At 64.6% G+C, this 56,707-nt stretch carries 50 protein-coding genes and 3 pseudogenes (2 of these 53 cut by a window edge); 23 read left to right on the top strand and 30 right to left on the bottom strand.

Annotation, left to right across the window (positions count from 1 at the left end; translation table 11 throughout):
* A protein-coding gene (locus G6N68_RS16745) for a RecQ family ATP-dependent DNA helicase (RefSeq protein ID WP_205351354.1) crosses the window boundary here: on the bottom strand, nt 1-3,620 show its 5' portion. 1,630 nt of this gene lie to the left of the window's left edge; only the first 3,620 of its 5,250 coding nucleotides appear in the window; its start codon is at nt 3,618-3,620; its stop codon lies off the left edge, out of view.
* Between the two features lie 508 nt (nt 3,621-4,128).
* Here G6N68_RS16745 and G6N68_RS32115 point away from each other — a divergent pair.
* Nucleotides 4,129-4,527 carry a DUF4236 domain-containing protein gene (locus G6N68_RS32115; RefSeq protein ID WP_205351353.1) on the top strand — a complete coding sequence of 133 codons (399 nt, stop codon included), beginning with the start codon at nt 4,129-4,131 and terminating at the stop codon, nt 4,525-4,527.
* On the opposite strand, the gene G6N68_RS16735 is transcribed toward G6N68_RS32115, so the two are convergent.
* Nucleotides 4,469-5,607, bottom strand: a protein-coding gene (locus G6N68_RS16735) for an IS3 family transposase (RefSeq protein ID WP_163707463.1) whose coding sequence is annotated in 2 segments (ribosomal slippage) — nt 4,469-5,337 and nt 5,337-5,607 — 1,140 coding nt in all. Because the reading frame shifts where the segments join, the coding sequence is not laid out codon by codon here. The genes G6N68_RS32115 and G6N68_RS16735 overlap by 59 nt on opposite strands.
* Before the next feature lie 163 nt (nt 5,608-5,770).
* Between G6N68_RS16735 and G6N68_RS16730 the strand changes: the two genes are divergently transcribed.
* The gene (locus G6N68_RS16730) at nt 5,771-6,631 is read left to right on the top strand and encodes a hypothetical protein (protein ID WP_163714436.1); all 861 of its coding nucleotides are present in this window, start codon (nt 5,771-5,773) and stop codon (nt 6,629-6,631) included.
* 378 nt (nt 6,632-7,009) lie between these two features.
* On the opposite strand, the gene G6N68_RS16725 is transcribed toward G6N68_RS16730, so the two are convergent.
* The 4 genes from G6N68_RS16725 to G6N68_RS16710 form a co-directional block, all read right to left on the bottom strand.
* The gene (locus tag G6N68_RS16725) at nt 7,010-7,351 is read right to left on the bottom strand and encodes a DUF732 domain-containing protein (protein ID WP_163714433.1); all 342 of its coding nucleotides are present in this window, start codon (nt 7,349-7,351) and stop codon (nt 7,010-7,012) included.
* Between the two features lie 92 nt (nt 7,352-7,443).
* Nucleotides 7,444-8,421: an alpha/beta fold hydrolase gene (locus tag G6N68_RS16720; RefSeq protein WP_163714430.1), complete on the bottom strand. Its 978-nt coding sequence runs from the start codon at nt 8,419-8,421 to the stop codon at nt 7,444-7,446.
* A gap of 51 nt (nt 8,422-8,472) precedes the next feature.
* The gene (gene ppsA, locus G6N68_RS16715; protein ID WP_163714427.1) at nt 8,473-10,869 is read right to left on the bottom strand and encodes a phosphoenolpyruvate synthase; all 2,397 of its coding nucleotides are present in this window, start codon (nt 10,867-10,869) and stop codon (nt 8,473-8,475) included.
* A 29-nt stretch (nt 10,870-10,898) separates the two neighbouring features.
* On the bottom strand, nt 10,899-11,909 hold the full coding sequence (locus G6N68_RS16710) for a dihydroorotate dehydrogenase-like protein (protein WP_163714425.1): 1,011 nt from the start codon (nt 11,907-11,909) through the stop codon (nt 10,899-10,901).
* A gap of 287 nt (nt 11,910-12,196) precedes the next feature.
* Between G6N68_RS16710 and G6N68_RS16705 the strand changes: the two genes are divergently transcribed.
* Nucleotides 12,197-14,641 (top strand): AAA family ATPase, encoded by a 2,445-nt coding sequence (locus G6N68_RS16705; RefSeq protein ID WP_163714423.1) that lies wholly within the window; start codon nt 12,197-12,199, stop codon nt 14,639-14,641.
* Entirely contained in the window at nt 14,638-15,003 is a 366-nt protein-coding gene (locus G6N68_RS16700) for a hypothetical protein (protein WP_163714420.1), read from the top strand. Before G6N68_RS16705 ends, G6N68_RS16700 begins: the two co-directional genes overlap by 4 nt.
* Nucleotides 15,004-15,017: 14 nt before the next feature.
* Here G6N68_RS16700 and G6N68_RS16695 read toward each other — a convergent pair whose 3' ends face one another.
* The 4 genes from G6N68_RS16695 to G6N68_RS16680 form a co-directional block, all read right to left on the bottom strand.
* Nucleotides 15,018-16,619: a serine/threonine-protein kinase gene (locus G6N68_RS16695; RefSeq protein WP_163714417.1), complete on the bottom strand. Its 1,602-nt coding sequence runs from the start codon at nt 16,617-16,619 to the stop codon at nt 15,018-15,020.
* A 128-nt stretch (nt 16,620-16,747) separates the two neighbouring features.
* Nucleotides 16,748-16,996: an excalibur calcium-binding domain-containing protein gene (locus G6N68_RS16690; protein ID WP_163718711.1), complete on the bottom strand. Its 249-nt coding sequence runs from the start codon at nt 16,994-16,996 to the stop codon at nt 16,748-16,750.
* A gap of 106 nt (nt 16,997-17,102) precedes the next feature.
* Nucleotides 17,103-17,429: a hypothetical protein gene (locus G6N68_RS16685; protein ID WP_163714414.1), complete on the bottom strand. Its 327-nt coding sequence runs from the start codon at nt 17,427-17,429 to the stop codon at nt 17,103-17,105.
* A 241-nt stretch (nt 17,430-17,670) separates the two neighbouring features.
* Nucleotides 17,671-18,741: an HNH endonuclease gene (locus G6N68_RS16680; protein ID WP_240355781.1), complete on the bottom strand. Its 1,071-nt coding sequence runs from the start codon at nt 18,739-18,741 to the stop codon at nt 17,671-17,673.
* A 105-nt stretch (nt 18,742-18,846) separates the two neighbouring features.
* Between G6N68_RS16680 and G6N68_RS16675 the strand changes: the two genes are divergently transcribed.
* Nucleotides 18,847-21,435 (top strand): SEC-C domain-containing protein, encoded by a 2,589-nt coding sequence (locus G6N68_RS16675; protein ID WP_163714409.1) that lies wholly within the window; start codon nt 18,847-18,849, stop codon nt 21,433-21,435.
* Nucleotides 21,436-21,447: 12 nt separating this feature from the next.
* Here G6N68_RS16675 and G6N68_RS16670 read toward each other — a convergent pair whose 3' ends face one another.
* The gene (locus G6N68_RS16670) at nt 21,448-22,185 is read right to left on the bottom strand and encodes an ankyrin repeat domain-containing protein (RefSeq protein ID WP_163714406.1); all 738 of its coding nucleotides are present in this window, start codon (nt 22,183-22,185) and stop codon (nt 21,448-21,450) included.
* A 170-nt stretch (nt 22,186-22,355) separates the two neighbouring features.
* Between G6N68_RS16670 and G6N68_RS16665 the strand changes: the two genes are divergently transcribed.
* Entirely contained in the window at nt 22,356-22,622 is a 267-nt protein-coding gene (locus G6N68_RS16665) for a hypothetical protein (protein ID WP_163714403.1), read from the top strand.
* Between the two features lie 38 nt (nt 22,623-22,660).
* On the opposite strand, the pseudogene G6N68_RS16660 reads toward G6N68_RS16665, so the two are convergent.
* Nucleotides 22,661-25,982, bottom strand: a pseudogene (locus G6N68_RS16660) (helix-turn-helix transcriptional regulator).
* 118 nt (nt 25,983-26,100) lie between these two features.
* Here G6N68_RS16660 and G6N68_RS16655 point away from each other — a divergent pair.
* Complete coding sequence (locus G6N68_RS16655) at nt 26,101-26,289, top strand: hypothetical protein (RefSeq protein WP_163714400.1); 189 nt, start codon at nt 26,101-26,103, stop codon at nt 26,287-26,289.
* Here the strand turns inward: G6N68_RS16655 and G6N68_RS16650 are convergent.
* Together G6N68_RS16650 and G6N68_RS16645 are read right to left on the bottom strand one after the other, a co-directional pair.
* Nucleotides 26,280-26,849, bottom strand: a complete 570-nt coding sequence (locus G6N68_RS16650) for a sugar O-acetyltransferase (protein ID WP_163714397.1) — start codon at nt 26,847-26,849, stop codon at nt 26,280-26,282. The genes G6N68_RS16655 and G6N68_RS16650 overlap by 10 nt on opposite strands.
* On the bottom strand, nt 26,849-27,796 hold the full coding sequence (locus tag G6N68_RS16645; protein WP_163714394.1) for a GlxA family transcriptional regulator: 948 nt from the start codon (nt 27,794-27,796) through the stop codon (nt 26,849-26,851). The genes G6N68_RS16650 and G6N68_RS16645 overlap by 1 nt, the downstream gene beginning before the upstream one ends.
* Nucleotides 27,797-27,869: 73 nt before the next feature.
* Between G6N68_RS16645 and G6N68_RS16640 the strand changes: the two genes are divergently transcribed.
* Together G6N68_RS16640 and G6N68_RS16635 are read left to right on the top strand one after the other, a co-directional pair.
* Complete coding sequence (locus G6N68_RS16640; protein ID WP_163718709.1) at nt 27,870-28,526, top strand: DJ-1/PfpI family protein; 657 nt, start codon at nt 27,870-27,872, stop codon at nt 28,524-28,526.
* A complete protein-coding gene (locus G6N68_RS16635; protein WP_163714391.1) occupies nt 28,527-28,826 on the top strand; it encodes a hypothetical protein in 300 nt (99 codons plus the stop codon).
* On the opposite strand, the gene G6N68_RS16630 is transcribed toward G6N68_RS16635, so the two are convergent.
* Both G6N68_RS16630 and G6N68_RS16625 read right to left on the bottom strand, forming a co-directional pair.
* Entirely contained in the window at nt 28,823-29,314 is a 492-nt protein-coding gene (locus tag G6N68_RS16630; RefSeq protein WP_163714389.1) for a nitroreductase family deazaflavin-dependent oxidoreductase, read from the bottom strand. The two genes, G6N68_RS16635 and G6N68_RS16630, sit on opposite strands and share 4 nt — an antisense overlap.
* Nucleotides 29,315-29,403: 89 nt before the next feature.
* Nucleotides 29,404-30,948: a serine/threonine-protein kinase gene (locus G6N68_RS16625; RefSeq protein WP_163714384.1), complete on the bottom strand. Its 1,545-nt coding sequence runs from the start codon at nt 30,946-30,948 to the stop codon at nt 29,404-29,406.
* A gap of 236 nt (nt 30,949-31,184) precedes the next feature.
* On the opposite strand from G6N68_RS16625, the gene G6N68_RS16620 reads away from it, so the two are divergent.
* From G6N68_RS16620 to G6N68_RS16605, 4 genes are all read left to right on the top strand, one after another.
* Nucleotides 31,185-31,484: a hypothetical protein gene (locus G6N68_RS16620; protein ID WP_163706422.1), complete on the top strand. Its 300-nt coding sequence runs from the start codon at nt 31,185-31,187 to the stop codon at nt 31,482-31,484.
* Nucleotides 31,485-31,521: 37 nt separating this feature from the next.
* Nucleotides 31,522-32,283 (top strand): Rv3717 family N-acetylmuramoyl-L-alanine amidase, encoded by a 762-nt coding sequence (locus G6N68_RS16615; protein ID WP_163714381.1) that lies wholly within the window; start codon nt 31,522-31,524, stop codon nt 32,281-32,283.
* Between the two features lie 58 nt (nt 32,284-32,341).
* Entirely contained in the window at nt 32,342-34,003 is a 1,662-nt protein-coding gene (locus tag G6N68_RS16610) for a serine/threonine-protein kinase (protein WP_275899975.1), read from the top strand.
* Between the two features lie 64 nt (nt 34,004-34,067).
* Nucleotides 34,068-34,640 (top strand): rhodanese-like domain-containing protein, encoded by a 573-nt coding sequence (locus G6N68_RS16605; RefSeq protein ID WP_163714375.1) that lies wholly within the window; start codon nt 34,068-34,070, stop codon nt 34,638-34,640.
* A gap of 22 nt (nt 34,641-34,662) precedes the next feature.
* On the opposite strand, the gene G6N68_RS16600 is transcribed toward G6N68_RS16605, so the two are convergent.
* The 3 genes from G6N68_RS16600 to G6N68_RS16590 all read right to left on the bottom strand — a co-directional run bounded on the left by G6N68_RS16600 (nt 34,663) and on the right by G6N68_RS16590 (nt 37,696).
* A complete protein-coding gene (locus G6N68_RS16600) occupies nt 34,663-36,021 on the bottom strand; it encodes an MBL fold metallo-hydrolase (protein ID WP_163714372.1) in 1,359 nt (452 codons plus the stop codon).
* Nucleotides 36,012-37,079, bottom strand: a complete 1,068-nt coding sequence (locus G6N68_RS16595; RefSeq protein ID WP_163714369.1) for a sulfite oxidase — start codon at nt 37,077-37,079, stop codon at nt 36,012-36,014. The genes G6N68_RS16600 and G6N68_RS16595 overlap by 10 nt, the downstream gene beginning before the upstream one ends.
* Before the next feature lie 62 nt (nt 37,080-37,141).
* The gene (locus G6N68_RS16590) at nt 37,142-37,696 is read right to left on the bottom strand and encodes an ester cyclase (protein WP_163714366.1); all 555 of its coding nucleotides are present in this window, start codon (nt 37,694-37,696) and stop codon (nt 37,142-37,144) included.
* A gap of 57 nt (nt 37,697-37,753) precedes the next feature.
* Here G6N68_RS16590 and G6N68_RS16585 point away from each other — a divergent pair, with 57 nt between their 5' ends.
* A complete protein-coding gene (locus tag G6N68_RS16585; protein ID WP_163714363.1) occupies nt 37,754-38,323 on the top strand; it encodes a class I SAM-dependent methyltransferase in 570 nt (189 codons plus the stop codon).
* Here G6N68_RS16585 and G6N68_RS16580 read toward each other — a convergent pair.
* On the bottom strand, nt 38,320-39,369 hold the full coding sequence (locus tag G6N68_RS16580; RefSeq protein ID WP_163714360.1) for a phosphotransferase family protein: 1,050 nt from the start codon (nt 39,367-39,369) through the stop codon (nt 38,320-38,322). The two genes, G6N68_RS16585 and G6N68_RS16580, sit on opposite strands and share 4 nt — an antisense overlap.
* An 81-nt stretch (nt 39,370-39,450) precedes the next feature.
* On the opposite strand from G6N68_RS16580, the gene G6N68_RS16575 reads away from it, so the two are divergent.
* On the top strand, nt 39,451-40,308 hold the full coding sequence (locus G6N68_RS16575; RefSeq protein ID WP_163714357.1) for an alpha/beta fold hydrolase: 858 nt from the start codon (nt 39,451-39,453) through the stop codon (nt 40,306-40,308).
* Here G6N68_RS16575 and G6N68_RS16570 read toward each other — a convergent pair.
* The gene (locus G6N68_RS16570; RefSeq protein WP_163714354.1) at nt 40,294-40,845 is read right to left on the bottom strand and encodes a TetR/AcrR family transcriptional regulator; all 552 of its coding nucleotides are present in this window, start codon (nt 40,843-40,845) and stop codon (nt 40,294-40,296) included. The two genes, G6N68_RS16575 and G6N68_RS16570, sit on opposite strands and share 15 nt — an antisense overlap.
* Before the next feature lie 86 nt (nt 40,846-40,931).
* Here G6N68_RS16570 and G6N68_RS16565 point away from each other — a divergent pair, with 86 nt between their 5' ends.
* Nucleotides 40,932-42,095 carry an Rv3169 family protein gene (locus G6N68_RS16565; protein ID WP_163714351.1) on the top strand — a complete coding sequence of 388 codons (1,164 nt, stop codon included), beginning with the start codon at nt 40,932-40,934 and terminating at the stop codon, nt 42,093-42,095.
* A 95-nt stretch (nt 42,096-42,190) separates the two neighbouring features.
* Here the strand turns inward: G6N68_RS16565 and G6N68_RS16560 are convergent, their stop codons facing one another.
* Nucleotides 42,191-43,486, bottom strand: coding sequence for a cytochrome P450 (locus G6N68_RS16560; protein ID WP_163714348.1), 1,296 nt, complete (start codon nt 43,484-43,486; stop codon nt 42,191-42,193).
* Complete coding sequence (locus G6N68_RS16555) at nt 43,483-43,830, bottom strand: MmpS family transport accessory protein (RefSeq protein WP_163714345.1); 348 nt, start codon at nt 43,828-43,830, stop codon at nt 43,483-43,485. Before G6N68_RS16555 ends, G6N68_RS16560 begins: the two co-directional genes overlap by 4 nt.
* Before the next feature lie 138 nt (nt 43,831-43,968).
* Here G6N68_RS16555 and G6N68_RS16550 point away from each other — a divergent pair, with 138 nt between their 5' ends.
* Together G6N68_RS16550 and G6N68_RS16545 are read left to right on the top strand one after the other, a co-directional pair.
* Nucleotides 43,969-45,066 carry an NAD(P)H-dependent amine dehydrogenase family protein gene (locus tag G6N68_RS16550; RefSeq protein ID WP_163714342.1) on the top strand — a complete coding sequence of 366 codons (1,098 nt, stop codon included), beginning with the start codon at nt 43,969-43,971 and terminating at the stop codon, nt 45,064-45,066.
* 23 nt (nt 45,067-45,089) lie between these two features.
* A pseudogene (locus G6N68_RS16545) lies at nt 45,090-46,289 on the top strand (Hsp70 family protein); the annotation flags it as partial.
* A gap of 224 nt (nt 46,290-46,513) precedes the next feature.
* On the opposite strand, the pseudogene G6N68_RS32110 reads toward G6N68_RS16545, so the two are convergent.
* From G6N68_RS32110 to G6N68_RS16530, 3 genes and pseudogenes are all read right to left on the bottom strand, one after another.
* Nucleotides 46,514-46,804, bottom strand: a pseudogene (locus G6N68_RS32110) (hypothetical protein); the annotation flags it as partial.
* Nucleotides 46,805-47,043: 239 nt separating this feature from the next.
* Nucleotides 47,044-48,147, bottom strand: a complete 1,104-nt coding sequence (locus tag G6N68_RS16535) for a class I SAM-dependent methyltransferase (RefSeq protein ID WP_163714336.1) — start codon at nt 48,145-48,147, stop codon at nt 47,044-47,046.
* A 1-nt stretch (nt 48,148) separates the two neighbouring features.
* Complete coding sequence (locus G6N68_RS16530; protein WP_163714333.1) at nt 48,149-49,102, bottom strand: SDR family oxidoreductase; 954 nt, start codon at nt 49,100-49,102, stop codon at nt 48,149-48,151.
* Between the two features lie 53 nt (nt 49,103-49,155).
* On the opposite strand from G6N68_RS16530, the gene lnt reads away from it, so the two are divergent.
* On the top strand, nt 49,156-50,673 hold the full coding sequence (lnt, locus tag G6N68_RS16525; protein ID WP_163714330.1) for an apolipoprotein N-acyltransferase: 1,518 nt from the start codon (nt 49,156-49,158) through the stop codon (nt 50,671-50,673).
* A gap of 12 nt (nt 50,674-50,685) precedes the next feature.
* Entirely contained in the window at nt 50,686-51,426 is a 741-nt protein-coding gene (locus G6N68_RS16520; RefSeq protein ID WP_163714328.1) for an SHOCT domain-containing protein, read from the top strand.
* Nucleotides 51,427-51,507: 81 nt separating this feature from the next.
* Here the strand turns inward: G6N68_RS16520 and G6N68_RS16515 are convergent, their stop codons facing one another.
* Nucleotides 51,508-52,131 carry an MBL fold metallo-hydrolase gene (locus G6N68_RS16515; RefSeq protein WP_163714325.1) on the bottom strand — a complete coding sequence of 208 codons (624 nt, stop codon included), beginning with the start codon at nt 52,129-52,131 and terminating at the stop codon, nt 51,508-51,510.
* The gene (locus G6N68_RS16510) at nt 52,131-53,216 is read right to left on the bottom strand and encodes an S-(hydroxymethyl)mycothiol dehydrogenase (RefSeq protein WP_163714322.1); all 1,086 of its coding nucleotides are present in this window, start codon (nt 53,214-53,216) and stop codon (nt 52,131-52,133) included. Before G6N68_RS16510 ends, G6N68_RS16515 begins: the two co-directional genes overlap by 1 nt.
* Nucleotides 53,217-53,258: 42 nt before the next feature.
* Here G6N68_RS16510 and G6N68_RS16505 point away from each other — a divergent pair, with 42 nt between their 5' ends.
* The 3 genes from G6N68_RS16505 (at nt 53,259) to G6N68_RS16495 (ending at nt 55,835) form a co-directional block, all read left to right on the top strand.
* The gene (locus G6N68_RS16505) at nt 53,259-54,329 is read left to right on the top strand and encodes a class I SAM-dependent methyltransferase (RefSeq protein ID WP_163714319.1); all 1,071 of its coding nucleotides are present in this window, start codon (nt 53,259-53,261) and stop codon (nt 54,327-54,329) included.
* Nucleotides 54,329-55,159 carry a serine hydrolase domain-containing protein gene (locus G6N68_RS16500; RefSeq protein ID WP_163714316.1) on the top strand — a complete coding sequence of 277 codons (831 nt, stop codon included), beginning with the start codon at nt 54,329-54,331 and terminating at the stop codon, nt 55,157-55,159. Before G6N68_RS16505 ends, G6N68_RS16500 begins: the two co-directional genes overlap by 1 nt.
* Before the next feature lie 163 nt (nt 55,160-55,322).
* Nucleotides 55,323-55,835, top strand: coding sequence for a DUF3145 domain-containing protein (locus tag G6N68_RS16495; RefSeq protein ID WP_163714313.1), 513 nt, complete (start codon nt 55,323-55,325; stop codon nt 55,833-55,835).
* A 6-nt stretch (nt 55,836-55,841) separates the two neighbouring features.
* Here G6N68_RS16495 and G6N68_RS16490 read toward each other — a convergent pair whose 3' ends face one another.
* Together G6N68_RS16490 and G6N68_RS16485 are read right to left on the bottom strand one after the other, a co-directional pair.
* Nucleotides 55,842-56,372: an Rv2253 family sensor-like surface protein gene (locus G6N68_RS16490; protein WP_163714310.1), complete on the bottom strand. Its 531-nt coding sequence runs from the start codon at nt 56,370-56,372 to the stop codon at nt 55,842-55,844.
* Nucleotides 56,373-56,457: 85 nt separating this feature from the next.
* Nucleotides 56,458-56,707, bottom strand: the final stretch of a protein-coding gene (locus tag G6N68_RS16485) for a diacylglycerol kinase (protein ID WP_163714307.1). It continues 698 nt past the right edge of the window; the window shows 250 of its 948 coding nt (coding positions 699-948); the start codon falls outside the window, past its right edge; its stop codon occupies nt 56,458-56,460.

Raw genomic sequence — 56,707 nt, 5'->3', positions numbered from 1 at the left:
CGGAACTCAGGCCGAAAATCGTGTCCCCACACCGAGATACAGTGCGCTTCGTCGACCACAACGCGATTGAGCTGCTGACGGCGCAAGGCTCCCCGCAAGACTGGGTCACGGGCCAATCGCTCCGGGGAAACATAAAGAAGGCGTACCCGTCCCTCGGCTGTATCACGGAGTATTTCGGTCTGCACCACCTTCGAAGTGGTACCGGTTATTCCTTGCACGGGTCGGATACCCCGGCGCCCTCGCAGGTCGTTCATCTGATCCTTGATGAGCGCCACCAATGGAGAGACGACCACCGTCGCACGCGCTTCGGGTGCGAGCAGCGCGGGCAGCTGGAAGCACAGTGACTTGCCAAAGCCGGTCGGGAGTACGGCGAGAAAGTCCCTGCCTTCTACGAAGGCCCGCATGACTTCAAGCTGTTTGGGATGCAGTTCGGTTATGCCAAAGAGCTTTTCAGCAGCTTCAACAAACTTGGGTGTCGGGTCTTCACCCGGTACCAGACGCAGACGTTCCAACAATTGCGTGATGTCGTCCCGACCGAATGTTATGGCCGTGGCGAGATCCGGCTTCACACCGGTCACGAATTCGATTGCGCGTGTCCACGCGTCGTCGCGGTCCATTGCTTCGTGGATCGTCGGCTCCGGCAGCGAACCTAGAATCACACGCTGGGCCTGGGTGGGCGAGTGCAGGCGCCGGTCACACACCAGGACGGCGCCAATATCGTTCTCGGAGCGGATCAACCGACCAAAGCCCTGAGTAAACTGCATGGCGGTCATAGGTAGGACGTAGTCGAGAAACGGGTCTCCGCCGCGTTCTGCGATCGCGCGTTGCCGAGCTGCAACCAGCGGGTCATCGGGATGAGGGTAGGGCGGCTTTTCGATGAACAGATATGACAGCGTTTCGCCTGGTGCGTCGAACCCTTCCCAGTACGACTTCAGACCGTACAGAACTGTTCCCAGCTCGTTCCGAAACCGGTGCAGGATCTGGGAACGTCCCGATTCGCCCTGTACCAGAAGTTCGACGCCTCGTTCTGCGAGTTCGGCGGCTCTGGTCTGCACCAAGGCCGCAACCGTTTCCATCCGGCTTCTTGCCGCGAACAATGTGAGGGCCTTGCCTCCTGACAGGGAAAGGAAACCCGTCTGGTCTGCCGCCATCTCCTCGCAGAATTCGCGCTCGTTCATGGGGATCGGCACCGGCAAGTGATTCGTCAGTATCACCAACGACTGCTTCGAATAGTCGAATGGTGATCGCAGGCTGAGGGCGCGGAAGCCCCCTTCAGCGGGTTCTGCGTCGACTTGTATGCCCAATCGGGATGCAAGGTAGTCGAATCGGTGCTGCACGGTAAGCGTGGCCGAGCACAATACGGTCGAATGGGTCTGGTCGACAATGGATTGCTGAAACTCTGGGAACACATGGATCGGTACGCGCTCGTAGGTCCACGCCGCCGGATCGGCGTCTTCGGCAGCCAGGCGGTACACCCAGAGGTGGTCATCTGGAAGCCCGTTCATCGTGCCAAGGAGTCCGATCGCAGCGTCGAGCCTCTCGAAATAACCCCAGAGACGGCGCCGGACGGATCCAGTTCCAGCGCTTTCACTAAGTGAATTACGAAGCGTAGTAACTGCTTTGGCCAACTGGATCAGCCAATACCGCACGGTGGATGCGGCCTGGCGTAGTCCTCGGAACTCTGGTCGACTGTTGACGACGCCGCCACGCAGAACCGCAGAGTCGGACTTGCCTGCGTACTCGTGCAGGTAGCGGTTGATGGCCTGAGCTAGTTCTTCGCCCCGGAGACGCACCTCCGCAGTGCTAGCCCCGACAGCTTGAATGGCCTCGTTGGCCGATGCACCGGCGCGCTTGCGCACCTCCTTGATCAGCTTCGACCGCGGGGAAAGGCTATTGACGAGAATCTGCAGTTCAAGCGCATCAATTCGTTCGGTCCACGCGGCAGTTAGGCTGTCTTCTAGCGCGTGCGCTTCATCGAAGACCAGGTCCGCGCGGGACTCGGCGAGCACATCGCCAGGGGCTTTACCGCCACTTTGTTGGTTCCTCACCCAGCTGGCGAGCAGCGCGTGATTGACCGAGACCACGCCCGGAGACTTCTCAAGCCCCTTTAATTCCTGCATCAATGGGCAGACTTTCGCCCACTTGCATGCCACACGGTCGCACCCGCCGGCGTTCGTGCGCAACCGTGCCCGGGTGCGTGCGTAGCGCGTGTCGTGGGCCCGGATGGCGTAGTCGGTGACGTCGTCCCACGTCCCAGTGGGAGATGCGGCGAGCGCGCGCAGGGCGATAGCGATTGCAAGACCCGAAGATTCCGGGTCGGAGAGCGCATCCTCGAGTTCCCTCGCGCAGACGTAGTTGCCCACGCCTTGGATTTGGCGGAAAGGTGCTCTGAGTAAGCCCTCTACTTGTAGGCGGGTCGCTTCTTCGCGCAACTGTCCCTGCAACGCCTTGGTAGCCGTCGCTACGATCACCGGCTGGCCTCTGCGGGATGCACGCCCGAGCGCCGGCAGCAGGTATGCAAGTGACTTGCCGGTCCCCGTGGGAGCTTCGACCGCCAGGCGGCCGCCGTGATCGAATACCTGAGCCACGGCGTGTGCCATTTCATGCTGCGCGGGCCGGGTGCGGAATTTTCGTTGTTCCTCAATAACTTTCAAGGCTTCCCGGGTGGCCGACCATGAATCCGTGGCTGGCGAACCTGACGTGATGAGCAACGGATCGGGTTCCCTGGTCAAGGCATCGAGGTCTGGCCTGGCTGGGAGCGTTGGCATCAGTGGTGTGAGTGGGTGGTCGAACGCTTCGAGTACTCCGATCGCAAGTTGCCAACTCGGATCGCTCACATCGATGGCTTCGAGCAGACGGCGAATCACCGCGGCCGTGGCGGTGGCGTCGGGCAGAGCGCGGTGAGCGTCGGGATTGTCGGTGGCGAACCGGTCGGTGAGATCGGCCAACGAGCGGTTGGGCATCGAGACGTCCACCAGTGTCGCGAGGTGCAGACTGTCCGCGCACGGCGGCAGGCGTGGGGCGTCCACCCCTGCTCGCTCGGCCGCCTTCCTCAAGAATGGCACGTCGAAGGCGAGCAAATTGTGCCCGATTACAAAATCGACATTTTCCAATTCCTTGTCGAGCACTATTAAGGCTTCGTCGATGGATATTTCCGGCCGAGTTTCTTGGTTGGGCTGCTGGATCCCCTCGGGCATTCTTATGGCGACGTCCGCCAGGATTTCACCCGTCAGCCGAACGAGTGCGAGTTCTGAAATATAGTCCGTCGCGGGACGGAGCCCAGTCGTTTCGATATCCAGTACGGCAACGCGGTCGAGCGGAAGTCGGCGCAGGTTGGTCGGCGTGTACCAATCGGGGTTGTCTGGCTCAGCGTCTCCGCCATCGTTCTGCTCTTCCGGCGCTTGCGCAGGCGCAACGGACAAAAAGCCTTGGGGCGTCAACTGAAACCGATGCGGGAAGCGGTCCGGGAGTTGAGCGAGCCGCTCGATCGATTGGCTGTAACCCTCCGCCCGCAGACTCTGTCGAATATCGGCCGAAGACAGTGGGCCTCGTTCCATCAATATGCGGTAGGCGGCCTCTGCGGCCGGCGGCAACGGCGCGTTGGACTCAGTCACTGGCATCACCGACGCGTGTATCGATTGTGCGGGCTACGTCGGATCGCCGAGGAATACCGTGTGAAGAGGTGTCGATCCGTGAGGTGATCGTGGCGATGACCAATCGCATGGCCGAACGATACGCAAGCCTTGCGACAAGTTGCACCTTTTCTCTCACACACATGGGCGGCCAAGTCCGTAGACGTCGCGCTGGGGGGTCCGGCGGCTTTTGCAACACGGGCGAGTGGTTGGTCCTCTCCTCGTTCCCCGGACATGTTTTAACACCATCGTTAATTTCCTATCAAGGGGGCGGCTCGTTCACTTATTGCGTCATAGCGTCTGAAAATTCGGGTTTCGGAGTACGCGGCGGTGAGTTAACCTCGCCGTGGATCGACTACCGCAGATGGTCAAGCTATTCAAGGGATGTACATGCGTGACTTCGTCCAGTGCGCAGGCCGCGCGATTCGTTTGACACGTTCGCCCCAAATCGGAGCCGCTCTGCCGGGCTTCAACGACTGGTCCTCGAGGTAGAACCATGGGTTTTTATGTCCGTAAGAGTGTCAAAGCGGGACCATTCCGATTCAACCTGAGCAAGTCGGGCGTCGGCGTCAGTGTGGGTGTCCCAGGGTTTCGTGTCGGCACCGGACCGCGCGGCAACTACGTACACATCGGCCGCAACGGCGTCTACTACCGTGCGTCGCTAAACGGTCATGACCAGCGGTCATTCGTTGGGCCTAGGCAACCTATCCAAGACCACCACCTTGCGTACCGCCCTAGTGACATCGTCATGGAAGACGTGACCGGTGCGACGGCCATGACTTTGGAGCCGACCGGTCGAGGTGACGTTGAGGGGGACCCGTTTGATGGTCCAGTCGCTATGCGGCTTGCGGTTGGTGGGTCGTGGTCCACTGTAGGGCGAACTCGGCTGGGGTGAGCCCATTGTGGGCGGAGTGAGGCCGGTTGGCGTTGTAGTCGATTCTCCAATCTTCGATGATGATTTGGGCTTCTTGCAGGGAGTCGAAGCGCCAGGAGTTGAGTAGCTCGTCGCGCAGTCGGCCGTTGAATGACTCGATCCAGGCGTTCTGCCAGGGGGATCCGGGATCGATGAATAGCGAGCCGGTGCCGTTGAAGCGGCACCAGTCGTTGACAGCATGGGCGATGAACTCGGGTCCGTTGTCGAACCGCACGTAGGCCGGTGCCCCATGCATCAGGGCCAGACGGTCAAGGACGTCGACCACGCCGTCGGCGTTGATGGCCCGGTCGACTTCGATCGCCAGGGCTTCGCGGGTGAACTCATCGATTACGTTGAGCATCTTCAACGTTCGTCCGTCGGCGGTGGTGTCGAACTGAAAGTCCATCGCCCAGATCGCATTCGGGCGGATCGGGCACATCGCCCCGACCTGCGCACCGATGCCGGTCAAGCGTTTCTTCCTGCGGCGCTGCGGAACCCGCAGGCCTTCCTCGCGCCACAGGCGGCGGATGCGCTTGTTGTTGACCTTCCAGCCAGCTCGCCGTGCCGCGATCGCAGCACGGCGCCATCCCCAGCGGGGCCGCTGGGTGGAGAACGCGCGTAGCCAGGCCCGCAATTGGGCCTCCTCATCGCTGATCGGTGGTGGTTGTAGACGCATGGTGGAACGGTGGATGCCGACCACCGCGCACGCCCGCCGTTCGGAGACCCCGAACCGCTCGCGCAGCATCGCCGCGGCGCTGCGCTTGCGGTTCGGGGTCAGAAGTTTCCCGACGAGATCTCCTTGAGCATGTCGATGTCAAGGGCCTGGTTGGCGACCAGCTTCTTGAGCCGGGCGTTTTCGGCCTCAAGTTCCTTGAGGCGTTTGGCGTCGCTGGCCTTCATCCCGCCGTACTGGGCGACCCAGCGATGCCAGGTCGACTCGGTGATCTCGAGGTGGCGACACACTTCGCTGAGTTGCTGCCCGGTTCCAAGGAGCTTGTTGCCCTCGGCGAGCTTGCGGATGATCTGATCCGGCGTGTGCCGCCGGCGCTTGTTCGTTGCCATGTCGTCGTCGATTCTTCCTGCCCGAACACTCGGGCATCAGAGTCCCACAACGACTGGACCACTACGACGGGCTCACCTCAACGTCGTCGACCAACTGAATGCTGCAGCCGCACGGTTCGTGTGGTGGTGGCCGGTAGCGATTGCAGTTCTTCTGCTGGGCCTCATGACAATGCCGTGGGGATTAATAATTTGGGTTCTCGGCGGCGCCGCCTGCGTTTGGTTGTACTTCAATGACCAGGCCAGACGAACTGTCGTCCTGTTCTATGACGTTCATGACGGCGCTCATCAGTGGTTTGACTCGTTAGTTGCCGAGTGGCACTGGTTAACCCAATCGCAAGGACTCTGGCGAGTTATCCAGTCCGGTGACGTCGTGGGTACGTACAACTACAAAGTTAATGCAGGCGCAAGCGCGCTCGTTCGAACCATTGGTGCGACGGCGTCCACGTCGAGCAAGATCAAACAGCTAGCTACGAATATCTCCATTCCTTCGATCACCGCCGGTAATTCGTCTTTATATTTTCTGCCGGATCGCCTATTGGTTCGAGAAGGAAACCGTTACAGCGATGTCGACTACCAAGAATTACGTGTGTTTCACCAAGACCAGCGCTTCATAGAGAGCGGGACGCCGCCCCGAGACGCTGTGCAGGTGGATCACACGTGGCAGTACGTGAACGTCAAAGGTGGTCCCGATCGTCGATACAAGAACAACCGAACTCTGCCGATCATGCTGTACGGCAGGCTCGTCGTCGCATCAGCGAGCGGCCTCTACTGGATAATCCAGATTTCTCGCGCTGCCGCCGCCGAAGCCGTGGCGCGCGTGGTGTCTGCTGCGCCGACTCCATCTGCTGCGGTCAGCAACGAGACAGCGCCGCCCAGTGGTGGTCCGGGCGATGCGCACGTCGGTCAGGCGACCAAGGTAAGGTGCGCAAATTGCGGCCATATCCAAACCGCTTCCGTAAATGCAGCCACATTTCCCTGTGAGAAATGCGCTGCAACTCTACGACGAATGAAGAAGTCTGCATAACTGGATGCGCTGTCCGCTGTGATTCAGCTGCCTCTACGTCAGCCCTGGACGAGCGACAGGGCCCCGGCCAGTTATCGGGCAGGCGCCGCGCTGGAAGTTCACCGGGCGGGTCCACCTCGCTTAGTTCGTTGCAATCGACACGATCAGAACCCGTCGCATCGTATGGCTACCACGACCACTTCCTAGCGATAGCCGACGGCGTCACGGGAAGTCACCAATCGAGTGAATGCCACTGAAATCAGGACAGATTCGCGGACAAACCCTCTGGGATCCCGTCAGCCATGGCGGTCAGGCGATGTCTTGCCTCGCGCAGCACGAACTCCGCGTCAAGCAGGAGCCCACGCGCTTCGGCGAGCACGCCCAAACAACATCGAATCCCTACCCCGGACCCGTGTAACCATTACTGCGCGCCCAGGCGACGACATCATCCTTCGTGTCCGGGCACATGTTGTCTATGGCCGACAACAGGATGATCGCCGACTCGGCCGGCGCGAACCCCGTGCTTTTCAATCTGGCGAGCAGCGGAGGCGGTGTCACACCATCTCGCAGATCGTGACAGAGCGCTCTACCGATGTCGATCACGTCGGATATCGACTCGTAGCGCACGCCCATGCTGTCGAGCTGCGAAATGAAGTCGTTTTGATCGGCGCGGGCCGGCGCCGACAACGCTACCGCTGCGCACATCGCCAGCGAAGCCCCCAAAGCTACTGGTACACCCATGATGCCCGCCTTCCCGTGGAAACCATGTATGACGGCCACCGACAAGAACTGCCGTCCCGGGACCCGCCTTGCGGGGGACGTACTCAGATGAATCAGAGACCGTCGACGTCGCGAACCAGCGACTCACGCGACTCATCCAACTGTGCCCGAATGAACTCGAGCACCTTGTCGGCCTGGGCGAAACCACCCAGGTGACTCGTACCCGGCAGCAGGACGAGCTCGCCGTTGGGCAGCCGCGACACGGCCTGTTCGGCGGCAGGGAGCGACACGATGGGGTCGGAATCGCCGTGCCACCACCGCACCGGCACCTGCACGTCGGCGAACCGAAAACCCCAGTCCCGCCCGAAGAGTCGGGCATCGCCGTAAATGGCCTGGAAACCGCCCTTCATGCAAACGAGGATGTCGTCGATGAACATGCCCTCGATCTCGGGATCGGCGAAGACGATCTGGTCGCCCTCGGGCATTAAGCCGGCAACTCCCTGAATGGCGTAGTGCGCCAACGGGATCAGCGGCGTCACCAGTCCGGTAGTCGTCGCGGCCATCGCCCCGCGCAGCGCCGAGATCAAGGGGGCGAAGCGCCGGGCCAGGTCGGAGACGGTGCCGGCGACGGCATCGGGACCGACTGACGGAACCGTGCCGCCGAGCACGGCGACGGCGGCCACCCGGTCGGCCAGCGGTGAAATTGCACCGCAAGCCAAGGCATAGGGCCCACCGCCGGAGAGGCCGACGACGCCCAGTCGCTCCGCACCGAGTGCGTCGGCCACGTGCGCCATGTCGGTTGCCCAATCCGCGATCGCGTCGTAGGCGTGCGGATCGGACATACCGGACCCCGGCCGCTCAATGAGGATGACGCGTAGGCCGAGCTCGCGGGCGGCGCGCCGCCCGACCAGTGGGAATTGGCGTCGCGCGCCGGGTGACCCGTGGAACCACAACACCACCTCGCCTGACGGGTCACCGAACTCGGCGTAGCCGAGGCGGCGGCCGTCCGGCAGGAAGAAGCGACCTTCCGCGCGCGGCTTCTCGACCCGCGGCACGCGGAACGGGTGGCGAAGTGGATTGGTCAGCTTCATTGGTCCTCCGGCGAGATCATGGGCGCGCTCAGCATACGCAGGATCGCCGACTCAGTTCTGCGCCACCACCTGCTTCTCCAGTTCGAGAATCTGCCGCGTCGTCTTGACCACCACGTCCGGATTCAACGAGATCGAGTCGATGCCGCAACGCACCAAGAACTCCGCCATGTCCGGATAGTCCGACGGCGCCTGCCCACACAGCCCGGAGTGAATCCCGTTGCGCTGGCAACCTTCCACGGCCAGGCGGATCATCTCCTTGACGCCGTCGTCGCGCTCGTCGTAGTCGAACGCCACGATCTCGCTGTCCCGGTCGACGCCGAGCGTCAGCTGCGTCAGGTCGTTGGAGCCGATGGAGAAGCCGTCGAACCGCTTGGCGAACTGGTCGAGAAGGATGACGTTGTTAGGGATTTCGCACATCGCGTACACCTTCAAACCGTTCTCCCCGCGGCGCAAACCAAGGTCGGCCATCGTCTGCAACACCAGGTCAGCCTCGGCGACCCTGCGCACGAACGGCAGCATGATGATGACGTTCGTCAGACCCATGTCCTCGCGCACCCGCTTCATCGCGCGGCACTCCAGCGCGAAGCCCTCCGCATAGGCCGGGTGCGCGTAGCGCGAGGCACCGCGGAACCCGATCATCGGGTTGGCCTCGACGGGCTCAAAGGCGCTCCCACCAATCAGGCTGGCGTATTCGTTGGTCTTGAAGTCCGACATCCGCACCACCACCGGCTTGGGCCAAAAGGCGGCTGCAATCGTGCCGATACCCTCCGAAAGGCGCTGGACGAAGTACTCGGCTCCATCGGAGTAACCGCGCAGCAGCTGTTCGATCGTCCGCAAAGCCTCTGGGTCGGTGACCTTCTCGGGATGCAGCAGGGCCAACGGGTGCACCTTGATGTACTCGCCGACGATGAACTCCATCCGCGCCAACCCCACCCCGTCGTTGGGCAGGAACGACGTCTTGAACGCCAGATCGGGGTTGCCGAGGTTGATCATGATCTCGGTGCGCGGCCGCTCCAGGTTGTCGACCGCCGTGCGGTCGACGTGGAACCCGACCTCGCCCCGGTACACCCGCCCGGTGTCGCCCTCCACGCAGGACACCGTGACAACCTCGCCGTCCTTCACCCGCGTGGTGGCATTGCCGGTGCCGACGACCGCCGGGATGCCCAGTTCGCGCGCGATGATCGCCGCATGGCAGGTCCGCCCACCGCGGTTCGTCACAATCGCGGCAGCGATCTTCATGACCGGCTCCCAGTCCGGCGTGGTCGTGTCGGCAACCAAGACCTGTCCAGGCTGGAAGTCCGACAGGTTCTTGAGGTGGTCTATCCGTTTGACCGTACCCGCGGCGACCTTCTCGCCGACCGAACGTCCTTCGGTCAGCACCTCGCCCCGTCCCTCGAGCACATAGTGCTCAACGGTCGTCAAACTGCGTTGTGACGCAGCGGTTTCGGGTCGGGCCTGCACGATATACAGCTTCCCGTCCAGACCGTCCTTGGCCCACTCGATATCCATGGGCCGCCCGTAGTGCTGCTCGATGGTGCAGGCATAACCGGCCAGTTCGAGAACGTCCTCATCGCTGATGCAAAACTTGGCGCGGTCGGCCTTGGGGGAGGGGATATTGCGGGTCGTGGCTCTCGTTCCGCCTTCGACGAACACCATCTTCACCGCTTTGTCGCCGACCAGCCGGCGCAGCACGGCGCGGTGGCCGGCAAGGTAGGTCGGCTTGTGGACGTAGAACTCATCGGGATCGACGGCACCCTGAACCACGTTCTCGCCAAGGCCGTAAGCCCCGGTGATGAAAACGACGTCGTTGAAGCCGGATTCGGTGTCGATGGTGAACATGACACCCGACGCCTCAAGGTCGGAGCGCACCATCTTCATGATGCCGATCGACAGCGAAACCTTGAAATGGTCGAAGCCTTGGACGACCCGGTAGTGGATGGCCCGGTCGGTGAACAGGCTGGCGAAACAACGCCGGCACGCGTCCAGCAGGCTTTCCGAGCCGGTGATGTTGAGGAAGGTTTCCTGCTGGCCGGCGAAGCTGGCCGTCGGCAGGTCCTCGGCGGTGGCCGAGCTGCGCACCGCGAGGCTAACGTCTTCGCCGTACTCTTCCTGCAGCATGCGGTAGGCACCCACGATCTCGGCGGCCAGGTCCGCGGGAATGCCAGCGCCGTAGACGATTTCGCGGGCGCGCTTGCCGGCGCGCGCCAACGCGGTGACATCCTCGGTGTCCAGGTCGTCAAGTGCCTCGTGCAGTGCATCCATGGCGCCGGCGCTTTCCAACACGTGCTTATAGGCATCGGCGGTGGTCGCGAAGCCATGCGGCACCCGGATGCCTTGTCCGGACAGCTTCTGATACATCTCGCCGAGCGAGGCGTTCTTGCCACCCACCAGCGGCACGTCTTCGATGCCGACTTCTTCGAAGAAGCGAACGTATTTGAACTGGCTCATGACTTCATCCTCCGATAGATACTGCGTTTTCAATAGGCTTCGTACATACCGCTGTTGGCTTTGCGTACCGCCCAGACGTAGTCCGCGCGTTCTTGGGAATCCGAAGTCTCGGCGTTGGACCCCGCCAACAATCCACGGACTTCGGATAAAGAACGAAAGCCCTTGCGGGTCATCCAAATATGCAAATCCTGCAGGAACACAGCCGCGTAGTCGGGCCCGTGACGCAGCAGCGCCGACGCCGTCTGTACCACATCCGCCCCGGCAAGCAGATACTTGGCAACGTCACCGGCACGCTCCACGCCGGAGCTGGCCGCCAGCGAGGCGCGGATCCGTCCATGCAACAACGCAATCCACATCAGCGGCAAGCGGGTGTCGCCGGGCGTTGACAGCGTGACACCCCGCACGGTACTGAGCGTCTCGGGGTCGATGTTGGGCTGCAGAAAGCGGTTGAACAGCACCAGGCCGTCGGCCCCCGCGGCATCCAGTCGGTGCACCATGTCAGCCGTCGCGCTGAAGTAGGGGCTGAGCTTGACTGCAACCGGAACCGTTACGGCGCTTTTGACCTCGCCCAGCACGTCGAGGTGGCGTTGCTCGACCGCGGTACCGCTGACGCCGGTGTCGCCGGGAAGGTAGTAGATGTTGAGTTCGATCGCCGCAGCGCCGGCGTCCCGCATACAACGGGCGTAGCGGGCCCAGCTGCCGGGGGTGGATGCGTTGAGGCTGCCGATGATGGGGATGTCGACGGCCTCCGCCGCGCGTTCGAGGAGGCGCAGGTAGCGCTGGGCGCCACTGGTGGGATCGGCAGTGGTGGGGGAGCAGCTGAGCGGCTCGGCGCAACTCTCGCTGCCCTGGGCAGCCATCAGCTCGTTGTGGTCGGCTTCGCGACGCACTTGTTCTTCGAATAGCGAATACAGCACGACCGCACCGACGCCTGCGTCGGCAAGCTGCCGGACTCCGTTCAGCGTCTGGCTCAACGGTGACGCCGAGGCCAGCAGCGGGTTACGCAGCTCCAGTCCCAGGTAACGGGTGGATAGGTCCATCACTCCTCCTTCCGTGCGTCGGAGGGGAACTGGAGAGCGGCGCGCGAGGCCGTGCCGTCTTCGGTCCCGCGCGTCTGTCCGTGGAGACAGCCGGGCACGGCAGTCAGGTCGCCGTGCTCGGTGGTCACCTCGGTGACGTTATGACTAGTTCTTGCGTCTGCACAGCGTGCGTTTGTCCTCGATTTAAGGGACTTCTGGCCCTGATTGCGGGCCGGAGGGGGAAGGGGCACCGTTGGGTCTGTCAGCTGTCGGTCCCAGCCCCTAGTCTCTTGCCCAGGAGGCGCGACATGGGGACGGCGAACACACTGAAGAATTACGTGCTGGCGCTCGCGGATGCCGACGACGCGCTGAGTGAACCGGCGCGGCTCGCCGTGCTGGCTGCGCTCGAGGACCCCGAGGCGTTGGGCGAAGCGCTGGGCGACAGCGGAGCGTCCCCGCAGCTTGCGGAGACGCTCAACGCCGACGACCAGTCAACGGAGGAACCCGTCGGGGCCTACCTCGCGTCGATCACCGTGTCAGGATTCCGCGGTATCGGCCCCAAAGTCACTGTCCCCCTTCAGCCGGGGCCGGGCCTGACGGTAATCGCTGGCCGCAACGGCTCGGGTAAATCGACGCTCGCCGAGGCTTTGGAGCTGGCCCTCACCGGCGTCAACTCCCGATGGAACGACAAGCCTGTGGTGTGGTCGCGCAACTGGCGCAACCTGCACTCCGGCGATCCCGCGCAGATCCGGATCGACATCGCCGAGGAAGGTTCGGGTACGACGACCATCGGTGTGGACTGGCCCAGGGGTGATGGCGTGGCCGTCGACGACATGGAGCGCTGGATTCAGCGCAAGGGCAAGAAACGCGAACCGGTCAGCGTGTTGGGCTGGGAAGCGGCGCTGACGATGTATCGACCACTGCTGAGCTACGACGAGCTCAGCAGCATTCTGGAAGGCAGGCCCAGCGAGTTCTATGACCAGCTCTACCGGTTGCTGGGTCTGGAGCAACTGACCAAAGCGATCAACCTTCTCGACGTGGAGGTCAAGAAGCTGAGGGAGCCGGCTGCCGAAGCGAAGAAGGTCGCCGACGTTCTTAAGCCGGTGCTGGCCGCTCACGAGGATCCGCGGGCCGCGACGGCGCTGGCACAGGTGAAGAAGACCAAGCCCAACCTCGATCTGGTCCGGCCGTTGATCACCGGCGCCGCGCCGAATGTGCCGGCGGCCTGGGAACACGCAAGTCGATTGGCGGTGCCGACGGCCGAGGAAGCCGAGCCACGGTGTGCCGCGTTGCGATCGGCCGCGCAGGCGGAACGGCAGGAGACGCGGCGCGCGGACACCCTGGCGGCGGACCGCGCGCGACTGCTGGAGTCGGGCCTCGCGTTTCACGATCAACATGGTGATCAGAGCTGCCCCGTATGCGGCCAGGGCACCCTCGACGAAAACTGGGCGATCGCCGCCCGCGCCGCCTTGGAGCGCGCCGAGAGCGCCGCGCGGGATCTGACCGCCGCCCGCGCCGAGAGCCACCAGGCTCGATCGTCCGTCGTTGCGATGGTGCGCGGCGTGGCACGTCCGCCGTTGGCCGATGCCGAGTTAACCGCGCTGCCGGCGGCGCGCAGCGCCTACGACGACTTCGCCGAGCTGCCCCTCGACGACGATCTCGCACTGGTCGAACACGTCGAGAAAACGCTGCCGCCGCTGCGTGCCGCCTACGCGCAGCTGGCCCAGGAAGCGTTGTCGTTGATTAAAGGGCGTGACGACGCGTGGAGCCCGGTGGCCCAGAAGCTGTTGGAGTGGCTGGGCAAGGCCGAGGAGGCCGCGGCGGTGGCCCCGCAGTTGGCGATCGCCACCGAAGCGTCGAAGTGGTTGCAGGCCAACGCCGGTCAACTGCGTAACGAGCGGCTGGCCCCGCTGACCGAGAAGTCACGTCAAATCTGGGCGGCGCTGCGCCAGGAGAGCAACGTCGACCTCGGTGCGATCCGCCTGGAGGGCCAGAGGACTAACCGGCGGGTGGTGCTGCAGGCCGCGGTCGACGGTGCGGAGACCGAGGCATTCGGCGTGATGAGCCAGGGCGAGCTGCAGGCGCTGGCCTTGGCCATCTTCATTCCGCGGGCCACCTCACCCGAAAGTCCCTTCCGCTTCCTGGTATTCGACGACCCGATCCAAGCGATGGACCCGTCGAAGATCGACGGATTCCTCGATGTGCTGACGACACTGGCCAAGGATCGGCAGGTGATCGTGTTGACCCACGACAACCGCCTGCCGGCGGCGATCCGCACCTCCCGTGCGCCGGCGCGGATTGTCGAGGTGACGCGGGCAATGAATTCGGCCATCAGCGTGGTGGATTCGACCCGACCGGCGACGCGGCTGCTCGACGACGCATTCGCCATCGCCGCCGACGAGGCGGTGCCGGAAGATGTCAAGCGGTCCGCCATTCCGGCGCTGTGCCGGGAGGCGTTGGAAGCCACCGCGTGGGATGTGTACTCGTCAAAGGCATTCGCGAAGGGTCGATCTCGCGAAGAGGTCGAAACCGCTTGGGAGGAAGCCAATAAGACTGCCAAGCGGTTGGCGCTCGCCCTCGCCGGTGACGCGGAAGACTCCGTCGCTGTCGACAAATGGAAAGCGGGAGGATCCGCCCGACGAAACACGCTCACCGTGGTGAACAAGGGAGTTCACCAGGGCGTGTCCGACTACAAGGGGGCGGTCAACGATGCTCGGCTCGCCATCGGTGACCTTGCGGCTGGTGCCGCATGACCGAGCGGACCAAGCTTCTCGAATACGCCGACCAGGTTCTGGACGGACAGATCGCTCTCGGCCCCCGCGCGGCACGCACCGCAGCACTGCTGGCGCGCTTGGCGCTGGAAGACTGGCTCAACGAACAGAGCGCCGCATGGTGTGCGACGGGGCAGAAGCCGCCGACGATGACTTCGAAACTCGTTGTGCTGGGCAGGGTTAAGGGAGCGGAGGTGGGTGAGCGGGCCCGACGGGTGTGGCATTCGCTAAGTCGCGCGGTGCACCACCACGCGTATGAGTTGCAGCCGTCACCGGCGGAGGTGCGTCATCTGGTGGGCCAGGTTCGGGACTTGGCGAGGACTGAACCGTCGACAGGGCTCTAAATCTCCGAACGATGTTAGTTGTACTCCGTACTCCCCGCCACACCTCGCGTCGTACTGACTATCTTCGCGATGCAGTGGTCGCGGTCGAATCCCCTGTTCTTGCACCACATCAACGCGCCATCGGCAGTGGGGAAGGTAATGTCCGCGACGGTCACCCAGTAGTTACGCTCCGAGAATGTCGACCAGTTTCCGGACCAGAGCAGCCTGGCGCCGTAGGTCTGCCGAAGCTGCAGGTGTTCGTTGAGTGCCATTCGGAGATCCCACGGCACCCCGCCCTCCACAGTTCCATATCTCTTGGCGCTGAGCTGTGGGACCCAGAGGTCTGCAAGCCTCGAAGCAACGTAAGACCGGTCACCAGAGGCGATTTGGCGTAGTCGCTGCTCGGGATCCTGAGTCGCTGGTGTAGTGCTCGGGATACGCATCGGTCTGGTCGTAGTGGGCGCGGCCGTCGGATACGTGGATTGAGTTGGCGTCGTCTCGGAAGTGGGTTGCTGATACGTGGACGTCGTTGTCGGTGTCCCGTACGTGGGCTCTTGGTACGTGGGGTAGCCGGAGGTCGGGTAAGCGACGGTAGTCGTGGTACCGGGGCCGGACTTGTCGTCAACGGCGATGGCAACCACAAGGACGATCACGATCACGACTAGAACGGCTGCGACGGCGACGAGCGTAGGAAGGACGTATCTCTCCAGCCGTTGATCCCCATCATCTGAACTAGATATTGGTTCCAGGCCCTTTGGCGGGGAGTCGGGCCGCCTCCTGAAGTGCTCGTGCTCTTTCGTCGCCTCCTCAACTTGATTGGAGCGGTCGAGGGCGCGTTTGGCGGCGCGTGCCAGCGCGCCGGCGGTGCCGTACCGATCATCGGGGTGTTTCGCCATGCCTCGCGCGACGACGGCGTCGAGCGAGGCGGGAACGCGGGGATTCCTTGCGCTTGGCCGCGGAGGATCCGAGGAAAGGTGGGCTGCAATAAGTTGCTCAGTACCGCCTGAGAATGGCGGCTTGCCTGTCAAGGCTTCGTAGAGGACGCAGGTAAGCGAATAGATGTCGGTGGCTAGAGTGGTCGGTTCGTCCCTGAACCGTTCTGGAGCCATGTAGGCGAAGCTGCCTATTTGGTATCCCGCCATGGTCAGGTGGGTGTCACCTCTGGCTTCGGCGATTCCGAAGTCGACCAGATAAGCAAAGTCGTCGGGCGTCACGATGATGTTCTGCGGCTTGACATCGCGGTGGATGAGTCCCTGTTTGTGCGCCGCGTCTAACGCCGAGGCGACTTGGCGGACGATGTCGACCGCGCGCTGAGGTTTGAGGGCGCGTGTCTTGACCATGTCGTGCAGGGTCCGTCCTCGCACCAGTCGCATATCGATGAACAGGGTGCGGTCGATCTCGCCCCAGTCGTGGATCGGAATGACGTGCGGCTCTTGCAGAACCGCTGCCGCGCGCGACTCACGTAGGAAACGCGTGCGAAAAGTTTCGTCGGCAGCGTATTCATCGGGAAGCACCTTCAGCGCGACGCTTCGGCCCTTGTCGGTGTCGTAAGCCTCGTACACCTCGCCCATGCCACCCTTGCCGAGCAGGGTCTTTACTTCGTACTTGCCGAAGGTCACACCGACGAGCGATTTCACGTCGCCTCCTAGATCACGGAATTACCGGCAGTATCCATCGGAGGTCTGACAAGTTTCGGATGTCTGCTAGGCGCATCGACCGGAAACGATGTCGCCAGCCCATGCCAATCTCGGCACGATGAGCACTTTCAACATTCGCAGGCGAGGCCGTCGCCGTCACGGTCTTGCTTAGCGCAATAGGCCGGGTCGTCTTGTGTGATGTTGCATCTGCCGTGCGCCTTCGCGTCGGTGCAGTTCTTATAGACGCAAGTGCCGTTGTAGCTCAATTCGGTGCAACCGACGTCTTCCGGTTCCGCCAAAGTTTGGGGAGCTACTGCCAGGGTGAAAGCCCAGGCTGCGGCAGAAATTGATATAGCGGTAAATAGTCCACGAATCATCATTGATCCGCTCCTCAGCAGGTATGCCGAATGGGTGGTTCGGAGCGTACGCCCTGTTCGTTGGCTGAACAATTGTCAATCGTGGTGGGGACAGCTGGATCCGTCACTAACCGGCCGGCGTCAGTTGAAGGTTGTTGGTGACGCGCGGTTTCGCCGTGTACTCACACACCTCCATAACGGGGCCGGACTCATCTTTGCCGGCCAGCGTGACGGGATCCCACGTCGCGTAACTGGAAAGGGCTCCGGGAATTCGGGTACCGTTCGGGCAGATGACGTCGGAGTGCCAAACAAGCGTCCATTGGCCGTCCCGGAACTGTGCCTGTCCGAACGGCTGTCCGCCGGACGTGACGGCTACTTGAGCACATCCGTCACCGCACGGGGTGAAGTACCAATCGCCGGAGTTGACCGGACCTGCGTCTGACGAAACAGTCATGAAGTAATGGCCGCTCAGTGTTGGTGCGGCACAAGCGATACCGGCTGTGCCGATAGCTAAGCCAGCTAAGCCAGTGAGCGCGGCGGCTGTGGCGATCGCCCGTCGAACGGTCATATTCGTGTCCTCCTCGCCGTTGTGTGACCCAGCGGAGTTCTGTGACCTCTAAGTGACCATGGCACATCACCATCGGCGAACACCAGATCCAGGTATCAGCGGCGCCGCCGTCATCGCCGTCAGCGTGTCACGCCCACGATGGAAGAAAGCTGATGTCCAATCGTTCGCTTCGCTTGTACCCCGACCACGTCGGCACCCCCGCGGGCTGCCCACGATAGATGCCCCGGGCCGCGGCGAGGACGCGGTCATGCTGGGTAGGCCACACCAGCTCGGAAGCGATCTGCTCCAGCACGTCACGGTCGCGCTGGAGTACGCGGTCGACGATCGTCACCGCCGGCAGCGCGCCGCTCTTGTCGCCGTTGCAGCGCGCGCAGGCGAGCACCAGGTTCGACAGCCCGTCGATCCCGACGAGCGACCACGGCAGCACATGATCGATCGGGTTGTTCGGTGGCAGGTGCGTTTGGCAGTAGAAGCAGTGCGGACCGAATGCCTCCTTGAATGGCTCGCGTACGGCGGCCAGCGCGGTCCGTTCTCGCCCGAACAGATGCCCCGCAACATCGGGAACCTCGGCGCCGAGGAACTTGTTCATCCGGCGCACGTCGTCGACCCACATGATTTCCAACGCCGGCTTCAGCAGGCCCGCCAGTCGCGCCAGGCCATGTGCAACACCGGGTTTGAGCTCGATGCAGTCGCCGTGCGCGCGCAGCGTCGACCGCGACACGTGGTCGTGCAGGAATGAGTCGTCGTAGAGAAACGGGTCGCTGGTTGATGCGCCCGGCAGCTTCTGCAGGCGGTGCAACGGCTGCTGAGCGAGACACAACACCACGTCGTCGACAGCGCGATCGTATGCGGCGGGCACACGCATCCGTGCCGCATCGACCGAACCGACGCCGTAACCTGCCGCCGCGCGTAACTGGTTAGTCGCTGCCAGTATTCGGGCGCGCGGCTGCGTCGACTGCCGCAGTTCGTGACCGTCGAACGGGCGGACCTGCCGCCAGTAGATCCCCAGCACGCGGTGCGCCAGATCGGGAATGGGGACTTGCAGTGCGTCGTCGGGATTTGGCGGCAGATTCTCGATGCAATGCTCGATGAGCGCCATCAGCGTCGCCAGCTTGTAGGTCGCCGTGCGCAGACCGGTCTCGAGTATCGCGACCACCCGCTGGCCGAGGAGAAGCGGATCCGCCGCGTCACCATCCACCACGGCATCATCATGACGCGAGGCGCACCTCCCGGGCAAAGCGCTCCCGTGATTCGACCGGTGGTGATTCACCGACCCAATGGGCGGCGGCATAGGGTGGTGGGCGTGGCGGAAGCGTTCGATGCGGTGGGGACCCTTGCGGAGATTCTGATCGAGCACGGCCCACTGTCCGAGGACGAGATAACAGAGCGACTGCAGCACAGCGGCGCGGACGATCCAGAAGCCATCATGGACGAGCTTCTGGACGAAATGGCGTGTCCGGCTAGGCAATTGCTGGACGATCGGTGGTTCTGGCTGCCGGCGGTACTACTGGGCAGGGTGTTCACGCACCGGCTCGATGCAACGGAGGTTGCCCACGACATACTCGCCGTGACACCGGACCTGCTCTTGATCGGGGAAGTCTGCGAGTACGAGGACTACGCGCACTACGCCGACGGGTCGCCGGCGGAGGTGGCGCACCCTGGCTTTGACGATGAGCTGCTCGAGCAGCGCGGTATCCCGGCCGAGCTGATCGGCTCGCACGCGTGGCTGCTCCTGCCGTCCGGCATGCTGGCGAACCTGGACGCGGGCGAGGGCGACCTGATCGGGGTGGGGCTGACCGAAAACGGACTGGTGGTCGAGCGGGTCACAGCGGGTGCGCACACCGCGGTAGCTGAGCGTCTGGCGGCCACCTTCGACGACGAGCCGGTGTACCTCGGCGCCGCGGTATGGACAATCTGCGCCGAGGACCCGACGGTGTTCACCGAGCCACTGGCGCCGCTCTACGAGATCATCGACGACAACGGGCTGACCCGTGACGGTGACTGGCTCGGGCCCGAGGGGTTTGACTTCGACACTTGGCGTTTCGAGCGTGGGTGCACAATGCTGGCCGAGCGCCATGACCTCGACCCGGACGACGCGTTCGCGCTGTACACGTTGGTCAAATTGTTCGAAGAGGTGGCGGCGCTGATCGAGGCTGTCGACGTCGACGAGTCGCCGGCGGAGGCGCTGGGCACCGTGTGGAAGGGCGCGACCGGGGCCGGCGAAACCACAGCCGAACTGCACAACCTCCGCGAATTGGTCGACCTCGTCGGTGAGCTCGGAGTGGTGCTAGCCGATCCGACGCTGGCCGAGCTGCTGGTGGGCGAGACGATCGGTACCGGCCGCGAAGGGGCGCCCGCGCTGGCCTTGTTCGCCGAGATAATCGGACCCAAAGTCCCGCGCGCAGCGCTCGTGGGAGTTCGCTGGTTGCGCGCGGTGGCCTTGGAGCGGGTCGGGGCCGTCGACGCTTGCGAACGCGAATTGCTGGCGGCCGAGTCGATGGATCCCAATTGGCCGTTGGCCTTGTTTGATCTGGCCCGCTTTGCTTCCGATCGCGGCGACGCGGAGCGCGGGTTGGCGCTGCTGCGCCGCGCCGGCGCTGGTCCCGATCATCCGCTGATGCGGGTGCTGGAGCGGCATCGCACCGAGCCGCGTCGGGATATCGGTCGAAACGCACTGTGCTGGTGTGGATCTGGCCGCAAGTACAAGAAGTGCCATCTAGGGCGTGAGCAACAGCCGCTAGCTGAGAGGGTCGGCTGGCTGTATGTGAAGGCTGGTGAGCACGCGGTAGCGAGCGGGTGGACCGAGGCGGTTGCCGAGGTGGCCTGCGAACGCTGCCGCTACGCCGACGACTTTTCCGCCGCGTTGGACGCGGCGCTGGAAGATCCGCTGGTGACGGACGCGGTGCTGTTCGAGGGTGGCGCGTTCGAGGAGTTCGTCGAACTACGCGGGCACCTGCTCCCCGACGACGAGCGACAGCTGGCCGAGCAGTGGTTGGCAGTACATCGGTCGGTGTTCGAGGTCGAGGACGTGCACCGCGGCCACGGCATCACCGTGCGCGACGTGCGCACCGGTGACGTCCATGAAGTAAGTGAGCGAACGGCGAGCCGTCAGCTCAAGCCGGGGCAGCTGATCTGTGCGCGCGTGGTGCCGACGGGGGACACTATGCAGATCTTCGGCGGCATAGAACCGGTTGCCCTGCACGAGCGCGATTCGCTGATCGAGTTGCTTGATACCGAACCCGACCCGGTGACCCTGGTGGCGCAGCTGAGTCGCCGGTTCGCGCCGCCAGAGCTGGTGAACACCGAGGGCGACCTGCTCGCGATGTGCGAAGCCACCGTGCAGGTGAGCGACCCGGCCGGTATCGAGGCCGCGCTCGACGACACCTACGACCGGGTTGAAGATTACGAGCCGCCACAGTGGATCGAGCACGTCACCACCCAGGGCATGCCGCGAGTCCGCGCCTCGCTGGTGTTGGACGGCCCGACCCTGCGGGTGCAGACCAACAGCGAAACCCGGATGGACAGAGTGTTGACCACGCTCGCACGCCTAGACCCGACGATGAACCTGGTCGAGGACTCCCGCCGTCCGATACATGACGTGCGCGAGGCGGCCAAGTTGGCCGGACAGTTGCCCACTTCCGATGAGGGGGATGAGGGGGCACTCGACCCCGACGATCCCGAGGTGGCCGCGATGCTCGACGAGTTCATCCGCGACTACGAGACCAAGTGGCTCGATGAACCTATTCCCGCGCTTAACGGCTGTTCGCCGCGGGAAGCGGCCGATGACCCCACCCGGCGCGGCGACCTGATCAAACTGCTGGACAGCTTTCCCACCGAGGCCCGCCGCGGCACCATGGACGTCAGCCGGCTGCGCGCCGCGCTCGGCCTGTAGCCCAGGCGGCGTCTACACGAAACCTTCGTCGACCAGGATGGCGCCCTTCGAGGTGATCACGTGCGCTTGCCCCGAACCACGGACATCCCGGCACCAGCTCTCGACCTCGAGGAAATCCTCCACCAGCCTGACATCGAAGCCCCCGTTCATGCCCGGCACCGGGAACCACAGGTGCTGGTCCGGCAGCTCATGCAGGATCTCGACCGGCGGGTACCGCAGGACGCGTTGCGGGTCGCGCCCGTCATAGAGCACGCCACGGATGCGGCTGTCGATGACGTCGGCCAGGTGCCAGTTGAGCGCGCGAACATCGCGCGGCGCCAGGGGTGAAGGTGGTGGCTTCAGATAGCGCGTGCGCAGCACCAGCGACTTGCGCTGTTGGGCCGCAACGTCTTTGGGGTGGCCAGCATCGAGATCCCGTTCGCAGCGGACATCGTGGGCGGTGCGGCCCCACGCGTCGGGAAGCGACCGCAGGGCGCCGCGCTCGATGAGTTCGGCGGCGACCTCGTTGGGAGCGCCCTGCCAGGCCGCTTGGTGCAAGACGGTGCACCACGCCGTCCCGCCCGGACGCCACCAGTTGATGTCGACGAGTTCGTCGGGATCGTCGAGCAGGTCGAACACAGTGGACCAGTCGCCCACTTTGGCGGCGTCGGCGAGTTCATGGCCCGCCGCGGCGACGTCGTCGAATACCTGGTCGGGGTCGACGATCCCGCACCAGACGAAGGGTTCATCCGTCTCTTGACGGTGACTCATGGCATTCTCTTTCCCGACCGGTCGGGCCCTGCGCTAGGGATTCTGTCAGCCCCGAGCGGCCAGACACGTCAGTTAAGCGCCGACGCGCCGAGATATCGGCTTGGTCAATTTGGCGAGTCGCAAGCGCGCCTCCCACAAAAGTCTCAACCACAGCTTTAACCTTTCAGGTCATGACGACCCGGGGGTCCTTGCTACTGCCAGAGTCCGAGATTTTGTCGGCGCTGGATTTCGACACCGAGATACCGTGCATCTGCCGGAAGTTCTGCGATGAAGCAGATCACGCGGCGGACTGGTGGATCACCCTGTCGTGCGGCTGCCGGTACCCGTTCTGCCACAAGGCGTTACGGATCTCGCGGATTCGCCTGAAGATTCGCCCACTGACCTGTCACTTGTGCTCCACGCACAATATCGCCATCAGCCGAGTGGTGCGTACGTAACTTGTGCGTTCCTGCGCGAGCAGACGCAAAGTCGTACGCTACGCGCCGTGAAAGTACAAGTTTGCGTCTGCTCGCGGGGATAGCGCTTCCTGCACGAGCTGGACGCGGGACGTGATGCCCAACTTGGCGTACACATGCGTCAGATGCGTCTGCACTGTTCGCGGCGAGATGAACAGCCGCGCCCCAATGTCCTTGTTGCCTAGCCCTTCAGTGGCCAGGCGTGCTACATCGAGTTCCGTCGGCGTCAGCGATCCCCAACCAGTGGTGGGCCGCCGGCGTTCACCGCGGCCCCGTTGCGCGTAGGCGATCGCCTCTTCGGCCGAAAGAGCGAATCCCTCGGCCCATAACGCATCAAAGTCATCCTGCCCCAGGGCTTCCCGCGCCAAACTCGTTACGGCGTCGAAACCGGCTTGATACATCGGAAACCGGATGTGTCCAATCCGCTCCCGAATCCCTTCCGCCGCACCCAGCAGGCGCGCGGCAAATGAAAGGTTCCCCTCATCGGCGGACAGCCGAGCGAGGCATTCCAATGCGTCGTCCACTCGCATATATCCCTGCGTGCGCACGGCAAGCGCAAGGGCGTCATGAACGTCACGCTCGGCCTGCTCCGATTCCCCTTGCCAGAGCGATATACGCTCGTACGGTCAGCGCCATCACTCCGAACCATCCCGGTACTGTCGCAACCGCTTGGTCGGCGTAGCGGCGAGCGGCGTCCAGATCACCACATGCCAATGCGGCCTCGGCGATCGGGCTGACGCTTCGGACGAATATCTCGCGTAGCTGATTAGTGCGCGCAATCGCCGCCTGAGACAACCGCCAGGACTCTTCGGCATCGCCGCCTACGAGCGCTGCCCTGGCGTAGACCCCCAACACCGTGTCCGCGAAGTATCCCCCCATTGCCTCCCCGGCGCTCAGGGCGGATTGCGCTGCCGTTCTAGCGGCTTCCTCCCTGCCTTGGAAGGCACGTATTTCGCAGACGCCGATGTTAGTGAAAACGGACATAGTGGGGTCCGACGCGGCGTCGGCCTCCTCGGCCGCCGAGCAGAGGTTATCGGCGGCGGCGGCAAGATCGCCCTGCATCATCAATGCCATCGCCAACCACGTGCGGCAGTTGCGTGAGAAGAATTTGTCGCCGATTGCGTCGGCGAGTTCGAGGCCCTTCTCTGCGGCCACCCGTCCCCTGGCCGGATCACCGGCCATCGCTGCCGAGGTCGCTTGGTAGGCAAAGATCTGACACAGGCTCCAGCGGTCTCCCGCCGCGCTGGCGAGATCGATCGCCTCGGTGAAGTACGGTTCGGCCACGTCAGGGCTGTAGATCGATACCATCCCGCACGCCATGAGGACCTGGGTAATCAATGCCGGGTCGGCGAGCTTACGCGCGATGCCCAGTGCCTCCTGAGCTTGACCAAGCTCCATGGGATTACCCACCCACGAGGTGAGAATGCATTGCTGGGCCACCGCCCCGACCCACACGGCTGGCGCGATTCCTGAGTGATCCTCGGCTAGTATGGCGGCGAGCCCAGCAAGCGCTTCGTGAGCTCGACCGCCTCGTAACCACAAGGGCCGCAACGACAAGATGAGCCGCAAGGCCATCTCCAGCTCGGCATTCTCCCTGCTCCACGCGAACGCGGCCCGCAAGTTGTCGATCTCGGATTCGGCCCAGCGCAAGAGATCTTCATCGACGGTGTGCCCACGCGATTCCCACTCGGCGGCGACGCCGGTGTAGTGGTCCCGGTGGCGGGTGCGCACCTGGTTGGCCTCGCCGGATTCGCCAAGCTTTTCTTGTGCATACTGGCGCACCGTCTCCAACAGGCGGTAGCGCATACCGGTGGAAGTGTCTGAAGCGACGACGAGTGACTTGTCGACGAGCAGGCTGAGTTGGTCCAGCAGTTGGTAGGTTTCGACGTCAGTGCTGGCGCCGACGGCCTGAGCGGCGTTCAGGTCAAACCCGCCCGGAAAGACCGCCAACCTGCGGAACAACACCTTTTCGGGTTCGGTGAGCAACGCGTGCGACCAATCAACCGAGGCGCGCAACGTCTGCTGCCGCCGCACCGCGGTGCGCGCACCGCCGGTCAACAGTCGGAATCGGTCATGCAGGCTGTCCACGATCTGGCGCGCCGAAAGCGCCCGAACCCGAGCTGCGGCAAGCTCAATCGCCAACGGCATGCCGTCCAGGCGTCGGCAGATCTCTTCTACCAGTGCCGTATTGCCTTGGTCGACAGCAAAATCCGGACGGGACCGCCGAGCGCGATCGGTGAAGAGTTCGACCGCCTCGTCGACAATTGAGAGCGACGGCACGCGCCAGCTCAGTTCTCCGGGCACGCCTAGCGTTTCACGGCTGGTGGTCAAGATGGTCAACTGTGGGCAGGCGGCAAGTAATTCGACCACCATGGTTCCGCAGACATCGAGCAGGTGCTCACAATTGTCGAGGACCAGCAGCATGGTCTTTTCGCCGAAGAACCCCGTCAGCAATTCCATGGTTGAGCGGCCCGGTTGATCGTGCAGCCCCAGCGTGCGCGCGACGGTCACGGGGGCAACAGCGGGATTGGTGATCGGCGCCAAGTCGACATACCAAATCCCATCGCCGAACTGGGTGACGAGCCGCGAGGTGACTTCCACCGCAAGTCGCGTCTTGCCGGCACCGCCGGCGCCGGTCAGGGTGACCAGCCGATTGCCGACAACCAGTTGACCCACCTCAGCCAGTTCGGCTTGGCGCCCAACGAAACTCGTCAACTGTGCAGGAAGGTTGTGCGCCGCCGTCGTTTGTCGCACCCGCAGCGGCGGAAACTCGTTGCGTAGCTCGGGGTGGCACAGCTGCACCACGCGTTCGAGGCGTGGCACACCGCGCAACGGGTAACTGCCCAGTTCGATCAGCCAGACGCCGTCGGGAAGTCGGTCGACGACTATCGCTTCGGTCGTACCCGACAAGACCGTCTGGCCACCGTGGGCCAGGTCGCGGATCCGCGCGGTGCGGTTGATGGTCGGACCGGCGTAGTTGGATTCGTCCCGCAGTTGGATCTCGCCGGTGTGGATGCCGATGCGTAACCGGATGGGACCCAAGTCAGCGCGCTGCAACTCAAGCGCACACGCGGTCGCGTCGGAGGCACGGGTGAAGCCGGCCACGAAGCTATCGCCCTCGCCCTGTTCGAGGGGACGTACTCCGTCGTGCGCCGCGATGGACCGGTTCACGGTCTGGTTGAGCTGGGCCAGCGCGGCGGTCATCCGTTCGGGTTGGGTTTCCCAGAGCCGCGTCGAACCTTCGACGTCAGCCAGAAGCAGCGTCACGGTTCCGGTCGGCAGCAACTCAGTCAAGCCCAATTCGCTCCAGTTCAGCGGTGAAATTTCCGCGTGTTGGCTCATGGTAGCCAGCTTTGCGGCCCGCACCGCATAAAACATCCGCGCAACCGCGCAGATCTGTCGACCGCTTAGCGCGTAGATCTTGGGATCGGTAGCCGCACGCGCGGCCTTGACTGGGTGCGTGAAGAGAGTCGAGACGGTGGCGCTGGTCGCGGTGACGTTGGAAGGCGCAGGTTTCGTGCTGCCGGAGAAGAAGCCCGTCGGGCCGGATGTGCCGTCGGCGCACTGTCAGATCACAGATCACACCTGGGTTGTGGGAAGAGGCGACAACGGCAGTCTGACGAGTTCGGTGACGACCGACTACAGCTGATACTCGGTTCGGTGGATCACCCGACACGGATTTCCGACGGCCACCACGTTCGCCGGAATGTCCCGGGTCACCACGCTGCCCGCGCCGATGACGGAGTTGGCTCCGACCGTCACCCCGGGACACACAATGGCGCCGGCTCCGATCCAGACATTGTCGCCAATCGTGATGGGGGAGGCCGACTCCCACTTCGCCCGTCGGGCTTCGTGGTCGTCGACGGGATGCGCCGCCGTTAGCAGTTGCACTCGGGGCGCGATTTGCACGTCGTCGCCGATGGTGATCGGTGCGCAATCCAGCAGGATGGCGTCGTAGTTGATGAAGCTGTTCGCGCCGATGGTGATGTAGGTGCCGTAGTCACACAGAAAACGGGGGAGAATCTCCGAACCCTCGCCGAGTGAACCGAGCAACTCGTGTAGCACGCGTTGTCTGGTTTCGTCCTCGTCGGCGCGCGTTGCGTTGAAGACTTCGAGGAGTCGCTGGCATTTTCGGCGACTTGCCACGAGATCGGGATCGTTGGCTTGATACAGCGCACCGCTGAGCATTCGGTCGCGTTGACTCGGCATCAGGCTTCGGCTTTCGCGCGGAACGTATCGCGGTAAGCCTGGGGTGCCACACCGGCGACGCGGCGGAACTGCTCCCGGAAGTTGGCGGCAGAGGTGAAACCGACTTGGCGGCCTATGGATTCGACGCTGTCGAAGCCTGACTCTAACAACTCCTGGGCACGGCGGATGCGCACGCCGTTGAGCCACTGCATGGGTGTTTGCCCTGTCTCGCTGTGGAATTGGCGATTGAGCGTCCGCACGCTGGTGGCCGCCTGTCGGGCGATGTCGGCGAGAGTCAATTGGCGGTGTGCGTTGTCGTCGATCCAGGCGAGTAGGCCGTCGAGTCCGGTGTTGGTCCGGCGGCGGTGTCTGACGATGAACTGCGCCTGGCCGCCGGTGCGGTGCAGGGGTGCGACCGCCAGCCTCGCGGCATCGGCGGCGACTGCCGCGCCGTAGTCGTTGGCCACCATGTGCAGACATAGGTCCAGGCCCGCCGAGGCTCCGGCCGAGGTGAGGATCTGGCCTTCGTCGACGTAGAGAACGCCGGGGTCGAGGTTGACGGCGGGGAAGCAGGCGGCGAAATAGTCGGCCGCCATCCAGTGGGTCGTCGCGCGTTTGCCATCCAACACCCCGGTGGCGGCCAGTGTGAAGGCGCCGCTACAGATGGAGGCGATACGGATTCCCTTGTCGTAGGCGGCTTTCAGCGCGACAACAACGTCGTCGCGGACCGGTGTCGTGACGTCATTCCGACCGGGAACGATGATGGTGTCGGCGTTGGGCAGTTCGTCTAGGTCGAAGTCGGTGGCGATCCGGATCGGTCCCGCCGCGACGCTGGGCTCGGCGCCGCACACCCGCACCCGGTAGCCGGGTTCACCGTTGGCCAGCCGGGTGCGGCCGAACGTCTCGATCGCGATGGTCAGGTCGAAGGCGATAACGTCCGGCTCCGCCAGCACGCTCACTCGGTGCACAGTGGCAATATACCGGCGCAACATGGCTATCTGGCCACTGGCCCCGTGGAGTGCTGGCCGACACGATGGTGGCGTGCATGCGCAGATCGTTTTGTATGACGGGTTCGACCCGTTCGATGTCATCGCTCCTTTCGAAGTTCTGGCCGCGGGCAGCGACTGCGTCGGCGACGAACTCGAGGTGACGATGGTGTCGGCGGAAGGCGCGCGGGCCGTGGTCAGCGGCACCCGCGGGCTGACTTTGGCGGCGACGGATCAGCTGGATCCGAGTAAGCCCGGCGCCATCATCGTGCCGGGGGCGAGCGGGCCCACGGTCGGCGATCCCGACGAGGGTGTCGAAACGATCCCCGTGCTGTTGGCCAGGGCCGCACAGACGGAGTTGGCGGCGTTGCTTGCCAAGGGTTTTGACAATCCCGAGTTGATCATGGCCGGGGTTTGCGGTGGTTCGCTGGTGATGGCGATGGCCGGACTGATCGAGGGACGCCACGCGGTCACCCATCACCTCGGCCTCGACGTCCTCGACGCCACCGGGGTGCAGGCCGTCGCGGCACGGGTGGTCGACGACGGCAACCTCGTCACCGCCGGCGGGGTGACATCGGGCCTCGACTTGGCGCTGCATCTGTTGGACCGCTGGTACGGGCCGCGTGTCGCCCACGCCGTCGAGGTGCTGTTCGAATACGAGCGCCGTGGAATCGTCTGGCGCGCAACAGGTCGAGAACCACTGGAGGTATAGATGGCCATCGATGGAAAGTGGGACGTCAAGATCAAGACGCCGATCGGCTCGCTGGCAACGCAATACGCATTCACCGCCGGGCCCGGCGGCCTCGCCGGCACCGCGACCTACAAGGACGAAACGGTTGCGCTGCAGGACCTTACGGCCGACGGGGAGCGGGTGACGTGGCGGCAGTCGGTGAGCAAGCCGATGCGGCTGAACCTGAAGTTCGATGTGGTGGTGGACGGCGACACCATGACCGGGCACTCACGCGCCGGCCGACTGCCTCGATCCGAGGTGACGGGCCGCCGTCGGTCCTAGGGAGCGTGACTTTCGTGCAGCCACATGAAGTCTTCAATTCCGGCAAGCTGCAATATGATTCGCTCTCTTAGCGGCCAGGCCCCTAGCGGCTCTTTCCCAGAGATGATCTCGGGTCGCTCCACGTGGTAGGTGCGCCCCTTCCAGTCGAAGGTGCCTCCACCGGCCGCCGCCAGGTTGCGATACCAGTCGGCCCGGGTGCCATAGGTCAGCGGCACCAGGAACCCGTCGCCGTGGCGGACGGTGCCCAGCGGCGTTTGGTAGACCCGTCCGCTACGACGACCCGTATGGGTAAGCAGGCCGTGCGGCGACAGCGGAGTTCCTGCGACCTTGCTCGTGGTGGAGTTGAACCGCTTGATGAACGTCCGGAATTGGCCCGATCCGATCAGGCGATACCGGTTGGCGCTGAAGAGCCTCAACAGCAGCGCCAGCGACAGGGAGGTCAGCGCAACGGCGAGTCCGAACAGGAGGATCGACCGCTTCAGTGCCATACGCAGAGCGTAGACCGTGGTGAGCAGACGCTAACTTGTACGATTCCGGCCGGAAACGTACAAGTTAGCGTCTGCTCGCGAGGGGACAGCTAGTTGTTGTAGGCGGTGCTGCCGTCGACGGGGTGTGTGGTGCTGATGATCTTGGCGATGCAGTGGTCGCGGTCGTATCCTTGGCTTCGGCACCACGCCAGCGCACCGGCGGGATCTCTGTAGGTGATCGGCACGACGGTAACCCAGAAGTTCGGCGCGGAGAAGGTCGACCAGTCACCCGACCACAGGAGTTTGGCCCCGTATCGCTGTTTGAACGCAAGGAATTCGTCGAGCGCCATCTGGTTGTCCCAGACGACGCCGTTGTCGACGACGCCGGGGCGCTTTGAGCTCAGTTGGGGAACCCAGCGGTCGGCAAGCTGGCTGGCGACGAAAGCGCGGTCGCCGCTTGCCAATTGGCGCAGCTGTTGTTCGGGATCCTGGCTCGCGGTCGTGGTGGGAGTCGACGCGTAGGACGAGCGCGTCGTCGTGGTCCCCGCGGTCGGATATGTCGTGTATTGCGGAGTGGTGTAAGCGACCGTCGGCGACGGCGGGCGCGAGTCGTTGTTGCCGACAAGCACAACGACCACAACGACAATGGCGATCACGAGCGCGGCTGCCAGTCCAATAACAGTGGCTAGCAACGCCGTTCCGGGACGCCCGTCGTCCGCCTGGGGAACGCGAGGGGGAACGGTAGGCGGAACGGGCGCCACGTGGTAGGGCGGATAGCTGGGTGGTGGCATCGTTGGGCGCGGTGCCGATATGGGGCCTGACGGGTAACCGGTCGGCCCCGCGAGCGCGCGCTTTGCGGCGCGCGCCAGACCCCCGGCAGTTGTGTAGCGGTCTTCGGGGTGTTTGGCCATACCGCAGGCGATGACGTCGTCGAGCGCGCGTGGAAGGTAGCCGATGAGGGCGCTGGGCCGTGGCGGTGCGGCCGACATGTGAGCGCCGATGACAAGTTCGAGGCGATCGCTGGGGAAGGGCAGGGAGCCGGTCAACGCCTCGAAGAGAACGCAGGCAAGACCGTAGATGTCGACCGCTGGCGTCGTTGCTTCGTCGCGGAATCGTTCCGGTGCCATGTAGGCCCAGCTGCCCACCGTTTGCCCGGCTTGGGTCAGGTGCGTGTCACCCTTGGCTTCGGCGATACCGAAGTCCACCAGGTACGCAAAATCATCCGCGGTGACGATGATGTTCTGCGGTTTGACGTCACGATGGATCAGCCCTTGCGCGTGGGCGGCGTCCAAGGCGGCAGCGACCTGTCTGATGATGTCGATCGCTCGCTCCGGCTCGAGGGGACCCGCGGCGAGGATGTCGTGCAATGTTTGTCCGCGGACTAAACGCATGTCGATGTAGAGGATGCCGTCGATCTCGCCCCAGTCGTGGATGGGAATGACATGCGGCTCTTGCAGAATTGCCGCCGCGCGGGACTCGCGTAGGAACCGGGTACGAAACTGTTGGTCCTGGGCGTATCGGTCGGCGAGCAGTTTCAGCGCGACAGTTCGGCCTTTGTCGGTGTCATAGGCCTCGTAAACCTCACCCATCCCGCCGCTGCCCAGCAGGCGGCGGATTTGGTATTTACCAAAGCTGCCCCCGACTCGCGAAGCCACGGCACCTCCTGTGCGTTCGCCGGCTCGGCGGAGTCGAACGGGCGACGCGGGCCAAATATACCCATTGTTTGCTATTGAAATACAAGAGTCGGTGGCAACTGACGCTCCGGGCTTGTCCGCTGTTTGCTATGGCTTTGCCGGGTTGGAGGCACAATGCCCGTTCGAATTCGCTAGCGCCGGCGCCATCACCTTTCGCCGCCCGAAACTTGTCAGTGTTGCTGAGTAGGTTGCGGTGCATGTGGGGTGCACTATTCGCGGTATTGCTGATCGCTGCGATCGTCATCAAGTTCTTCTGGTGGATCGTCGGCGCCGCGGCGGTCGTCGGCCTCTTTCACATCGGCCGGTTGATCGCGCTCTGGTACAGCGAACGGTCGGCCGCCTACGCCCGCTATTGGGCCGGCCTGTCCGCCCGCGCCGACCAGCAGCACAAGTGGGTGTTGCGTGGCGACGACCGCGGCATCTACGGATCCGAGGGCGCCGAACTCATGCATCGCCTCTTCCCCGCGCAGAACCAGATCAGACGCCGAACAGGGTGAAGGGCGCGCCGACGCGCTGACTGGTTACGATCGCGCGATGAGCGATCCGATCGGTGGCTGGCGTTTCCGACGGCGCGACATCTTGAAATTCGCCGGCCTGACCCCGGCGGTGATCGCGGCTGGCGCCTTGGTCGACGTGCCCCGCGCGACGGCCAACATCGCGGGAAAGTCCGTCTTCCTCGATGCGGGCCACAGCGGAGTCTTCGACTCGTCACTCAACCGACCGGTCCCCAACGGTCGTGGCGGCGAGAAGCCGTGCAACACCTCGGGCACCGCCACCAACGACGGCTATCCGGAGCACGCGTTCACCTTGGCCGTCGTCCAGTTGGTCGCTGGTGCCCTGCAACAGGCGGGTGTTCAGGTTCAGCAGTCTCGCTATGACGACGGCTCGGTGGGTCCGTGCATCGACGAGCGGGCAGCGGTCGCCAACGCGATGCACCCCGACGCGATCGTCAGCATCCACGCCGACGGTGGCCCGCCCAGCGGTCGCGGATTCCACGTGAACTACTCGAGCCCGCCCATCAATGAAGTTCAGGCGGGCCCTGCGATCCGACTGGCGCACACGATGCGCGATGCTCTGGCCGCGGCTGGTCTGCAACCCGCGAACTACATCGGGTCGAATGGGCTCTATGGCCGCGCCGACCTGGCCGGGTTGAACCTGGCTCAATTTCCCGCGGTTCTCGTCGAACTCGGCAATATGCGAAACGCCGAAGATGCTGCTCTGATCGCCAGCCCCGAGGGCCGGGCACGCTATGCCGATGCGGTCGTTGCGGGCATCACGAACTATCTGAGCCAATAAGGAGTCCACACACCCTCGCGGGCTGACGCATACTGTCGGTTACCGGGAGGAGATGACGGTGTCTTTCGATGACTCGCGCGTGGGCACGACATTCGGCAAGTACAAGATCACCGGCGTCCTCGGAAAAGGGGGAATGGGCGAGGTCTACGAGGCCTACGACAATCAGATCGGCCGAACCGTCGCGCTGAAAATAATCCAGAGTCAGTATGCGAACGACCGCAAATTCCGGACGCGGTTCGAGCGAGAATCGCACGCCGCCGCGACATTGCAGGAACCGCACGTCATACCCATTCACGGATTCGGCGAAATCGACGGCTTCCTGTTTATCGATATGCGACTGGTCCGCGGGCAGGACTTGGAAAGTTTGATCAAGAAGCGGCCGCTCGATCCCGAGCGCGCCGTCGACATCATCGGCCAGATCGCGGCCGCGCTGGACGCCGCGCACGCCGACGGGCTGATTCATCGGGACGTCAAACCGCAAAACATCCTTGTCACACCAGCCGATTTTGCGTATCTGGTCGACTTCGGCCTGGCCGAAACACTGGGCGAAAGCACCCGGCTGACGGCGACGGGTACGCGGATCGGTTCCTGGGCGTACATGGCACCCGAACGGTTCGCCGACAACCGGATTACGCCGTCCGTGGACGTCTACGCGCTGGCCTGTGTGCTGTACGAATCGCTCACCGGACGCCTCCCGTTCCCCAACGAAAGCCAAGAGGCGCTCATCAGGGCCCACCTGCAGTTGCCACCGCCGCGGCCCAGCCTGGTCGATCCGAGGATTCCGCCGGCCTTCAATGACGTGATCGCCCGCGGAATGGCCAAAGAACCCGACGACCGGTACGGAAGCGCGGGCGCACTCGCGCGGGCGGCCGGTCGGGCACTGCGCGGCACGGGACGTGCGACAACCGACCCGCAGGCATACAACGCTCCGCAGGGGTACATAGCGACGGAACACCAGTCTTGGTCCCCGGCAACGTCGTCGCCCCCCGCGCCACCGACGCGCCCGGCGCCCGCACCGCCGACGCGCCCGGCACCTCCGCGGCGTACGCCCATGCCCGCCGCGCCCATGCCGTCCATGAGCCCACCGCCAACGCCCCAGCCGCCAGTGAATTCGAACGAACGGTCCGACGGCCGCGGATCGCGTGGGATGGTTTACGCCGCGATCGCGTTCGCCGCGGCGCTCGTCCTCGGGGCTATCGGCGTGGTCATTGGGCTGCTGATCAACCAGAACTCGACACCGGGTCCGACGGCTGCGCCGTTGAGCCCCACGGGAATTCCGTCACCGTCATGGCCCGAAGAAACCTCGACGCCCAACCTGCCGTCGCCGACTCCGGTGCCGCCGCCACCATCCCGCCCCTCCGCCGCTGCGCAACCGCCGCTCGTCACCGGTCCGGACCAGAGCGCGGGCCACGAAACTTGCGACAACGGCTTTCAACTCAACAGCGCCACCGGGTTTGGGACACGCGGTGGTCGAGGATCACCGCAAACCTCATGCGCCTTCGCGAACAACGTGCTGCTTTCTTACTGGAACACCTACCACAACGCCAGCAACACACCGCGCATGGTTTCAGCGCCGGGCGCAGTCGGTTGTTCCACCGTCCCCGGTGCGATTTGCGATCCAAACAACAGGTCGCAGTTCCTGGTGCAGTGCGTCGGAAGCGACTCGAATCCCTGGATCACCTGCACCGGAGGCAAGGACGCCGTCGTCTACCTGTGGTGACCGCAGTTAAAGTTCGTGCGATTTAAACGAAGCCTCGCACCACCGCACGGGGTACTAGAGCACGATGAACGCTCCGACGAAAACTGCCATCGCCGCAGCAGAACTCGACGAACTACTCAACGGGGACAACCCTCCGCGCGTCGTCGACGTACGAACCCCGGCCGAGTTCGAGACCGCGCACATCCCTGGCTCCCACAACGTGCCGCTCGATGTGCTGCGCAAGCATCGATCCGAAATCTCCGAGCACTTGACCGATGAGGTTGTGCTGCTGTGCAAGTCAGGGCAGCGCTCGTCGCAGGCCGAGGAGTTGCTTCGCGGTGTGGGAATCACCGGAACGCGTGTGCTCGAAAAGGGTTTCAGCGACTGGGAGAACAAGGGGCTGGCGGTCGAACGCGGAAGGCAGCGTTGGGATCTGGAGCGCCAAGTACGAATGGTCGCCGGCTCCATCGTGCTTTCCGCAGTACTGGGCAGCGTTGCGGCGCCGAAGCTCAAGTGGCTTGCCGGCGCGATCGGCGCAGGGCTGACCTTCGCCGCGGTGTCCGACACCTGTGCCATGGGCACGGCATTGTCCAAGCTGCCGTACAACCGTGGGGCCGAGGCCCCGGACGTCCGGACGATCGTCGCGCAGCTGCGCTGACGACGCGACGACGCCGACGACGCTAGCGGCCCGCGTCCGTCAAACCGAGTTGCTCGGCGGCGTCGTACTTGTCGTCGATCAACACAACATTGCGGCCGTGCTTGTCCAGGATCGACGTCGCGACCGACGCTCGGTAGCCGCTGGCGCAATGCACCCAGATCTCCGCGTCGTCGGGTAGCTCATCCCAGCGGCGCGTCAGTTCGTGAATCGGGATGTTGATCGCCTTCAGCACGTGCCCGTCCTGAAATTCGTCGTCGCGACGCACGTCGAGCACGGCTACGTCGTCGCGGCGGATCTCCTCGACGAGCGCGGCGAAATCGGCGACCCGGTAGGAACGCAACGGCGCGTCACCCGCGAGTTGCGCAATGTCACCGGTAGCGGCACCGCGTATCTCGTCGACGCCGATCCGCACGAGTTCCCGTCGAGCGGAATCGATTTGCTCGCCATCATCGCCGATCAGCGTCAACGGCTCGCCCCACGCGTACAACCAGCCGAGATACGTCACGAAGGAGTCGGACAGCTCGAAACCATAGGACCCGCCCAGATGCGCAGCGGCAAAGGCGGTCCGGGAGCGAAGGTCGACCACCCATTCTCCCGCTTCGATACGCCGTCGCAGCTCGGACGGGTCGACCGGCGTCGGCGCCGACAGGTCGACAGGGGCAGGTCCTTCGCGGTTGATCACGCCCATGTGCTCGTAATAGGCCGGGTACTCAGACAGGTTCGCCAACAAGTCTTCGACAAAGGTCTGAATGTCCTGCGTCAGGGCGGGATTGGATTCGCGTTGCTCACCGATGGTCGAGGCCTCTTTGCCGGCCGCAGAGGCGGAGCAGAAGCTACCGAAGCCGTGGGTGGGATACACCTCGGCGTGCGGTGGCAGTTCCTGCGCCAGCCGCCGCACCGAGCGGTATTGCTCGACGGAGAGATCGTGAGCGTGTTCGTCCCCGAGCAGGTCGGTACGTCCCGTCGTGTCGTAAAGCATTGAACCGCCGGTGAACACGCCCACCGCCTGGCCAGAGGCGTCGTTGAGCACGTAGCTGACGTGTTCGCGGGTGTGGCCAGGTGTATGGACGACACGCAGACTGAAACCGCCGGCGTTGATGACGTCGCCGTCGGTGACGCGGCGGGCGGGGTAGCCGACGTCATCGCCTTGCGGGATGACGTATTCCGCGCCGGTGAGCCGGGACAGCTCGAGCCCACCCGTCACATAGTCGTTGTGCAGATGGGTTTCGAGCACGTGGGTGATGCGTTCGGTGCGGTCACCGAGCAGTCCGGTGACGCGGTCGATGTCGCGCTGCGGGTCGATGACGACGACGGCGTCGTTGTCGGCCACCAAGTAGCTGCGGTCGCCAAGGCTGGACGTTTCGATGATTTCTACTCGCACACCGTCACCCGCGCTCTCGGCCAGGCATTGTTGGCGTACCCCTTCGGATTCCACAGTTTCGCAGCCGATTCGGGCTGCATCGTGCCGCTGCTGTCCCAGGCGCGTGCGACGATCTCCACCTCACCGGGCGCCAAATCGGCCACGCAGGACCACATTCGCCACGACCACGGGCTGCGCTGTGGCTGCAGTTCCGCCTGTCGCCAGCTCCGGCCGGCGTCGAGCGAGACGTCGACACGCTCGATGAAACGGCCATCACCGGCAAATGCATAGCCGCGCACCGTCTGACGTCCCGCGGAAACGGAAGTACCGTCTTCGGGCACCAGAATCTCGGAGTTCAGCGCGATCGACGACAACGAGATACCGGCCGACGGGTCGGTGGTCTCCGGATCGGCGTCAGCGGGCAGCACGTGATACGCGTGGGCCTGAAAGTAGTTGTCCGACGGCTTGTCCTGCACGGTGATGCCCGTGACCCATTTGACGCTGCGGGCACCGATGTAGCCGGGGACGACAACCCGCACCGGCCCGCCGTGGACCTCGGGCAGCGGTTCGCCGTTCATCTCCCACGCCAACAGCACCTCGGGCGACAGCGCCTTCGACAACGGGATCGAACTGCCGTACTCCTGCGGCGGCGACGCGAGCTCCGAGACGTCGGGGGCCGTGAACGCGACGTGCCGGCCGTCGGGGTCGGTAACGCCCGCAGCGGCCAACACGTCCGCCAGCCGCGCCCCGCGCCACTTCGCTGTCGAGGTGGCTCCGCCACGCCACGGATCCTCACCCTCGATCTCCTCGATCTCGTTGAACCCTGCTCGTCGGTTGCCCGCGCACTGCAACGTGGCGATCAACGTGTGCGGCCTAAACCGTGAGGTCAACTCGTCATAGGTGAGGGCGAGTTCACGCTCCACCAGCCCGTTGACCGACAATTGCCAGTCCGTGGGCTGGATCTTGGGCACCGGACCGTGGTTGCGGCTGTAGAAGTCGCCGACGGGTGTGATCTCGGCGCGCGCGAGCACGGCCAGCGGCGGTTCCGCGTTGAAGGGTGTCGTTTCGTGGACAACCATGCGGTGTCTGATACCCGCGAGAGGGATTAGCTACGCACTTAGGCTCCGGTTGAGCCGAAAGGTTAGGCGAAGGTGGGCGGCACGGTGTTGGTCAGGGCGGGGTCGGGATCCGTCGACATCGCCAACAAACCCCGCACACACCGCGCGGCCAGCACCCAGTTCGTCGGCTTCTTCATGTCCAGGCCGCCGATCAGTTGCTTGACCATGGTCAGCGTGTCGAAGTAAATCCGTTCGCACACCAGGGTTTCCGCGTCGTCGAAGATGAAGTAGGCGGTCATCCGGACCCGGAATCGACTGCCGGTGGGGGGAATCTTGCCGAGATAGCCGCGGTGGGTTCCCATCAGCCAGAACTCCACGATCACCGCATCGGCGCTGTGCCGCAACGCGATGATCTCGTGGTCCTGATCGGGAAACGCGGTGCGCGTGTAGTTGTAGTAGCCGCGCACCGCCTCATCCCCGTCGTGCACGGTCATCTGCGGGATCAGCTCGTAGTGGGGGTGCGGGAAGGTCGACAGGACGTCATCCCAGTCCTGGCGGACCTCGTCGTGGAAGTGGTCGAGGACGAGCCTCTGCCGGGCGGCCAACACGTCGGCACGCGGAAACGCGGGAATGGTCATGATGAGTCCTAAAGTTGGGGCGGCAGTCTCGACAATAAACCGCGGGGAGCTTCGAAGGTGCTCACAACGGCGCTTCGCGTCCTGAAGCCGGCAGACCGATTGCGCGACCAAGCCCAAGCGCTTGCAGGCTATCTCGGCGCGGGCGACACCCTGCTCGACGTCGGCTGCGGAACGGGACGTCTGTCGCTCTATCTGCGCGACATGTACGGGGCCGACCCGATGGGCATAGACGTCAAGGACTTCCGACAGGTCGAGATTCCGTTCCGCCGGTTCGACGGCACATCGATTCCGTTTCCGGACAACACATTTGATCATGTCGTGGTCAGTGAGGTGCTGCATCACAGCCATGACCCGATGGCCTTGATTGCGGAGTGCCACCGCGTCGCGCGTCGGCGCATCATCGTGTTCGAGGATGTGCCGGACGGGCGGTTCGGCAGGGCGCTGCTGTTGCTGCACGTGGAGGCGTTTGCGCGGTACTACCGCTACCCGTTTCGGCCGGCGCGGGTCGGCGCGCACCGAGCGGCGCTGGAGTGGCTGGGGGAGCGAGCCACTCAGGTCGCCCGCATTCCGCAGCCACCCGAGTGGTTGACCGTGTATCCGCGGGTGTTGTTGGTCTATGACGTCTAGGTCGTGACCGCTTCGATGGTCCAGGCCGGCATGATCGGGGCCCGGGTGAGCCCGTGGTCGCCCTGTCCGATACTGCGCAGCAGCCATTGCACGCGCACGATGCAGCAGCCCATCCGGACCATCGCGAAGATCTCGTACCAACGCAACGCCTGCAGCGGCCGGCCGATCATCTCTTCGTAGCGGCGGATGACGTCCTCGCGGCTGTCGAACCCGGGTAGTTCGGGGTCGGCCTGGATGCCGTGGACCTCCATGGTTTGCTGACGGGTCGCCAGCCACCAGGCGAAGTCGGTTTCGGCGGGGCAGAGGCACGCCTGCTCCCAGTCCAGGACACCGACGATCTGCCCGCTGTCATCGAAGATGGCGTTGGACAACCGGGCGTCTCCCCAGCACACGGTGAGCTCAGGTGGGTCGGGAGGTTGGTGGCGGCGCAGCCAATCGAAGGCGCGGCTGATCACGTCGGGAACCTGGTCGTCGGTGGCCCATTGGATGTACTCCCGCCACCAGGTCAGCTCGGCATCGTTGCCAACGCCGGTGGGACGCTTGAGCCACGGTGCCTCGCTGACCGGAACACGTTGCAGGGCAACGAGTGTGTCGAGGAATGAATCATGCACACGGCGCTGCACCTGGGAGCCTGCGTCGTGCAACCAGCCGCGCAGCGCGTAGGACGTGTCGGAAGGGGTGTGGCCGACGATGCGTGGCATCACCAGGAAGCTCGAACCGAGCCACGAAGTGTCGGGTTCGTAGTGGGTTGGTGAAGGGGTGGCGATCCCGTGCCGGCTCAACAACTGATGGGTTCGGGTCTGGCTGTCTAAGTCGTATTCCGCGTAGATCCCGCCTCCCGCCGGCGGGATCCGTACCACGAATTCCCGCGTGTCACCCGCCTGTGCGACGGCGAACAGCAGACTGGTGCTCGACCATCCCGCCGCCCGGTTGGCGGGCCGCAACTCGCCGACGTCGGCCGTCCTGCCGAACTTGTGCTCAAACCAGCGGGCTAATCCGGCGCGCGTGGCGGCCAGGTCACGTTGGCCGAGGGACAGTCCCGCCATAGGTGAAGATTTACATATTGAGTCCGGGATGTAAATAGCAATTGCCTTACATCAGACCTGCAGCCTGTAAAGTACTCCCTTATGATCAAGGCGCTCTCATTCGGAGCCATCGAGGACACGACCAAACCATTGGCCGTCCTCGTGCACGGGTTCCCCGACACCCCGCACACGTGGCGCCACCTGGGTCCCGTCCTCGCCGACCGCGGCTATCGGGTGGTGGCGCCGTGGCTACCTGGGTATGACGCGCCGGTGTCGGGACCCATCGACACCGGCACCTACGTGCGACATGTCTTGGCGGTGCGTCGCGCTTATCGGGGCGACAAACGGGGTGTGCTGATCGGTCACGACTGGGGCGCCTATGCCTCATACGGCGCCGTAGGAACTGATCCAAATGCGTTCTCCCGCTTGGTAACTATTGCCGTACCGCCGCCAGCCGTGTTGGCCGACGCGATGTTCAACTATGCCCAGATCAAGCGATCTTTCTACATCTGGTTCATCCAGCAGGTCGGCCTCGCCGAGACCGCCCTGCTGCAACCGGGCTTCTGGGAATCGCTGTGGGCCGACTGGTCGCCCGGCTACGATGCGACACAAGATATTCTGTGGCTGCGCGAGCACGTGACCGCCGAAACCATCAGCGGTGTCATCAACCCGTATCGCGCCACATTCAATCCCGAATTTGCGGATCCGGCGTCGGAAAAGGAAGCCGCGGCAACGTTTTCACCGCCGACCATACCCACCCTGTATCTGCACGGAACCACTGACGGCGGGCTCGGCGCCGAACTCCTGGGCGGAGTGCCGGATCACCTGCCAACGCCGGGCTCGGCATTCGACTTGATCGACGGTGTGGGGCATTTCCTGCACCTGGAGAAACCCGACCTGATCGCCGAGCGGATCTGCTCGTGGCTGGCTGACCCGGTGGAGCGGCTAAGCCGAGCGTGATGTACGTAGTGGGTCAATCCCAGCGGCATAACGCAATTCGGCCAGGAACCGATCGCGGTCGCCACCGGCAATGAGGTAATGGCACACGGCCACCCGCACCACGGTCGCCGCGGCCAGGTCGGCATTCTCGCCGGGGATCAGCCGAACGATGCGCTCGTGCAGGATGGGCATGACCCGCTTCATCTGCGCGAGAACGTGTTCGGGTTCGGTGTCAGCCAAGAACCCCAGCGAGTAGGTGTGCTGGAAGTCGACGACGAATTGCAAAGCCGCATCGAGCCTTTCGGGCCCCCGTAGACCGGCGACGGCCTGCGCCATGCCGGCGTCGAAGATGTCCTGCTCGTAAAGTCCGAATGCGGCGAGCAACTCCTCCTTGGAGGGGAAGTACCGGTAAAGAGTGGGCCGGGACACCTTGGCCTCGGCGGCCACCTCGGACAACATCAACCGCTTGCGTCCGCTGCGCGCGAGCACCACGAAGGTGGCGGCCAGGATCCGCCGCCGGGTCGACGACTCGGCGTTGGGAGGCACTCGGGCGGGCATTACTGTACTTTACATCTATACCGTCAAATGTCACACTGCTAGGCATTACAAATCGGCTGTGAACCGTCAGGCGAGGGGGCGATTGCTTGCTGTCCACCAATTACGGCGGTCTCGTTCCCGAAGACGAACTGTTGACGCATCAGATCATCGACACCTTTGCCACCGTCAGCCAATCGGACCCGTCTTGGACCGAGAAGATCTGGACCACCGCCCACGCGCGCGACAACTCCTTGCAGTTGTGCCTCGGCGTCGGCAAGTACACGAACCGGGGAGTGTTCGACGGCGCCGCGGGCGTGTGCCGGGGCACCGAGCAGTGGACCGTGCGGGCGGGCCGACGACTGTCATCGAACCCGTCGGCCACCGACGTCGGACCCATCCACTACAGCGTCATCGAACCGTTGCGGGCCGTCCGGGTCGCACTGGACAAGACCGAGCATGGCCCCATCGCATTCGACGTCACCCTGCGCGGCAGCTTCGACGCCGCGCTCGAGGACCCGTGGCCGGACCGCAGCCCCGATGGGTACCGGGTCACCCATAACGTGTTGCGCTATCACCAGATTGGTGTGGCGTCAGGCTGGGTGGAACTCGACGGCGTCCGCACCGAGGTGAAGCCCGATGAGTGGATCTGCGTTCGTGACCACTCCTGGGGGCTGCGGCCCGGCGTCGGGAAGCCGATTCCCGGCCTGCCGAGGGGCGGTCGACGCATCGCGCAGATGTTCATGACCTGGTGCCCCATGACGCTGACGCGTCCGGACGGATCCGCGTACTCGCTGTTCGTCTTCTTCCAACAGGAAAGGGGTGAGGGCTTCGAATCCACCCGCTACCAAGCCGAACAACAGAACGACGACGGCACCTCCTACCGATTCGCTGCCGTCGAGCAAGACTTACATTTCGACGACGCCAACCGGCGCTTCACCCACGGAACCATCACGCTGACCGAATCCGATGGCAGCAAGCGGCCTTTGACGATCACCGCAGCCGGACCGACCGGCTTCCACCTCGGTACTGCGGGCTATTACGGCTGGAACGACTGGATCTACGGCCAGTGGGTTGGCGAGCTCAAGGTGGAGGGTAATCACGTGACGAATTGCGACCGGCCCGAGGTCGCTCGCCAGGTGCATCAACTGCGGGATCTGCTGGTGCGCGTGGAGGATCCGGTCGGCGGCGGCACCGGGCTGGGTAACGCCGAGACCTTCGCGATGGGGGCGATTCCCGAACGCGGCCTCACCGCGGAAAACTCGTTCCTCTAGTAGGCCCCTCTAGCTGCCGAGCAGACGCAAAGTTGTATGGAATTGCCGTTCTGCGTACGAGTTTGCGTCTGCTCGCGAGGAAGCGGGACAGCCCGCTACCAGGCGACGGGGAGGCGCTTGATGCCGTGAATGAACTGCGACAGCAGACGGGCCGGCTTGTCGATCGCGACGATGTCGGGCATTTCGCGCCGCAGCTCGTCGAACACCACCCTGATCTCGCGGCGCGCCAGGTTCGCGCCCAGGCAGAAATGGGCCCCGCCGCCGCCGAAGCCGACGTGCGGATTGGGGTCGCGCGCCAGGTCAAAAGCCCAGGGATTGTCGAACTTTGACTCGTCGCGGTTGGCCGAGTTGTACCACAGCGTGACCTTGTCACCCTTGGCCATCTGGACGCCGCGCATCTCGATGTCGCGGGTGAGGGTGCGCCGCATGTAGACCACGGGGGACGCCCACCGCACGATCTCCTCGACCGCCGTCGGCGCCAACGCCTCGTAGTCCGACCACCACTTCTGCCGCTCTTCCGGATACTGCGACAGGGCCAGGACCCCGTGGCTGATCGCATTGCGCGTCGTCTCGTTGCCCGCCACCACGAGCAGGATGAAGAACGTCGCGATCTCCGACGACGCCAGGCGTTCTCCATCGACCTCGGCCTCCACCAGGCTGGTGGTCAGATCGTCGTGATGGTTGACACTAGAGCCTCTGTGGTCGTCGGCCAGCGCGGCGGCATAAGCGCCGATATCCATCGACACCTTGAAGAACTCCTCGAAATCCGTCGCCAGATCGGGGTCGCCGAAGCCGAGAATCACGTTGGTCCAATGGAATACCTTTTGATGGTCCTCTTCGGGGATGCCCATCATGTCGCAGATGATCTGCAAGGGCAGCGGGCCGGCGAGCTCGCTGACCAGATCGGCCTGCCGGTCCGGGTGGTTGGCTTTCATCGCCGCCACCAACCGATGCGCGCGATCGCGCACCGACTCCTCGATGCGGGCCACCACCCGCGGCGTGAACGCCCGGCTGACGATCGAGCGCAGCCGCTGATGGCGGGGATCGTCCATCACGATCATCGAGCCGAAATACTCGGCCAGCTCCGGGGTCTGGTCGCTGATCACGATGTTGGGGCTGGAACTGAAAATCTCGGGATGCCGGCTGGCGTAGTGCACGTCGTCGTGCATGGTCAGCGCCCAATGCCCGTTTCCGCCGACAAAGCCCTCCATTTCGATGGCGGGCCAGAACGAAATAGGCGCCTCACGCCGCAAGGTGGCGAAGGCGCCGTCACGAAAGTCGTCGTTGCGTGCCCAAAAATCCAATGATCCGAGGTCGATCTCGCTGAGCGGGACCTCTGGCGGGGGGACGCCGTTCTCCCGGGTCGGAATGCTGGTCTTGAGGTCCGTCATGAGTGCGTACAGATGGTTCGTCCGGGCGTTCCGGTGGAATGCGCGTCGTTCACCAGGGTGCCGTCAAGCAGGATCCGGCACGCGATGGTGCCTTGGCCCTGCGCGCTGAGCACATACTGCTGCGCCCAGAAGCCTTGCAGCTCAGTCGACCACGGCAAGGGCACGTTCGCCAACTTCGTCTGACCGTTGCGGGTCTGGTAGGTGATGTATTCGGCCATGCCGCCGCCGCTCACCTCATAACGAACCTTCGGCGGGTCGGGTATGGCGCTTGCTGCACCGCACGTGCCGACAAAGCCGATTCCGAGAGCCAACAGCATCGCGGGTGTCAACAATCGAGTCGTCATGGTTTCCCATCGTGTCACCACGCACCGCGCCGCACCAGAGGCTTTGCGGGCCCTGTTCCTTAGAAGTCCAAGTCCTCACCGAAAGCGAAATTCGGGTGCGCCTAGGGTGGAACCCGAACCGGATGTGCGGAGGTGCTGATGTCGGAACACGGCTCGAGGCGAGGCTCCAAGCGGGTAGTCGTGTGGGGCACCGGATTCGTGGGAAAGATGGTGATCCCCGAGATCCTCAAGCACCCGCTGTTCGAATTGGTCGGAGTCGGCGTCAGCAACCCGGACAAGGTGGGCCGCGACGTCGCCGACATCTGCGGGCTCCCCGAACCGGTGGGCATCACGGCCACCGACGACGTCGACGCGCTGATCGCGCTCAAGCCCGACGCCCTGGTGCACTACGGCCCGACGGCGATGCACGCCAAGGACAACATCCTGCTCATCACCCGCTTCCTGCGGGCCGGCATCGACGTGTGCTCGACCGCGATGACGCCCTGGATCTGGCCGACCATGCACCTCAACCCACCGAACTGGATCACGCCGATCACCGAGGCGTGCGAACTCGGCGAGGCGTCCTGCTTCACCACCGGCATCGACCCGGGCTTCGCCAACGACCTTTTCCCGATGACGCTGATGGGTCTGTGCTCCGAAGTGCGCAAAGTTCGGGCCTCGGAATTGCTGGACTACACCAATTACGAAGGCGACTACGAAAAGGAGATGGGCATCGGGCGCGAACCCGAGTACAGCCCGATGCTGGAAAACAGCGACGTGCTGATCTTCGCGTGGGGCGCCACCGTGCCGATGATCGCCCACGCCGCCGGCATCATGCTCGACGAGATGACCACCACCTGGGAAAAATGGGTGACTCCGACCGACCGCAAGTCGGCGAAGGGCGTCATCAAGGCCGGCCAGGTCGCCGCCGTCCGATTCACCATCAACGGCATCTATCAGGGTGAGACGCGCATCCAACTCGAGCACGTCAACCGCATTGGGCTCGACGCCGCTCCGGACTGGCCGACGGGTCACGACAACGACGTCTATCGGGTCGACATCGAAGGGACGCCGAGCATCTTTCAGGAGACCGCGTTCCGCTTCACCGACGGCTCGGGCCGGGATGCGGCGGCCGCGGGATGCTTGGCGACCGGCCTGCGGGCGCTGAACGCCGTCCCGGCGGTCAACGACTTGCCACCGGGCTGGGTCACCGCGTTGGACCTGCCGCTGATCCCCGGCGCGGGCACGATCCGCTGACCGAAACACGGGGGATGGGGCAGATGGCAGAAAGACCAAGGCCCGCGCTGGGGTTGTCGATCGGCGCCACCAACCTGGCGGTGGTGACGCCCGATCACGCCATCACCCGCAAACCCGTGCTGACGCTGTACCGGCAGCGGCCGCCGGAAGTCGGAATCCCTTCGGAAAACCCGAGATTGGACGAACCGGGGTTGGTGCTGACCGACTTCGTGGACCGAGTGGGGGAGCCCGCCGGAATCGTGGCGGCCGACGGTTCGACGCATCGCAGCGAGGCCTTGGTTGCCGACGGATTGCGTGCGCTGGCTTATACGGCGACGGGCGGGCGCCCCATGCCCGACCACATCACCGTGTCCTATCCCGCGCACTGGGGATCGGCGGCGGTGGACGCGTTGGGTCGCGCTTTGAGCCGGGTGTCGGAATGGTCGAACCGGACGAACCCGCTGGTACTGATCCCTGACGCCGCCGCGGTGCTGTTCGCCGTCCGGACCCAACCGGGCATCGCCGCCAGCGGCACGATCGCGGTGTGCGACTTCGGTGGCAGTGGAACGAGCCTCACCTTGATCGACGCCGCCAGCGAGTATCGACCGGTCGCACCGACGGTGCGCCATCACGGATTTTCCGGCGACATGATCGATCAGCTGTTGCTGACCTACGTCATGTCCGAACTGCCCAGCACCGGCGGACTCGACCCGGACAGCATATCGGCGATCGGCTCGCTGGCCCGGCTGCGCGGACAGTGCCGCATTGCGAAGGAGCGGCTCTCGGCGACGACCTTCACCTCGTTGGCCGATGGGCTGCCGCACGGCGAGATACGGCTCTCTAGAGACGATTTCGAGGAAACCATCCGCGAGCCATTGGACGGTTTTGTGCGGGTGCTAGAACAAACGTTGAGCCGCAGCGGAATTCCGGGCCTGGCCGGGATCATCGCGGTCGGCGGCGGCGCCAACATTCCGGCGGTAACCACCACGCTGTCGGGACACTTTGGCGTGCCGATCATTTCGACGCCGCGCCCGCAACTCGTCGCCGCCATCGGTGGGGCGTTGCGGGGCGCGCATGGGCCGGCAGACGACGGCCGAGCCGTGCCGCTGCCGCCCGCCCCGGCCGCTCCGACGGAGACGGAGACGGAGACGGCGCCGCTTGCGCAAGAACCGGCCGACGAACCGTCCGAAGCCGATTCAAATGCCGCGCCGGAGCCGAGGTCTCGAACCATGCGTTGGTATCGGCGCCGACCGCAAACGGGGTCCGGCCAGATCGGACCGAACCCCGGCGGCGCTGCCAGCTAACTGGCGGCTTGTTTGCTTTCTTTTGACCCTTGGTCGGAACCCTGCGGCGTGTACTCAGATTCCTCGATGACCTTCTTGTTGAAGGCCTTGTCTTCTTCGATCTGCTCTTCCATCGACTTGCTCTGCTTTTCGCGCTCGCGGTCTTCGGCCGCCTCACCGCGAGTTTTGTCACCTTCGGACGCGGTGGTCGAATCCTCACCAGTCACGTTCCTGGCCTTCTTGGTGTGGTCCTCGGAATCGTCGTCGCGGGGTTTCTGGTCACCGGCGTCACCGGAGTCGCCCGAATCGGCGGAGTCGCCGGAGTCGTTTTTGGCCTTGTTCGCCGGTGAATCCTCGTCGTCGGCGAATTTGGGATTGCCGTCGTCGTCGAGCCAGTCGTTCACCGCGGTACCGGATATCGCGCCGCCGCTGCCCGGCACGACCAGCGTCGGACGGTCCTCGTAGGACTTCATCATCTCGGCGGCCTTTTCCTTGGCGTCCTCGTCTGGTTCCGGCTTTTCCTTGAGCGTGCCGTCGCTCGGCTTGTCGTCGCGTGCTCGGTCGTCAGTGTCTTCGCTGGCCGGTCCCTGCCCGTGGTCCTCAGCCTGCGCCGTGTCCTGGTTGGTCATTACCGTCTCGCCCCCTGTGATGTGCGAATTAGTTGTGGTCGACCCTGTGATCAGGGTTACCCACTGGGGCGTCGGGTCGAAACAGCTCACCCAGTTCGCTGCTTGACCAGCACCAATGAGGCCAGAGGAATCTGCGTCGGTTCGGGTGACCGCGCCAACCGCTCGGCCAGCGCGGCTTCCAATTGCTGAATGAATTCCGACCCGCGCGGATCGTTGACGCCGCCGTCGAGCCCTACGCGCAGGCTGGGAAAGATAGCTGCGCGCGCGAACGCCGCCCACTGCGCCCCGAAATTCTCCGCGTCCCCATCCTTTTGGAATCGGGTCCAAAAGCGGTCCTCGGCGTTGAACACCTCGAGCTGCTCGATAACCAGGCCCTCGAAGCGTCCCTTCGGTTGGAACGGCGCGCGCATGTCTTCCTCGCTGCGCGCAAACACGGGAACCGCCATGCGCCGTACCTCTTCGTGACGCAACAGTCCGTCATGCACCAAATCGTGGAGTGCCGTCATGAACGCCTCGTTGAACCGGCGGTACCCGAATTCGTGGTTCTCGTCCAGAGCCATCGTCAAGATGACCAGCTTTCCGCCTGGGCACAGTTCGCGTCCGCGAAATGCCAGAAAGTCCTGCCAGTCCGTCGCGGCCTGCGCGGCGTAGGCCTGGCGCGCCCTCTTGTCGCTGCTGTAGGCGACTTGGATGTGGTCGGGCAGTGGAGCGGGAAGCCGACTGAGCCACTGGATGGCCCACGAGCTCCAGCCGAGGTTGACGGTCTTGGTCGGCAGGATCTGGGTGTAGAACGACCGCCCGATTGCGGAGGTGAACGTCGCCGTGTCGTGCTGCAGATAGCTGTCCGGGTCATCGGTCACGGTCCGAAACAGCGCGGTGAAATCGTTGTCCGCGACGTCGGTGTGCGTGACCAGGATCGCGTGATCGTGGCGGGTGCGCCGACGCAGCACCTGGATCGCGGTGGAAAGAGGCAGCAGCGAGTTGTAACCGGTGGCGGCGCCATAGTCGGCGATGACGATCGGCGACGGGGGCGCCGGCAGCGGAATCTCGGCCGCGACGCGTTCGAAAAGCTTTACGGCGGGCAACAATCCGGCCGCTTGTAGGCGCGACGACGCCGTGTACGTCGCGCTCTCCATCGGTTCGGGTCGGACGACGGGCATGGATTCGGGGAGTCGGATCTCGGACACCATGTCAGTTGGAGGTTGGGAATCTGACGCCGGTTAGCCGCTCGGAGAGTTCCCAAAGTCGTTGGTTGTCAGCGTCATTGCGGGCTTGTGCGGGTACCTTGGCCTCGGTGACGCCGCCGCCGGCGGCCTCGTAGAAACCCCTGGGCCCGTAGAACGCGCCGCCTTCGGCCTGCGGCGTGGCCGCCGCGTAGAGCGCGGGCAGGATTCCTTCGTCGATCTCCTGCCACAGGAACGGTGTGAACCGCCACGACGCCTTGTAGAAACGCTCCATCAACGCGGGCTTGTCGCGGCCGTGCGACGGACCGCTGATCTGCAGATTGGTCTTGGTCAGGCCGGGGTGCGCGGCGTTGGACACGATGCCCCAGCCGCCGGCGCGGCTGCGCTTGTCCAGTTCGCGCGCGAACATCAACACCGCCACCTTCGACTGACTGTAGGCCGCCATCGCGTTGTACGACTTCTCGAATTGCGGGTCGTCGAAGTTGATCCGGCCGCGGCGGGCGGCGAGGCTGCTCAGCGAAACCACCCGTGCGCGCTGGGCGGCGCGCAGCAGCGGCAGCGCGTGTCCGGTCAGCGCGAAGTGTCCCAGATGGTTACTGCCGAACTGCAATTCGAAGCCGTCGGCCGTGGTGTCGCGGGTGGGCGGCGTCATCACTCCGGCGTTGTTGATGAGGATGTCGATCGGGCGTCCCTCGGCATTGAGTTGTTCGCCCAGGGCGGCGACGGAGGCCAGCGACGACAAGTCGAGGTTCTTGATGGTCAGCTTGGCATCGGGGACGGACTTGCGAATTTCCTCGATCGCGGCCTCACCTTTGGCCCGGTTGCGGATCGCCATCACCACATCCGCACCGGCCGCCGACAGGCGTCGGGCAAGTCCGAAGCCCAGGCCGCTGTTGGCGCCGGTGATGACTACCAACTTGCCCGACAGATCAGGCACGGTGGCGATGAGATCGTTGGCCATGCTTATCCCTCCTCTTGCCGGTGGTGCCCTACATAGTGTGCGCTCTAATTGGCATGCGCGTCGGTTTGGAGACACTGCGACAGCGCCTCCCCGGCCGGTTACCGGGCTGGGCGGCGTCGTCGATGTGCGGGACGTTACCGACCCTCGCCTTTCCGGCTCCATCGTGGTGGTGGTTGGGCTGGGTGGGGCTGGTCCCGCTGCTGTTGGTGGTGCGGGCGGCGCCGTCGTCACGGTCGGGTGCGGTGCGGTGCTGGTGGGGTATGGGCGCGTTCGTGGTGGTCAACCAGTACTGGTTGCTGGGCAGCGTCGGTCCGTTCCTGCTGTTGCTGGGCTTAGGGCTGGGTGCGCTGTGGCTGCCGTGTGGTTGGGCCGCGCACCGATTGTTGGCGGCGCCGGTCAGCGTTGGGCGCACGGTGGCCGCCGTTGCGGTGGTGCCCAGCGCGTGGGTTTCGGCCGAGGCGGTGCGATCGCTGCCGTCGTTGGGCGGGCCCTGGGGGGCGTTGGGCGCGTCGCAGTGGAACCAGCCCGTCACGCTGGCGTCGGCCGCCGTTGGGGGAGTGTGGCTGACGAGTTTTCTGCTGGCAGCGGCCAATACCGCTTTGGCCGGGGTGATCCTGCACCGGCGCGCTGCCGTTCGGCTGGCCCTGGTCGGATGTGCGGCGGTGTGCGCGGCCGTCGGTCCGGCCTGGTACTTGCTGGGGCCCGCTGCGTCGCCCGGTCCGACGGTGCGCGTCGCGCTGGTACAGGTTGGCGATATCGCCGATGCCGCGGCGCGTCAGCAGGCCGCCGAATCGATCACCGCGACGTTGGTCGGTCAGCCGGTGGACCTGGTGGTGTGGGGTGAAAGCAGTGTCGGGCTGGACCTGCTCAGCCACCCGGATGTCGTCGCTCGCCTGGCCGAATTGTCGCGTCGGGTGGGCGCCGATCTGTTGGTCAACGTCGACGCGGCGGCGCCCGGTGGCGGCATCTACAAGTCGGCGGTGCTCCTGGACGCGGGCGGGGTGGTCGGCAGCTACCGCAAGACGCGGCTGGTGCCGTTCGGTGAGTACGTGCCGTTGCGGTCGTTGTTCGGGTGGGTCACCCGGCACAGCAAGGCGGCCGGGACGGACCGCCAGCGTGGCACCGGGCAGGTGGTGTTGCATGTCGGCGAGCTCGCGATCGGGCCGTTGGTCAGCTACGAGCTGACCTTCTCCGATCTGGCGCGCCGCGAGGGACAGCTGGGGGCGCAGCTGCTGGTGTATCAGAGTGCGACCTCGTCGTTTCAAGGGACTTGGGCGCAGCCGCAGTTGGCCGCCCAGGCCGCGGTGCGTGCCGTCGAGGTGGGCCGCCCGGTGGTGCATGTGGGGTTGTCCGGTGACAGCTCGGCCTTCGATGCGCGCGGCCGCCTGCTGGCGTGGTGTGGTTCGGACTGGCGGGGTGTCACCGTCGTCGAGGTCCCCATTGCTTCGGATGGGGCTTCGCATGCGGACGCCACGCCCTATCAGAGGTGGGGCGAGTGGGTGCCGGTGACCGCGGTGGTGATCTTGATTTGTTTTGCTGCGTACGGGCTGTTCTTGCGTCGACCTGCGTGACACACTGCCTGGATGAGTAGCAGAGCAGTCGCCAGGACCTCGCTGACGCTGGCCATCGTGACGCTGGTGATTTCGGTGATCGGCTTCATCATCGCCTTGGTGGCCAACGCGTTCTTTCTCGACGACTTCGACGCCTACGGTGAGGTGGCGGTCCCGGGTTCTGGCACCGTGCATCTGCCCGCCGGCGAGGTCAACGTCAGCCTGCACGCCTTGGTGGTCGGTGGCGGCGACGGGGGTCTGCCCGTTCCGCCGCTCAGTCTCGAGATCACCCCACCGTCAAGTGCGCCCAAAGTGGAGATCGCCGAAAGTATCGGCTCCTCAACGACGATCAACAACGACGCACACATTCGAGTCTTCAAGGTCCAGGTCTTCGAAGAGGGCGACTACCAGGTGACGACCGAGGGTCAGACCGGGGGATACATCAACCCGCGACTGGCCTTCGGTCACTCGAGTTCCTACGACTATCTGGTGTGGGTGTTCGTCACGATGTTCGTCATTGGCCTGGTCTGGTTGGTGCTGTCGATCAGTTGGCTGGCCCGGGCGCGACGTCCGGTCACCGTGTCACCGTATGGGTATGGCAGCGGCTATCCGCAGTACCCGGGGGTGTCGTCGACACCGCATGGCGCGTACGAACCCACCGGTCAGGGCATTCAGGTCGAACGGTTGAAAACCATTGCGGCGCTGCGGAACTCCGGCGCTCTGACCGAAGAGGAGTACCGGGCCGAGGAGCGCCGGATCCTGGGCGGCTACTGAGCTGTTTCCGCGCGAGCGCGCGCAAATGCACGCGACACGCCGGTGACTCCTGGCATTTTGCGCGCGCTCGCGGGAGAAGGTTCAGTGCCCGCGGGCTACCCATTCCTCGTAGTGGACGATCTCGTCGCCGACGGTCGTGCTGTCGCCGTGCCCGGTATGCACGATGGTCTCGCCGGGCAACTTGCCGAGCCGTTCCGATATCGAGTGCAGGATCGTCGGAAAGTCCGAGTAGGAGCGCCCGGTCGCGCCCGGTCCGCCGGAGAACAGGGTGTCACCGCTGAACACCACCTTCAGCTCCGGGGCATACCAGCACACCGAACCCGGGGAGTGGCCCGGCGTGTGCAGCGCCCGCAGCTCGGTGCCCGCCACCCGCAATGTCTCATCGTCGGCAACAGCGCGGAAGTCCTTGTCCGGGTGGGTCATCCGCCACAACACGTCATCGCCAGGGTGTAGCAGTACGGGCGCGTCGAGCGTCACACCGAGTTCTGGCGCCACCGTGACGTGGTCGTTGTGGCCGTGCGTGCACACCACCGCCACCACATTGCGGCCGCCGACGGCGTCAATGATGGGCTGGGCCGAGTGGGCGGCGTCGAACACCACCACGTCGGAGTCGTCGCCGACCAGCCAGATGTTGTTGTCGACTTCCCAACTGCCACCGTCGAGTTCGAAGGTGCCGTGGGTGACGACGCGATCGATGCGGGCCACTAGAGGATCACCACCGAGCGCAGCACCTTGCCCTCGTGCATCTTGTGGAATGCCTCTTCGACGTCGCCGAGGCCGATCCGTTCCGAGACGAACTTGTCCAGCGGAAGTCGGCCCTGCAGATACAGGTCGATAAGGGTGGGGAAGTCCCGCTCCGGCAGGCAGTCGCCGTACCAGGACGACTTCAGCGAGCCGCCGCGGGAGAAGAAGTCCACCAGCGGCATCTCCAGGCGCATGTCGGGCGTCGGAACGCCCACCAGCACAACGGTTCCGGCGAGGTCACGGGCGTAGAAGGCCTGCTTCCAGGTCTCGGGGCGGCCGACGGCGTCGATCACCACGTCGGTGCCGAAGCCGTCGGTGAGGTCCTGGATGGTCTCGACGACGTCTAGGTCGCGGGCGTTGATGGTGTGGGTGGCGCCGAACTTGCGGGCCCAGTCGAGCTTGGTGTTGTCGGTGTCGACGGCGATGATCTTCTTCGCCCCCACCAGTGCGGCGCCGGCGATGGCGGCGTCGCCCACCCCGCCGCAGCCGATGACCGCCACCGTGTCGTCGCGAGTGACGCCGCCGGTGTTGATCGCCGCGCCGATGCCGGCCATGACGCCGCAACCGAGCAGCCCGGCCACGGCGGGGTCGGCCTCGTCGTTGACCTTGGTGCATTGACCCGCGGCCACCAGCGTCTTGTCGGCGAAGGCGCCGATGCCCAAGGCCGGCGTGAGTTCGGTGCCGTCGGTCAACGTCATCTTCTGTTCGGCGTTGAAAGTGCTGAAGCAGAGGCTCGGTCGGCCGCGCTTGCAGGCGCGGCATTGGCCGCACACCGCGCGCCAGTTGAGGATGACGAAGTCGCCCGGTTCCACGCTGGTGACTCCCGGGCCGACGGCTTCGACCCTGCCCGCGGCCTCATGGCCGAGCAGGAAGGGGTACTCGTCGTTGATGCCGCCCTCGCGGTAGGTCAGGTCCGTATGACAGACGCCGCACGCGATGATGTCGACGACTGCCTCGCCGGGCCCCGGGTCCGGTATGACGATGTCTACCAGTTCGACGGGTTCGCCCTTTTTCCGTGAAATCACACCGCGCACTGTCTGACTCATGGCGTCTAACTTACGGTGTGAAGCAGAGACGAGGAGCGGCGCATGGCTACAGCATCCGGAACATCCGAGACCGTCGAAGACTTCAGCGAACGAATAGTTGGCGCTATCGACAACGCCAGCCTGGCGCTTCTGCTGAGCGTCGGACATCAGACCGGCCTTCTGGATGCGATGGCAGACCTGCCGCCTTCCACCAGTGCCGAAATCGCCGCCGCCGCCGACCTCAACGAGCGCTATGTCCGGGAGTGGCTGGGCGGCATGACAGCTGGGCGGGTTATCGAGTACGACCCCGAGACCGCCACCTACTCGTTGCCCGCCCACCGCGCCGCGGTGCTGACCCGAGCGGCCGGGCCCGACAACCTCGCGGCGATAGCGCAATTCATGCCACTGCTCAGCGGTGTCGAACAAAAGATCGTCGACTGCTTCCGTGCCGGGGGTGGACTGCCCTACAGCGAATACCCCCGCTTTCACAAGTTGATGGCGGAGACGAGTGGCGCGGTTTTCGACGCCGCGCTCATCGACGTCGTGTTGCCCTTGGCGGACGGACTCGTCGACCGGCTGCGGTCCGGTGTCGATGTGGCCGACTTCGGCTGCGGCAGCGGTCATGCCGTGAACCTGATGGCGCGGACGTTCCCGGCCAGCCGGTTCACCGGCATCGATTTCTCTGACGAGGCGATCGCGGCGGGCATCGCCGAGGCGGAGCGCATGGGTCTGACGAACGCGACCTTCGAAAGCCACGACCTGCCCCAGTTCGACACGGTCGAGGCCTACGACGTCATCACGGTGTTCGACGCCATCCACGACCAGGCGAAGCCGGCCAAAGTGCTGGAGAACATTCACCGCGCCTTGCGTCCGGGCGGCGTGTTCTTGATGGCCGACACGAAGGCGTCGAGCCGCGTCGAGGACAACGTCGGGGTGCCGATGAGCACCTACCTCTACACCGTCTCGTTGATGCACTGCATGACGGTGTCGCTGGCGTTGGGCGGGGCCGGGCTGGGCGCGGCATGGGGCCGTCAGTTGGCCGAGAAGATGCTGGCGGACGCCGGTTTTGACGACGTGTTGGTGGCCGAGGCCGAAAAGGATCCGATCAACTACTACTACATCGCGCGCAAGTGATGGCGGCTCCAGACGCGCTAGCCGCGCTTGACGACTGGCCGGTGTCGAACGCCGCGGCCGCGGTGATCGGGCCCGGCGCGGTGTTGGCCACTCACGGCGAGACCGAGCGCGTGTTCGCGCTGGCCTCGGTGACCAAGCCGCTGGTGGCCCGCGCGGTTCAGGTCGCGATCGAGGAGGGCGCGGTCGACCTCGACACCGAGGCCGGCCCGCCCGGGGCCACCGTCCGCCACCTCTTGGCGCACACTTCGGGGCTGTCCATGCAGTCCAACAAGGTGCTGGCCGAACCCGGGACTCGCCGGATCTACTCCAACTACGGGTTCACGGTGCTGGCCGAAACCGTGCAGCGTGAGTCGGGGATCGAATTCGGCGATTACCTGACCGAGGCCGTCTTTGAGCCGCTGGGCATGGCGACCACCAAGTTGGAAGGCGGCACGGCAGCGGCCGGGTTCGGGGCGTCGTCGACGGTCGCCGACCTGGTCGCTTTCGCCGGCGATTTGCTCCGGCCGTCGACGGTCTCGGAGCAGATGCACGCCCACGCGACGGCCGTACAGTTTCCCGGTCTGGACGGGGTGCTGCCCGGGTACGGAGTGCAGCGGCCCAACGACTGGGGGCTGGGTTTCGAGATCCGGGACGGCAAATCTCCGCATTGGACCGGGTCGCGCAACTCGGCGCGCACCTACGGTCATTTCGGGCAGGCGGGTGGGTTTATCTGGGTAGATCCGGAGGCGGACCTGGCGTTGGTGGTGCTCACCGATCGGGGTTTCGGTGAGTGGGCGCTGGATATCTGGCCTGCGGTTTCCGACGCGGTTTTGGCCGAGCACGGCCGATGACACGCACCAGAGCGAGCAAATGAAAACTGCACACTAGCGCAACAGGGGTCCCACAGGGCACAATAGACACGCACGACACAAAAAAATTGACGCAAGCACCTGCTCGTCGGATTCACCAGGTCGTTGGGGAAGACGTCCCTCGTGGAGCCGAAGGAGCAACAAGATGCATGCGTCGAATCAGTTCGCCGACGTGACGACCGGCGTGGTGTACATCCACGCCTCGCCCGCGGCGGTGTGCCCGCATGTCGAGTGGGCGTTGTCGTCGACCCTGCAGGCCACTGCGAACTTGGTATGGACACCGCAGCCGGCCATGCCCGGGCAGCTGCGCGCCGTCACCAACTGGATGGGTCCGGTCGGGACCGGCGCCCGGTTGGCGAACGCGCTGCGCTCCTGGTCGGTGCTGCGGTTCGAAGTCACCGAGGACCCCAGCCCCGGCGTCGACGGCCAGCGATTCAGCCACACCCCGCAGCTCGGCCTGTGGAGCGGGGCGATGAGCGCCAACGGGGACATCATGGTGGGCGAGATGCGGTTGCGGGCGATGATGGCTCAAGGAGCCGACACCCTTGCCGCTGAGCTGGATTCGGTGCTGGGGACGGCGTGGGACGAGGCGCTCGAGGTGTACCGCGACGGTGGCGACGCGGGTGAGGTCACCTGGTTGAGCCGCGGCGTCGGCTGAGCCGCGTTATGTGACTGGCGGCGTGGCGGGCTTCGCCGAAACCGGCATGTCGACGTTGCCCTTACAGGTACCACTGAGGATGTCGGTGTGGAAGACGCCGGTGAGGATTCCGTACTCACCTGGGGTGTAGACCGTGATCGATTTCGCCGGGTCGTATTCGATCGTGCCGTCGGGAAGTAGGCAGTCCCATTTCCAGGTGAATTCCCGGACCCATTGAGACCCGTTCCAGATGAATTCGACGGTCCGTGGCATGGTGTCGTTCTTCGGCGGGGCCGGGTTGTTCACCGTGGCGACGCAGGCGCCCGCCGCGCAGGTGGAGCTGATCGAAGCCATTGTCCGATGGGCGAACTCGTTCTGGCTGGCGGCGATGCTGGTGCCGGTCTTGGCGTTCGTGCCGAGCGCCATGATGTACTCGCCGTTCCAGGCCGCGACCTCACTGGCGTGGGCCGGGGGAGCGGCAAACAGCAACGCGCCGAGGGACGTTGCTGCCGCTGTCGCGGCGGCTGCGACGAATCCGGTTTTGCCCGACCGCACCATGTGCCCTCCCGATCCTGATCCTCCGGGTATCCAGCGGTTTGGAAGAGAATTCGCGTTCGGGCCTTCGGTCGTTACACGAGCCGGTTCAGGATCGCTTGGGGCGCAGCACCTGCAGCGCCGCCGGGACTACCGAGATATCGGCGGGCAACGGGCACGCAAAGTCGCCGTCGGCGTAGACGTTGATGCCGGGGCACTCGACGTGGATGGACTTGGCTCGCGCGGTGGTCACTTCGTCCAGCTCCACGTGGGAGCCCTTCATGAGGGTGGGGAAGAAGCGGACCAACTTCGTCCGGGATCCCGCAGCGACCATGGTGATATCGAGCAGACCGTCGGTG

Origin of the sequence: Mycobacterium bourgelatii (assembly GCF_010723575.1) — a bacterium.
GTDB classification, from domain to species: domain Bacteria; phylum Actinomycetota; class Actinomycetes; order Mycobacteriales; family Mycobacteriaceae; genus Mycobacterium; species Mycobacterium bourgelatii.
This window is presented reverse-complemented; position numbering and strand designations above follow the sequence as displayed.

What these genes read in the sequence shown, in the direction of transcription:
- G6N68_RS32115 (WP_205351353.1), top strand. Translation starts at nt 4,129, where the DNA reads ATGGGTTTTTATGTCCGTAAGAGTGTCAAAGCGGGACCATTCCGATTC.
- G6N68_RS16730 (WP_163714436.1), top strand. Translation starts at nt 5,771, where the DNA reads ATGACAATGCCGTGGGGATTAATAATTTGGGTTCTCGGCGGCGCCGCC.
- G6N68_RS16725 (WP_163714433.1), bottom strand. Translation starts at nt 7,351, where the DNA reads ATGGGTGTACCAGTAGCTTTGGGGGCTTCGCTGGCGATGTGCGCAGCG.
- G6N68_RS16720 (WP_163714430.1), bottom strand. Translation starts at nt 8,421, where the DNA reads ATGAAGCTGACCAATCCACTTCGCCACCCGTTCCGCGTGCCGCGGGTC.
- ppsA (WP_163714427.1), bottom strand. Translation starts at nt 10,869, where the DNA reads ATGAGCCAGTTCAAATACGTTCGCTTCTTCGAAGAAGTCGGCATCGAA.
- G6N68_RS16710 (WP_163714425.1), bottom strand. Translation starts at nt 11,909, where the DNA reads ATGGACCTATCCACCCGTTACCTGGGACTGGAGCTGCGTAACCCGCTG.
- G6N68_RS16705 (WP_163714423.1), top strand. Translation starts at nt 12,197, where the DNA reads ATGGGGACGGCGAACACACTGAAGAATTACGTGCTGGCGCTCGCGGAT.
- G6N68_RS16700 (WP_163714420.1), top strand. Translation starts at nt 14,638, where the DNA reads ATGACCGAGCGGACCAAGCTTCTCGAATACGCCGACCAGGTTCTGGAC.
- G6N68_RS16690 (WP_163718711.1), bottom strand. Translation starts at nt 16,996, where the DNA reads ATGATTCGTGGACTATTTACCGCTATATCAATTTCTGCCGCAGCCTGG.
- G6N68_RS16685 (WP_163714414.1), bottom strand. Translation starts at nt 17,429, where the DNA reads ATGACTGTTTCGTCAGACGCAGGTCCGGTCAACTCCGGCGATTGGTAC.
- G6N68_RS16670 (WP_163714406.1), bottom strand. Translation starts at nt 22,185, where the DNA reads ATGAGTCACCGTCAAGAGACGGATGAACCCTTCGTCTGGTGCGGGATC.
- G6N68_RS16665 (WP_163714403.1), top strand. Translation starts at nt 22,356, where the DNA reads ATGACGACCCGGGGGTCCTTGCTACTGCCAGAGTCCGAGATTTTGTCG.
- G6N68_RS16650 (WP_163714397.1), bottom strand. Translation starts at nt 26,849, where the DNA reads ATGCCGAGTCAACGCGACCGAATGCTCAGCGGTGCGCTGTATCAAGCC.
- G6N68_RS16635 (WP_163714391.1), top strand. Translation starts at nt 28,527, where the DNA reads ATGGCCATCGATGGAAAGTGGGACGTCAAGATCAAGACGCCGATCGGC.
- G6N68_RS16630 (WP_163714389.1), bottom strand. Translation starts at nt 29,314, where the DNA reads ATGGCACTGAAGCGGTCGATCCTCCTGTTCGGACTCGCCGTTGCGCTG.
- G6N68_RS16620 (WP_163706422.1), top strand. Translation starts at nt 31,185, where the DNA reads ATGTGGGGTGCACTATTCGCGGTATTGCTGATCGCTGCGATCGTCATC.
- G6N68_RS16615 (WP_163714381.1), top strand. Translation starts at nt 31,522, where the DNA reads ATGAGCGATCCGATCGGTGGCTGGCGTTTCCGACGGCGCGACATCTTG.
- G6N68_RS16605 (WP_163714375.1), top strand. Translation starts at nt 34,068, where the DNA reads ATGAACGCTCCGACGAAAACTGCCATCGCCGCAGCAGAACTCGACGAA.
- G6N68_RS16595 (WP_163714369.1), bottom strand. Translation starts at nt 37,079, where the DNA reads ATGGTTGTCCACGAAACGACACCCTTCAACGCGGAACCGCCGCTGGCC.
- G6N68_RS16590 (WP_163714366.1), bottom strand. Translation starts at nt 37,696, where the DNA reads ATGACCATTCCCGCGTTTCCGCGTGCCGACGTGTTGGCCGCCCGGCAG.
- G6N68_RS16580 (WP_163714360.1), bottom strand. Translation starts at nt 39,369, where the DNA reads ATGGCGGGACTGTCCCTCGGCCAACGTGACCTGGCCGCCACGCGCGCC.
- G6N68_RS16575 (WP_163714357.1), top strand. Translation starts at nt 39,451, where the DNA reads ATGATCAAGGCGCTCTCATTCGGAGCCATCGAGGACACGACCAAACCA.
- G6N68_RS16570 (WP_163714354.1), bottom strand. Translation starts at nt 40,845, where the DNA reads ATGCCCGCCCGAGTGCCTCCCAACGCCGAGTCGTCGACCCGGCGGCGG.
- G6N68_RS16560 (WP_163714348.1), bottom strand. Translation starts at nt 43,486, where the DNA reads ATGACGGACCTCAAGACCAGCATTCCGACCCGGGAGAACGGCGTCCCC.
- G6N68_RS16555 (WP_163714345.1), bottom strand. Translation starts at nt 43,830, where the DNA reads ATGACGACTCGATTGTTGACACCCGCGATGCTGTTGGCTCTCGGAATC.
- G6N68_RS16550 (WP_163714342.1), top strand. Translation starts at nt 43,969, where the DNA reads ATGTCGGAACACGGCTCGAGGCGAGGCTCCAAGCGGGTAGTCGTGTGG.
- G6N68_RS16535 (WP_163714336.1), bottom strand. Translation starts at nt 48,147, where the DNA reads ATGGTGTCCGAGATCCGACTCCCCGAATCCATGCCCGTCGTCCGACCC.
- G6N68_RS16530 (WP_163714333.1), bottom strand. Translation starts at nt 49,102, where the DNA reads ATGGCCAACGATCTCATCGCCACCGTGCCTGATCTGTCGGGCAAGTTG.
- lnt (WP_163714330.1), top strand. Translation starts at nt 49,156, where the DNA reads ATGCGCGTCGGTTTGGAGACACTGCGACAGCGCCTCCCCGGCCGGTTA.
- G6N68_RS16520 (WP_163714328.1), top strand. Translation starts at nt 50,686, where the DNA reads ATGAGTAGCAGAGCAGTCGCCAGGACCTCGCTGACGCTGGCCATCGTG.
- G6N68_RS16510 (WP_163714322.1), bottom strand. Translation starts at nt 53,216, where the DNA reads ATGAGTCAGACAGTGCGCGGTGTGATTTCACGGAAAAAGGGCGAACCC.
- G6N68_RS16505 (WP_163714319.1), top strand. Translation starts at nt 53,259, where the DNA reads ATGGCTACAGCATCCGGAACATCCGAGACCGTCGAAGACTTCAGCGAA.
- G6N68_RS16500 (WP_163714316.1), top strand. Translation starts at nt 54,329, where the DNA reads ATGGCGGCTCCAGACGCGCTAGCCGCGCTTGACGACTGGCCGGTGTCG.
- G6N68_RS16495 (WP_163714313.1), top strand. Translation starts at nt 55,323, where the DNA reads ATGCATGCGTCGAATCAGTTCGCCGACGTGACGACCGGCGTGGTGTAC.
- G6N68_RS16490 (WP_163714310.1), bottom strand. Translation starts at nt 56,372, where the DNA reads ATGGTGCGGTCGGGCAAAACCGGATTCGTCGCAGCCGCCGCGACAGCG.